Annotated in this window: 48 protein-coding genes and 1 pseudogene (1 of these 49 only partly in view); 24 read left to right on the plus strand and 25 right to left on the minus strand. The window is 63.9% G+C overall.

Annotation, left to right across the window (positions count from 1 at the left end; all coding sequences use genetic code 11):
• Positions 1–80: 80 nt before the first annotated feature.
• Complete coding sequence (locus B2790_RS22910) at positions 81–944, minus strand: ABC transporter ATP-binding protein (protein WP_025337300.1); 864 nt, start codon at positions 942–944, stop codon at positions 81–83.
• Positions 941–2,542: an ABC transporter permease gene (locus tag B2790_RS22915; RefSeq protein WP_256573566.1), complete on the minus strand. Its 1,602-nt coding sequence runs from the start codon at positions 2,540–2,542 to the stop codon at positions 941–943. Before B2790_RS22915 ends, B2790_RS22910 begins: the two co-directional genes overlap by 4 nt.
• 297 nt (positions 2,543–2,839) lie before the next feature.
• On the opposite strand from B2790_RS22915, the gene B2790_RS22920 reads away from it, so the two are divergent.
• Positions 2,840–3,877, plus strand: coding sequence for an ABC transporter substrate-binding protein (locus B2790_RS22920; protein WP_274120032.1), 1,038 nt, complete (start codon positions 2,840–2,842; stop codon positions 3,875–3,877).
• Positions 3,878–3,914: 37 nt separating this feature from the next.
• Entirely contained in the window at positions 3,915–4,820 is a 906-nt protein-coding gene (locus B2790_RS22925; protein WP_025337303.1) for a TauD/TfdA dioxygenase family protein, read from the plus strand.
• A gap of 129 nt (positions 4,821–4,949) precedes the next feature.
• Here the strand turns inward: B2790_RS22925 and B2790_RS22930 are convergent, their stop codons facing one another.
• Positions 4,950–5,864, minus strand: coding sequence for a LysR family transcriptional regulator (locus tag B2790_RS22930; RefSeq protein ID WP_075044302.1), 915 nt, complete (start codon positions 5,862–5,864; stop codon positions 4,950–4,952).
• Between the two features lie 156 nt (positions 5,865–6,020).
• Here B2790_RS22930 and B2790_RS22935 point away from each other — a divergent pair, with 156 nt between their 5' ends.
• The 5 genes and pseudogenes from B2790_RS22935 (at position 6,021) to B2790_RS22955 (ending at position 14,714) form a co-directional block, all read left to right on the plus strand.
• On the plus strand, positions 6,021–8,393 hold the full coding sequence (locus B2790_RS22935) for a TonB-dependent receptor (RefSeq protein ID WP_414708604.1): 2,373 nt from the start codon (positions 6,021–6,023) through the stop codon (positions 8,391–8,393).
• 17 nt (positions 8,394–8,410) lie between these two features.
• Positions 8,411–10,076, plus strand: a pseudogene (locus B2790_RS22940) (aryl-sulfate sulfotransferase).
• A 338-nt stretch (positions 10,077–10,414) separates the two neighbouring features.
• Positions 10,415–11,857: an NADP-dependent succinate-semialdehyde dehydrogenase gene (gene gabD / locus B2790_RS22945; RefSeq protein ID WP_015268576.1), complete on the plus strand. Its 1,443-nt coding sequence runs from the start codon at positions 10,415–10,417 to the stop codon at positions 11,855–11,857.
• Between the two features lie 183 nt (positions 11,858–12,040).
• Positions 12,041–13,318, plus strand: coding sequence for a 4-aminobutyrate--2-oxoglutarate transaminase (gene gabT / locus B2790_RS22950; protein ID WP_023662096.1), 1,278 nt, complete (start codon positions 12,041–12,043; stop codon positions 13,316–13,318).
• 136 nt (positions 13,319–13,454) lie between these two features.
• Complete coding sequence (locus B2790_RS22955; protein ID WP_286100836.1) at positions 13,455–14,714, plus strand: response regulator; 1,260 nt, start codon at positions 13,455–13,457, stop codon at positions 14,712–14,714.
• 130 nt (positions 14,715–14,844) lie between these two features.
• Here B2790_RS22955 and B2790_RS22960 read toward each other — a convergent pair whose 3' ends face one another.
• Together B2790_RS22960 and desA are read right to left on the minus strand one after the other, a co-directional pair.
• Positions 14,845–15,873, minus strand: a complete 1,029-nt coding sequence (locus tag B2790_RS22960) for a GGDEF domain-containing protein (protein ID WP_286919847.1) — start codon at positions 15,871–15,873, stop codon at positions 14,845–14,847.
• 100 nt (positions 15,874–15,973) lie between these two features.
• Positions 15,974–17,158 carry a delta-9 fatty acid desaturase DesA gene (gene desA, locus B2790_RS22965; protein WP_039614263.1) on the minus strand — a complete coding sequence of 395 codons (1,185 nt, stop codon included), beginning with the start codon at positions 17,156–17,158 and terminating at the stop codon, positions 15,974–15,976.
• 146 nt (positions 17,159–17,304) lie between these two features.
• Between desA and dibA the strand changes: the two genes are divergently transcribed.
• The gene (gene dibA, locus B2790_RS22970; RefSeq protein ID WP_286919848.1) at positions 17,305–19,200 is read left to right on the plus strand and encodes a phosphodiesterase DibA; all 1,896 of its coding nucleotides are present in this window, start codon (positions 17,305–17,307) and stop codon (positions 19,198–19,200) included.
• Positions 19,201–19,293: 93 nt separating this feature from the next.
• Here the strand turns inward: dibA and B2790_RS22975 are convergent, their stop codons facing one another.
• The 9 genes from B2790_RS22975 to tcyJ all read right to left on the minus strand — a co-directional run bounded on the left by B2790_RS22975 (position 19,294) and on the right by tcyJ (position 28,335).
• Entirely contained in the window at positions 19,294–19,938 is a 645-nt protein-coding gene (locus B2790_RS22975) for a methionine ABC transporter permease (protein WP_008096606.1), read from the minus strand.
• Positions 19,928–21,037: a methionine ABC transporter ATP-binding protein gene (locus B2790_RS22980; protein ID WP_286919849.1), complete on the minus strand. Its 1,110-nt coding sequence runs from the start codon at positions 21,035–21,037 to the stop codon at positions 19,928–19,930. The genes B2790_RS22975 and B2790_RS22980 overlap by 11 nt, the downstream gene beginning before the upstream one ends.
• A 1-nt stretch (position 21,038) precedes the next feature.
• On the minus strand, positions 21,039–21,839 hold the full coding sequence (locus B2790_RS22985; RefSeq protein ID WP_274120038.1) for a MetQ/NlpA family ABC transporter substrate-binding protein: 801 nt from the start codon (positions 21,837–21,839) through the stop codon (positions 21,039–21,041).
• Positions 21,832–23,223, minus strand: coding sequence for an LLM class flavin-dependent oxidoreductase (locus B2790_RS22990; protein WP_025337314.1), 1,392 nt, complete (start codon positions 23,221–23,223; stop codon positions 21,832–21,834). Before B2790_RS22990 ends, B2790_RS22985 begins: the two co-directional genes overlap by 8 nt.
• Positions 23,223–24,404 (minus strand): SfnB family sulfur acquisition oxidoreductase, encoded by a 1,182-nt coding sequence (locus B2790_RS22995; protein WP_286919850.1) that lies wholly within the window; start codon positions 24,402–24,404, stop codon positions 23,223–23,225. The genes B2790_RS22990 and B2790_RS22995 overlap by 1 nt, the downstream gene beginning before the upstream one ends.
• A gap of 142 nt (positions 24,405–24,546) precedes the next feature.
• Complete coding sequence (locus B2790_RS23000) at positions 24,547–25,788, minus strand: SfnB family sulfur acquisition oxidoreductase (protein WP_286919851.1); 1,242 nt, start codon at positions 25,786–25,788, stop codon at positions 24,547–24,549.
• A 326-nt stretch (positions 25,789–26,114) separates the two neighbouring features.
• Entirely contained in the window at positions 26,115–26,873 is a 759-nt protein-coding gene (gene tcyN, locus B2790_RS23005; protein ID WP_013970435.1) for an L-cystine ABC transporter ATP-binding protein TcyN, read from the minus strand.
• Between the two features lie 2 nt (positions 26,874–26,875).
• Entirely contained in the window at positions 26,876–27,544 is a 669-nt protein-coding gene (gene tcyL, locus B2790_RS23010; RefSeq protein WP_025337317.1) for a cystine ABC transporter permease, read from the minus strand.
• Positions 27,541–28,335, minus strand: coding sequence for a cystine ABC transporter substrate-binding protein (gene tcyJ / locus B2790_RS23015; RefSeq protein WP_003257420.1), 795 nt, complete (start codon positions 28,333–28,335; stop codon positions 27,541–27,543). The genes tcyL and tcyJ overlap by 4 nt, the downstream gene beginning before the upstream one ends.
• A gap of 393 nt (positions 28,336–28,728) precedes the next feature.
• On the opposite strand from tcyJ, the gene epsC reads away from it, so the two are divergent.
• Positions 28,729–29,661, plus strand: a complete 933-nt coding sequence (gene epsC, locus B2790_RS23020; protein WP_075044312.1) for a serine O-acetyltransferase EpsC — start codon at positions 28,729–28,731, stop codon at positions 29,659–29,661.
• A 317-nt stretch (positions 29,662–29,978) separates the two neighbouring features.
• On the plus strand, positions 29,979–31,940 hold the full coding sequence (gene betT / locus B2790_RS23025; protein ID WP_170929293.1) for a choline transporter BetT: 1,962 nt from the start codon (positions 29,979–29,981) through the stop codon (positions 31,938–31,940).
• Positions 31,941–32,059: 119 nt separating this feature from the next.
• Here betT and tauD read toward each other — a convergent pair whose 3' ends face one another.
• The 4 genes from tauD to tauA are packed head-to-tail and all read right to left on the minus strand — an operon-like array spanning position 32,060 to position 35,566.
• Positions 32,060–32,893: a taurine dioxygenase gene (gene tauD / locus B2790_RS23030; RefSeq protein ID WP_075046922.1), complete on the minus strand. Its 834-nt coding sequence runs from the start codon at positions 32,891–32,893 to the stop codon at positions 32,060–32,062.
• A gap of 48 nt (positions 32,894–32,941) precedes the next feature.
• Complete coding sequence (gene tauC / locus B2790_RS23035) at positions 32,942–33,781, minus strand: taurine ABC transporter permease TauC (RefSeq protein WP_286919852.1); 840 nt, start codon at positions 33,779–33,781, stop codon at positions 32,942–32,944.
• A complete protein-coding gene (tauB, locus tag B2790_RS23040) occupies positions 33,778–34,566 on the minus strand; it encodes a taurine ABC transporter ATP-binding subunit (RefSeq protein WP_286919853.1) in 789 nt (262 codons plus the stop codon). The genes tauC and tauB overlap by 4 nt, the downstream gene beginning before the upstream one ends.
• A 28-nt stretch (positions 34,567–34,594) precedes the next feature.
• The gene (gene tauA / locus B2790_RS23045; protein WP_286919854.1) at positions 34,595–35,566 is read right to left on the minus strand and encodes a taurine ABC transporter substrate-binding protein; all 972 of its coding nucleotides are present in this window, start codon (positions 35,564–35,566) and stop codon (positions 34,595–34,597) included.
• 622 nt (positions 35,567–36,188) lie between these two features.
• Here tauA and B2790_RS23050 point away from each other — a divergent pair.
• The 8 genes from B2790_RS23050 (at position 36,189) to B2790_RS23085 (ending at position 43,346) form a co-directional block, all read left to right on the plus strand.
• Positions 36,189–37,526, plus strand: a complete 1,338-nt coding sequence (locus tag B2790_RS23050) for an OprD family porin (RefSeq protein WP_075044316.1) — start codon at positions 36,189–36,191, stop codon at positions 37,524–37,526.
• 169 nt (positions 37,527–37,695) lie between these two features.
• Entirely contained in the window at positions 37,696–38,334 is a 639-nt protein-coding gene (locus tag B2790_RS23055; protein WP_019096904.1) for a peroxiredoxin, read from the plus strand.
• A 288-nt stretch (positions 38,335–38,622) separates the two neighbouring features.
• Complete coding sequence (ssuE, locus tag B2790_RS23060; RefSeq protein WP_286919855.1) at positions 38,623–39,216, plus strand: NADPH-dependent FMN reductase; 594 nt, start codon at positions 38,623–38,625, stop codon at positions 39,214–39,216.
• Between the two features lie 84 nt (positions 39,217–39,300).
• A complete protein-coding gene (locus B2790_RS23065) occupies positions 39,301–40,266 on the plus strand; it encodes a sulfonate ABC transporter substrate-binding protein (RefSeq protein ID WP_286919856.1) in 966 nt (321 codons plus the stop codon).
• Positions 40,267–40,324: 58 nt separating this feature from the next.
• The gene (ssuD, locus tag B2790_RS23070; RefSeq protein WP_025337326.1) at positions 40,325–41,473 is read left to right on the plus strand and encodes an FMNH2-dependent alkanesulfonate monooxygenase; all 1,149 of its coding nucleotides are present in this window, start codon (positions 40,325–40,327) and stop codon (positions 41,471–41,473) included.
• Positions 41,474–41,483: 10 nt separating this feature from the next.
• A complete protein-coding gene (ssuC, locus tag B2790_RS23075) occupies positions 41,484–42,281 on the plus strand; it encodes an aliphatic sulfonate ABC transporter permease SsuC (RefSeq protein WP_039614250.1) in 798 nt (265 codons plus the stop codon).
• Entirely contained in the window at positions 42,278–43,090 is an 813-nt protein-coding gene (gene ssuB / locus B2790_RS23080; protein WP_013970450.1) for an aliphatic sulfonates ABC transporter ATP-binding protein, read from the plus strand. Before ssuC ends, ssuB begins: the two co-directional genes overlap by 4 nt.
• A gap of 40 nt (positions 43,091–43,130) precedes the next feature.
• Complete coding sequence (locus B2790_RS23085) at positions 43,131–43,346, plus strand: TOBE domain-containing protein (RefSeq protein ID WP_003255829.1); 216 nt, start codon at positions 43,131–43,133, stop codon at positions 43,344–43,346.
• Positions 43,347–43,485: 139 nt separating this feature from the next.
• Here the strand turns inward: B2790_RS23085 and B2790_RS23090 are convergent, their stop codons facing one another.
• The 4 genes from B2790_RS23090 to B2790_RS23105 form a co-directional block, all read right to left on the minus strand.
• A complete protein-coding gene (locus B2790_RS23090; RefSeq protein WP_025337328.1) occupies positions 43,486–44,118 on the minus strand; it encodes a TetR/AcrR family transcriptional regulator in 633 nt (210 codons plus the stop codon).
• Complete coding sequence (gene gshA / locus B2790_RS23095; protein WP_286919857.1) at positions 44,118–45,695, minus strand: glutamate--cysteine ligase; 1,578 nt, start codon at positions 45,693–45,695, stop codon at positions 44,118–44,120. Before gshA ends, B2790_RS23090 begins: the two co-directional genes overlap by 1 nt.
• Before the next feature lie 287 nt (positions 45,696–45,982).
• The gene (locus B2790_RS23100; RefSeq protein WP_003257433.1) at positions 45,983–46,366 is read right to left on the minus strand and encodes a PaaI family thioesterase; all 384 of its coding nucleotides are present in this window, start codon (positions 46,364–46,366) and stop codon (positions 45,983–45,985) included.
• Positions 46,366–48,690 carry a Tex family protein gene (locus tag B2790_RS23105; RefSeq protein WP_286919858.1) on the minus strand — a complete coding sequence of 775 codons (2,325 nt, stop codon included), beginning with the start codon at positions 48,688–48,690 and terminating at the stop codon, positions 46,366–46,368. Before B2790_RS23105 ends, B2790_RS23100 begins: the two co-directional genes overlap by 1 nt.
• 217 nt (positions 48,691–48,907) lie before the next feature.
• On the opposite strand from B2790_RS23105, the gene ompR reads away from it, so the two are divergent.
• Together ompR and B2790_RS23115 are read left to right on the plus strand one after the other, a co-directional pair.
• Positions 48,908–49,648 (plus strand): two-component system response regulator OmpR, encoded by a 741-nt coding sequence (gene ompR, locus B2790_RS23110; RefSeq protein WP_012270052.1) that lies wholly within the window; start codon positions 48,908–48,910, stop codon positions 49,646–49,648.
• Positions 49,649–49,661: 13 nt separating this feature from the next.
• Positions 49,662–50,975, plus strand: coding sequence for an ATP-binding protein (locus B2790_RS23115; protein WP_013970454.1), 1,314 nt, complete (start codon positions 49,662–49,664; stop codon positions 50,973–50,975).
• Between the two features lie 124 nt (positions 50,976–51,099).
• Here B2790_RS23115 and rimK read toward each other — a convergent pair whose 3' ends face one another.
• Both rimK and B2790_RS23125 read right to left on the minus strand, forming a co-directional pair.
• The gene (gene rimK, locus B2790_RS23120) at positions 51,100–52,005 is read right to left on the minus strand and encodes a 30S ribosomal protein S6--L-glutamate ligase (RefSeq protein WP_013970455.1); all 906 of its coding nucleotides are present in this window, start codon (positions 52,003–52,005) and stop codon (positions 51,100–51,102) included.
• Complete coding sequence (locus B2790_RS23125) at positions 52,002–52,484, minus strand: ATP-dependent zinc protease (RefSeq protein WP_025754077.1); 483 nt, start codon at positions 52,482–52,484, stop codon at positions 52,002–52,004. Before B2790_RS23125 ends, rimK begins: the two co-directional genes overlap by 4 nt.
• 109 nt (positions 52,485–52,593) lie before the next feature.
• Here B2790_RS23125 and B2790_RS23130 point away from each other — a divergent pair, with 109 nt between their 5' ends.
• A complete protein-coding gene (locus tag B2790_RS23130) occupies positions 52,594–52,995 on the plus strand; it encodes an RNA-binding S4 domain-containing protein (protein ID WP_013970457.1) in 402 nt (133 codons plus the stop codon).
• A gap of 127 nt (positions 52,996–53,122) precedes the next feature.
• Here the strand turns inward: B2790_RS23130 and B2790_RS23135 are convergent, their stop codons facing one another.
• Complete coding sequence (locus tag B2790_RS23135) at positions 53,123–53,917, minus strand: phosphatase PAP2 family protein (RefSeq protein ID WP_286919859.1); 795 nt, start codon at positions 53,915–53,917, stop codon at positions 53,123–53,125.
• Positions 53,918–54,038: 121 nt separating this feature from the next.
• On the opposite strand from B2790_RS23135, the gene hslO reads away from it, so the two are divergent.
• The 3 genes from hslO to B2790_RS23150 all read left to right on the plus strand — a co-directional run.
• Positions 54,039–54,938, plus strand: a complete 900-nt coding sequence (gene hslO, locus B2790_RS23140; RefSeq protein WP_286919860.1) for an Hsp33 family molecular chaperone HslO — start codon at positions 54,039–54,041, stop codon at positions 54,936–54,938.
• Between the two features lie 179 nt (positions 54,939–55,117).
• Complete coding sequence (locus B2790_RS23145; RefSeq protein WP_075044323.1) at positions 55,118–56,659, plus strand: phosphoenolpyruvate carboxykinase; 1,542 nt, start codon at positions 55,118–55,120, stop codon at positions 56,657–56,659.
• A 232-nt stretch (positions 56,660–56,891) separates the two neighbouring features.
• Positions 56,892–57,160, plus strand: the 5' portion of a protein-coding gene (locus B2790_RS23150; RefSeq protein WP_286919861.1) for an acyl-CoA thioesterase. Its footprint extends 172 nt past the window's final position; only the first 269 of its 441 coding nucleotides appear in the window; it begins with the start codon at positions 56,892–56,894; its stop codon lies beyond the right edge, outside the window.

Here is a 57,160-nt window from a genome sequence, read left to right on the forward strand (position 1 = left end):
GGAGCGGGCAAGCCCGCGAACACCGGCGTAGCCGGTGCCAGCCACCGCGTTGGATTCTTCGCGGGCATGCCCGCACAGGCTCAGAGCGCAATCAGCTCCGGCCTCAGCCCTTCGACCCGGCGCACCGGCGGCGTCAGGTAGCCGCCATCCCCGGTGATCTGGTGCAGCACCTTCTCCCGCAGCTCGTGAAGTGCCACGCCCGTACGCAACCGTGGGTGTGGCAGGTCGATCTCCACCACCGACTTGATCCGCCCCGGGCGCGGCTCCAGAACCACCACCCGGTCGGCCAGGTAGGTGGCCTCCTCGGCGTCATGGGTGACCAGCAGCGTTGTGATGCCGGCTCGTTCGCGAATGGCCAGCAGCTCGTCCTGCAGTTGCTGGCGGGTCAGCGCATCCAGCGCGCCGAACGGTTCGTCGAGCAGCAGGATACGCGGGCTGGCTACCAGGCCTCGGGCGATCGCCACGCGCTGGGCCATGCCGCCGGACAGCTGGTGTGGGTAGGCCGACTCGAAGCCGACCAGCCCCACCAGTTGCACGAATTCGTGTACCCGCCGCGCGCGCTCACCCTGGGTGAGCGGTTCGTTGACCAGGCCCAGGGCAATGTTCTGTTCCACGCTCAGCCAGGGGAACAGCCGGTGTTCCTGAAACACGATGCCGCGTTCGCTACCAATGCCGCTGACAGTGTGGCCGTCCACACGGATATTGCCGCTGTAGTCGGTATCCAGCCCTACCAGCAGGCGCAGCAGGGTGGATTTGCCACAGCCGGAAGCACCAACGATGGCGATGAATTCACCCTGGTTGATCGACAGGTTGAAGTTGCGGATGGCTTCCAGCGGCTGGCCATCGACGCTGAACACTTTGCCGACCCCCTCGAAGCTGACCAGGGGCGGGGTGACGTCGGGCTGGTTGGCCGCGTGCAGGTGCGAGGTATTGAAGGCGTTCATGCGGTTCTCCAGCGCGTGGCGCGCGATTCGAGGCGTTGTCCAAGGGTGCCGAGCAGGGCGCCGACCAGGCCGATCAGCAGCATGGCGGCCATTACCTGGTCCATGCGGAACAGTTGCTGGGCGCCGATCATCAGGCTGGCGATGCCACCGTCCGAGGGCATGAAGTATTCGGCACCGATGGTGCCCAGCCAGGCGTAGATCAGCGACAGGCGCAGGCCGGCAAAAATGGCCGGGGCTGCGCCGGGCAGCACCAGCAGGCGCAGGCGTTGCCACAGGTTCAGGCGCAGGGTGCGCGCGGCTTCACCCAGCTGCGGCGAGAGGCTGGCGATACCGCGCTGGGTGGCGATCAGCAACGGGAAGAACGCAGCCATGCCGACGAATACCTGCTTGGCCCCTTCACCCAGGCCGAACCAGGCTGTGAGTAGCGGCACCCAGGCAAACAGCGCCACCTGACGCAAGGCCGACAGGCTGGGCCCGAAGATACGTTCGGCATTGGCCGAAAGCCCCAACAGCAAACCGACCAGCAGGCCAGCGCTACCGCCCAGCAGCAAGCCGGCCAAAGCGCGCTGCAGGCTCAGCAGCAAGGCTTGCGGCAGCGAACCATCGGCCAGGCCGGTCAGCAGGGTGCGCAACACTTCAAGTGGCGAGGTCAGGATGTTGCTGTCGACCCAGCCAAAGCTGCTGCTGGCCTGCCACAGGGCCAACAGTGCCAGTGGCAGCAGCAGGCTTTGCCAACCCCGCGGCACGGGGCCACGGTGCTGCTCCCCTGTGGCCGCTTGCGGCCAGTACAGCAGGCGCTTTTCCAGGGCCGAGAAGCCGCGCTCCAGCAGTGCGCCGACCAGGCCGATCACCAGGATGCACAGCAGTACCAGGTCGAGCATGAACAGCTGCCGTCCCCACACCATCAGGTAGCCAATCCCTTCGCTGGAGGCCAGCAGTTCGACCGCCAGCAGCGAGGTCCAGCCGGTGGCCAGGGCCAGGCGTACGCCGGTGAGGAAGGCGGGCAGGGCAGCCGGTAGCAGCAGGCGCAGGAACAGTAGATGGCGAGGCAGGCGCAGCACCGCAGCGGCTTCTCGCAGCTTGGGCTGGGCATCGCGTACACCGACCAGCGTGTGCAAGGTAACGGGGACCACCACGGCTTTCACCAGCACCACCAGCTTGAGCAACTCGCCGATCCCGAAGAACAGCATGAACAACGGGATCCAGGCCAGGGTAGGTATCTGTGCCAGCGCCACGAAGGTTGGCAGCACCAGCGTCTGCGCCCGCCGCGAAGCACCCAGCCAGACCCCCAGCAGCAACCCGCTGCCGATGCCGACCGCCAGCCCCCAGAACAACCGCTGCAAGCTTATCCACAGGTGCCCCCACAGCTCGCCGGAGCCAAACTCCACTGCGCTCTGCCACACCAATGCTGGCGCTGGCAGGATCTGCTCGCTCATCCAGTGCTCCCGGCTGGCCACTACCCACAGCAGTGCAACCAGCACAGGCAAGACCCAGGGCAACAAGCGGGCGCGATCCTTGTGGGAGCGGCCTTGCGTCGCGAAAGGGTCGCGCAGCGACCCCCGGAACAATCCCCGACCTCTGCTCAGAATTCCATTCATCGGCCATCTCTCGAAGCGTTGTTAGATTATTCATTTATGGAATTAAAAATTCTAAAAAATGACTTTCAAGAGATAACAGCATGCGCTTCATGCATACGGAAGCCCCTCGCCGTTGCGTTTTCCTCATATTTTCCATGCGTTTTCCGCAAGCCAGCCGCAGGCCCGCATGCCGCCTGATTTATGCCTTTCAGTTACTGAAGAATGAAGTTTTGATGTTTGTAGGTTCTAACCAGACCTGCCTAGCTTCTGGCCAAAGCGCCGGCCATCGCCGGTGGCAGCCTGCCAAGGAGCCTTGCCATGAAAACCCCGCTGCGCCACCTGATCACCGCCCTTGGGCTGGCCTTCACCCTCAGCGCCCACGCAGCTGAGCCGGCCAAGCCAGCAAGCATCCGCATCGCCGTGCCCGACCTCAGCGCGGGCAGCAAGCCCAGCGCCGGTGGCGTGGTCGACGTGCTGCGTGACCAGCAACTGCTGGAGAAGGAATTCGCCAAGGACGGCATTCGCATCGACTGGCACTTCTTCAAGGGCGCCGGGCCGGTGGTGAACGAAGCGTTGGCCAACGGCCAGGCCGATTTCGCCTACCTCGGCGACCTGGCCGCCATCGTCGGCAAGGCCAATGGCCTGGATACCCGCGTGCTGTCGGCGGGGGTACGTGGGGTGAAGAGCTACCTGGGCGTGGTGCCCGGTTCCGGCATCAAGACCCTGCACGACCTCAAAGGCAAGCGCGTGGCGGTGTTCCGCGGCACCGCCAACCAGCTGTCGTTCGCCAGCGCCCTGGCCAGCCAGGGGCTTAGCGAGCGCGAACTGAAGGTGATCAACCTGGACTTCAACGCCGCCAATGCCGCGCTGGCCGCCAAGCAGATCGACGCCACCTGGGGCCTGTCCAACCTGCTGTCGCTGCGCGAGCGCGGGCTGGTCGAGCTACCGGTCAACTCGCGTGACCTGGAAGGCGCCGGCAGTACCCAGGCGGTACTGCTGGGCACTGGCGATTTCATCCGCAAATACCCCGAGCTGGTGCAGCGCCTGGTCAATGCCCAGCAACAGGCCAGCGCCTGGCTGCGCGACGAACACAACCGCGAGGCCTATGTCGAGCTGGTGGCCAGCAATGCCAACTGGCCGCGCAGCATCCTCAACGACGACCTGGCCAAGGAAGACCTGGCCCATTACTTCGATCCACGGCTGGATGCCGAATTCGTCGGCCAGCTGCAACAGGGCGTGGACCTGGCCGCCAAGGAGCGCCTGATCCGCCGTGGCTTCCAGGTGGCCGACTGGATCGAACCACGCTTCCTCGATGCCGCCCTGCAACAGAAGCAGGCCGTCCAGGCCGCCCGCTGAACCCCGATAACCCGACAATGACCGCAAGGACACGACCATGAGCAACGCCGCCCTGGCCACCGCGCCACAAACCCTCGAACTCGACATCCACCCGGTTGCCGGCCGCATTGGTGCCGAAATTCGCGGGGTGCAGTTGTCCGCCGACCTTGATGCCGCCACCCTCGACGCCATCCAGGCCGCGCTGGTGAAGCACAAGGTGATCTTCTTCCGTGGCCAGACCCACCTGGATGACCAAAGCCAGGAAGCCTTCGCCAAGTTGCTCGGCGAGCCGGTCGCCCACCCCACCGTGCCGGTGGTGGATGGCACCAGCTACCTGTTGCAGCTCGATGGTGCCGAAGGCCAGCGAGCCAACTCCTGGCACACCGACGTGACCTTCGTCGACGCCTACCCCAAAGCCTCGATCCTGCGCAGCGTGGTGGCGCCGGCATCCGGTGGTGACACCGTGTGGGCCAACACCGCCACTGCCTACCAGGAGCTGCCCGAGCCGCTGCGCGAGCTGGCCGACAAACTGTGGGCGGTGCACAGCAACGAATACGACTACGCCAGCGTGAAGCCCGATGTGGACCCCGCCAAGCTGGAGCGCTATCGCAAGGTGTTCACCTCCACGGTGTACGAGACCGAGCACCCGGTGGTGCGCGTGCATCCGATCAGTGGCGAGCGGGTGCTGCAGCTGGGGCATTTCGTGAAGCGCATCAAAGGTTATTCGCTGGCGGATTCGCAGCACCTGTTCGCGGTGCTGCAAGGGCATGTGACGCGCCTGGAGAACACTGTTCGCTGGCGCTGGCAGGCGGGGGACGTGGCCATCTGGGATAACCGCGCGACGCAGCATTATGCGGTGGATGATTACGGGACCCAGCCGCGGGTGGTGCGGCGGGTGACCCTTGCGGGTGAGGTGCCGGTCGGGGTGGATGGGCAACTCAGCCGCACTACGCGTAAAGGCTGATATCGCCGGGGCCGCTTTGCGGCCCTATCGCCGGCAAGCCAGCTCCCACAGGTACATCACAGGCCAGAAGGCAGCGGTGATCTTGTGGGAGCTGGCTTGCCGGCGATTCGGGGGCAAAGCCCCCGCCAGCTACAACTCGGTATCGCAGGCAATCAACTGCCTGACCAGCCCCTGAGCCAACGGCGAAAGCCCATAGCCCACCCGGCTCACCACCCCATAACGGGTATAGAACGCTTCTTCCTGCTCCACCGTCAGGTCGGCCAGCTGCAATGCCACCAATCCCCCGTCACGCTGATACGGCCGCAAGTTGGCATTGCAGGCAATGCCGATGGTGTCCGAATGCATCACCACATTCAGCAGTGCATAGCCATGCTCGCACTCCACCGTCGGCAGAAAATCCTGCCGCCCGCTGAGGTCGCTGAGGATCTTGCGGATGTTCGGCGGGCGGAAGGTGGTGGCCAGGGGGTAGTCGAACAGGTCGCGCGCCCGCACGCTCTCGCGCTCGGTCAACGGGTGCCCGACGCGGCAGCAGAAATGCCAGCGCTGCGGCGTCAGCTTGTGCACCTGGTAGTCCGGGTCGGACTCGAACTGGCGGGTGTCAGCGACGAAGAACTCGATCTCCTCGGCAACCAGCTTGCGGTTCAGCGCCTGCCAGTTATCCACCTGGAAGCAGGTACGTGCCGCGGGGTATTCGGCGACGAAGCGTGCCACCGCCCGCGGTACCAAACCCCCTGCCGGCGCCGGGCCGGAGCCGAAGCGCACCACGCCGGTAGTGGCACCGTTGAACTGGTGGATCTCGTTGACCAGGTTGTGCGCCCCATGCACCAGCCGCCGCGAATGCTCCAGCACCAGCAGGCCCTGGCGAGTCGGCGCCAGCTCCTTGCTGGCGCGGTCCACCAGGCGGCAGCCGATGTTGTGTTCAAGGGTCTGGATGCTGCGGCTGAACGCTGATTGCGACAGGTTCACCGCAGCCGCCGCAGCAACGAAGCTGCGGTGCTCGACAAGGGCAATGTAGTGGCGCAGCTGACGGAGATCGATATGCATTTTTTACATTGAAACTTTCGGTCGAATGCAATTGCTGACAAGGGTTAGCCCCCTTATAAAGGGAGTCACTTATTCCACAAAATATGAATTACAAATATTTATATCACTTAAAAGAATATAAGCCCGACTGACCGCGATTCGGTTCCGCCAACGGAAATGCTCGCCAGGGCCCATGCCTCAAGGAGCATTTGCATGTCCGGAGTTTCCCGTTGGCCTGCGCGCGCGTCGCGTTTCACCTTGCAACCCTTGGCTGCCGGCGTGCTGCTGGCGGCGTCCTCTGCCAGCTTCGCCGAAGAACCGGTCACTGCCACCCCGGCGGTGGAGCAGGAAGCCAAGCTCGGTACTGTCACGGTCAATGCCCGCCGCCGCGAAGAAACCGCGCAAAGGGTGCCCACGCCGATCAGCGTGCTCGACAGCGAAACCCTGGAAAGCCAACGCATCTACCGCGTGCAAGACCTGCAGCAACTGGTACCCAGCACCAACGTCGCCTACGTTCATGCCCGCCAGTCGAGCATTTCGATCCGTGGCCTGGGCAACAACCCCGCCAGTGATGGCCTGGAAGGCAGCGTCGGCATCTACCTGGACAACGTCTACCTCGGCCGCCCCGGCATGGCGGTGTTCGACCTGCTGGACGTGGAGCAGCTGGAGGTGCTGCGCGGCCCGCAAGGCACGCTGTTCGGCAAGAACACCACCGCCGGTGTGCTCAACATCACCACGCGCAAGCCCACCTTCCACCGCGAGGGCAGCATCCAGCAGTCGATTGGTGAAGACGGCTACCTGCAAACCCAAGGCAGCTTCTCGGGGCCGATCAGCGACACACTGGCCGGGCGCATCAGCGCCTATCGCACCGAAGACGACGGCTATGTGAAGAACATCCACAACGGCGACGACCTCAACGGCGGCAAGCGCCAAGGTTTTCGTACCCAGCTGCTGTTCAAACCGAGCGAAACCTTCAACCTGCGCTGGATCGGCGAATACAACGAAGAAGACTCCGACAACGGCATCCTCAGCCTGTACAGCACCGGCCCTACCATCAATGGCGTCAACCGCTATGAAAGCCTGGCTGCCCAGGCCGGCGCGACGTTGGTGTCGGGCAAGCACCGCAAGGTCAACTTCGACGCCGACCAGCAGGTGACGGTGTTCCAGGGCGGCACCTCGGTGGAGGCCAACTGGACCCTGCCCAACGACTTCACCCTGACCTCGATCACCGCCTACCGCAGGTGGGACTTCACTCCACGCAACGACGACGGCCTCAACGTGCCGGTGTTCTACAGCGCCGGGGTGTCGGTGCGCGACAAGCAGTACTCGCAGGAAATCCGCCTGGCTTCGCCCACCGGTGGTGCCTTCGACTACGTGCTGGGCGCCTACTACTTCAAGCAGGACCTGGACAACAAATCCTTCACTTTCTACGGGCCGCAGGCGGACATCTGGAACCTCACCCCGGCCGGCGCCCTGGCCAACGTCGACACCATTGGCAACGGGCACATCGATACGGACAGCTACGCGCTGTTCGCCCAGGGCACCTGGCACATCACCGACCGCCTGGACTTCACCGCCGGCGTTCGCGGTACCTATGAAGAAAAGAGCGCCTGGGTGACCCGCGATGCACCAACCGGCGGTGCGGCAGTAACCGGGGCCGCCGCAGCAGCACGCCAGGGCCGGGTAGGCGCCTACGATTCAGGCGACCTCAACCAGTACAGCTTCAGCCCCTCTGGCCTGCTGGGCCTGAGCTACCGGTTCAACGAACAGTTGCTGGGCTACGCCACCCTGACCCACGGCGAGAAGTCTGGCGGCATCAACCTTACCGTTGGCGCTGCGCCACGGCTGGGCACCGACTCGCTGCTGGTCGGCACCGAGCGGGTCAACAACGCCGAACTCGGCTTGAAAAGCTCGCTGTTCGACGACCGCCTGCAGCTCAATACCAACCTGTTCTGGGCCGAAGTGCATGGCTACCAGGCCAACGTCTACGACCAGATCAACCGCGTGCAGTACCTGGCCAACGCCGGCCGCGTGCGCTCGCGTGGCCTGGAGTTCGAAGCCACGGCGCTGCCGCTGCGCGGCCTCACGGTCAACTTCAACGGCTCGTGGAACGACGTGCGCTACACCGAGTACAAAGACGCCCCATGCCCGCCGGAGGTGAGCCTGGCCAATGCCACTGCCACCTGCGATTTGTCCGGCCACCAGGTAGTCGGCGCCTCCAAGTACATCGCCAACCTCAACACCCAGTACAAGTGGCAGGCCAGCGAGCACATCGAACCCTACGTCACCGCCAGCTACGCCTTCCGCTCAAAGGCGGTGGGCACCATCGACGATTCCGATTTCGGCCAGATCCCCAGCTACGCGCTGGTCAACCTTTCCGCCGGTGTGCGCCTGGACCAGGGCGACGGCGTGGTCGACCTGTCGCTGTGGGTGAAGAACGCCGGTGACAAGACCTACTTCACCAGCCTGTGGAACTCCGCCAACGGTGGCTATGCCGGCGTGCTCGGTACCCCGCGCACTTTCGGCGCCACCGCCCGTTACGATTTCTGAGCACAAGGAGCTATGCCATGAATGCCAAGACCGAAACCCCTGCATTGCCTGAAGGCGCCTGCCTGACCGCCAAGGTTCCCGAACGTGACGAGGCGCTGCTCGGCGACGTGGTGGTCAACCCGTATCGCCTGGCGCCGCTGACCGCGATCATTCGCGACGGTGGGCGCAGCCTGAGTGCCGCGCACGTGCGCGTGCTGGGGCGGGGCGAGCGCGGTGTGGACATCGCCTACGAGGTGTCCGACCGTTCGTTGTGGACCTATGGCGGCATCCCGGTATTCGGCCTGTACCCGGATCACGTCAACCAGGTGGAAGTGACCTACAAGCTCGACGGCGAGCGCATCCGCGAGCAGTACCAGATCTACGCCCCGGCCGTGCGCCTGCCGGTGGTGGCCAGGCAGACCGCTGCCTTGCCTGAGGTGCAGCCGGTCAAGGTAGCGCCAGGTTTTGAAAAGCGCCTGTACCTGTTCAACCATCTGCAGGGGGACATCCCGGGCGGGCGTGCCTTCAAGTGGAATGCCCTGGGAGGTGCGGCGGAATGGGACCAGGTGGGCAACAACTGGATCGCCGACAGCAATGGCGATGTGCGCTGGTACCTGGACATCGAGCAGATCCACGACTCCAACCGCCGCGATGGCCATGGGCTTCCAGCAGACCCGCGACGGCAAGCTGATCTGGGGCCAGGGCCAGACCTACTCCAAGTATGACCTGCTGGGCCGGCGTATCTGGCAGCGCAGCCTGCCCGACAAGTTCGCCGACTTCTCCCATGAAATCCGTGAGACCGCCAATGGCACCTACCTGCTGCGGGTGGGCACCAGCGACTATCGCCGGCCCGACGGCAAGCGCGTGCGCTCGATCCGCGACCACATCATCGAGGTCGACGAGGCCGGTGATGTGCTGGACTTCTGGGACCTCAACCAGATCCTCGACCCGTACCGTGGCGACCTGCTGGAAACCCTGGGCAAGGCAGCCATCCAGTTGCCGGCCGGGGTGCAGAAACAGGACGAGCGGCTGGCCAACGAACTGGCCGAGGGTGACCTGCCCTTTGGTGACACCCCGGGGGTGGGCACCGGGCGTAACTGGGCGCACGTCAATGCCATCGAGTACGACGCCGATGACGACAGCATCATCGTTTCAGCACGGCATCAGGGCGTGGTGAAGATCGGCCGCGACAAGCAGGTGAAGTGGATTCTCGCCTCGCCCCAAGGCTGGCCTGAGCGTCTGCGCGAGAAAGTGCTGAAGCCGGTGGCGAGCGAAGGCTTCGACTGGTCCTGGACCCAGCACACCGCCTGGCTGACCGGCAAAGGCACGCTGACCGTGTTCGACAACGGCTGGGGCCGCGACTTTGCGCCGACCAGGCTGACCGGCAACTACAGCCGGGCGGTGGAGTACCGCATCGACGAGGCCAAGGGCACGGTCGAACAGGTGTGGGAATATGGCAAGGAGCGCGGTGACGAGTGGTACAGCCCGGTGACCTCGGTGGTGGCCTACCGGCCGGAGACCGACACCCAGTTCATCTACTCGGCGTCGGTGAACTTCCTGACCCCGGAGAAACTGACCACCACCGTGCTCAACGAGGTGCGGCGCGGGACCCAGGAGGTGCTGGTGGAGCTGAAGGTGCACAGCCGGCAGCCGGGCAGCGTGGGTTACCGGGCCCTGGTGATCGACCTGGCCAAGGCCTTCTGACCCATCCCTTCCGGGAGGGCCGTCGGTCCTCCCATCACATTTCCGTCAGCTCGTTCGTCTAACCTGTACTGGCCCCTTCGCGGGCACGCCCGCTCCCACAGGTACTGCACCGAGTTCGAAACCGGTGGGGTACCTGTGGGAGCGGGCGTGCCCGCGAAGAGGCCCATTGCCATTATGCAAATGATGAAATTTCCGCCAGGGTGTTCAACCATTCGTTCTTTTTTTCGAACAGCCTATTGTCCAACACCCCAGCAGCCGCTTAGCATTCGTTTGAGATTTCAAACGCTCGATGCCCTGCCTTGGGCGCTTTTCAACAATCAACAATTCGGGAAGCCGACATGCAGCTCAAAGACGCTCAGTTGTTCCGCCAGCAAGCCTACATCAATGGTGAGTGGCTGGATGCGGACAACGGCCAGACCATCAAGGTCACCAACCCGGCCACTGGTGAAGTCATCGGTACCGTGCCGAAGATGGGCACCGCGGAAACCCGCCGCGCCATCGAAGCCGCCGACAAGGCCCTGCCGGCCTGGCGTGCCCTGACCGCCAAGGAGCGTTCGGCCAAGCTGCGTCGCTGGTTCGAACTGATGATCGAGAACCAGGACGACCTGGCTCGCCTGATGACCACCGAACAAGGCAAGCCGCTGGCCGAAGCCAAGGGCGAAATCGCCTACGCTGCCTCGTTCATCGAGTGGTTCGCCGAAGAAGCCAAGCGCGTCTACGGTGACACCATCCCGGGCCACCAGCCAGACAAGCGCCTGATCGTCATCAAGCAGCCAATCGGCGTTACCGCGGCCATCACCCCGTGGAACTTCCCGGCCGCCATGATCACCCGTAAAGCCGGCCCGGCCCTGGCCGCTGGCTGCACCATGGTGCTCAAGCCTGCCTCGCAGACCCCGTACTCCGCCTTGGCCCTGGTCGAGCTGGCCCACCGTGCCGGCATCCCGGCTGGCGTACTGAGCGTGGTTACCGGCAGCGCTGGCGAAGTTGGCGGTGAACTGACCGGCAACTCCCTGGTCCGCAAGCTGTCCTTCACCGGCTCGACCGAAATCGGTCGCCAGCTGATGGAAGAATGCGCCAAGGACATCAAGAAGGTTTCCCTGGAGCTGGGTGGCAACGCCCCGTTCATCGTGTTCGACGACGCCGACCTGGACAAGGCGGTCGAGGGCGCGATCATCTCCAAGTACCGCAACAACGGCCAGACCTGCGTCTGCGCCAACCGTATCTACGTGCAGGACGGCGTCTACGACGCGTTCGCCCAGAAGCTGGCCGCCGCTGTTGCCAAGCTGAAGATCGGTAACGGCCTGGAAGAAGGCACCACCACTGGCCCGCTGATCGACGGCAAGGCTGTCGCCAAGGTCCAGGAACACATCGAAGACGCCGTTGGCAAAGGCGCCAAGGTACTGTCCGGTGGCAAGATCATCGAAGGCAACTTCTTCGAGCCGACCATTCTGGTCGACGTACCGAAGACCGCTGCCGTCGCCAAGGAAGAGACCTTCGGCCCGCTGGCGCCGCTGTTCCGCTTCAAGGACGAGGCCGAAGTCATCGCCATGTCCAACGACACCGAGTTTGGCCTGGCCTCGTACTTCTACGCCCGCGACATGAGCCGTGTGTTCCGTGTTGCCGAAGCCCTGGAATACGGCATGGTAGGTATCAACACCGGCCTGATCTCCAACGAAGTGGCACCGTTCGGTGGCATCAAGGCTTCGGGCCTGGGCCGCGAAGGTTCCAAGTACGGTATCGAGGACTACCTCGAAATCAAATACCTGTGCATCAGCGTCTGATAGCACGGTAACGGCTTTACCTCTGCCAGCGGGGCGCGAGAGCGACGTCTCGCTGGCCTTTTTTACATCGCAGTACCTGGTGGCCAGGGCGTTCACGGCAGTCGATCAACGAATACTGTTCGCGAGCACTCCCAGCCACCCCCGAATAAAAGCGCCACTCCAGACCGGCGCAATGAGGGCATTATGAGCAAGACCAACGAATCCTTGATGCAACGTCGTGTCGCCGCCGTCCCACGTGGCGTTGGCCAGATCCACCCGATCTTCGTCGATACCGCGAAGAACTCGACCGTGATCGACGTTGAAGGCCGCGAACTGATCGACTTCGCCGGCGGCATCGCAGTACTGAACACCGGCCACCTGCACCCGAAAGTGGTTGCGGCCGTGCAAGAACAGCTGACCAAGGTCAGCCACACCTGCTTCCAGGTGCTGGCCTACGAACCCTATGTAGAGCTGTGCGAAAAGATCAACAAGCTGGTCCCAGGCGACTTCGACAAGAAGACCCTGCTGGTCACCACCGGCTCCGAAGCCGTTGAAAACGCCGTCAAGATCGCCCGTGCCGCCACTGGCCGCGCTGGCGTAATCGCCTTCACCGGCGGCTACCATGGCCGTACCATGATGACCCTGGGCCTGACCGGCAAGGTCGTGCCGTACTCCGCTGGCATGGGCCTGATGCCAGGTGGCATCTTCCGCGCCCTGTTCCCGAGCGAACTGCACGGCATCAGCGTTGACGACGCCATCGCCTCGGTCGAGCGCATCTTCAAGAACGACGCCGAGCCGCGCGACATCGCCGCGATCATCCTCGAGCCGGTGCAAGGCGAAGGCGGCTTCCTGCCAGCGCCGAAAGAGCTGATGAAGCGCCTGCGCGCCCTGTGCGACCAGCACGGCATCCTGCTGATCGCCGACGAAGTACAGACCGGCGCTGGCCGTACCGGCACCTTCTTCGCCATGGAACAGATGGGCGTTGCGCCTGACCTGACCACCTTCGCCAAGTCCATCGCTGGCGGCTTCCCGCTGGCCGGTGTGTGCGGCAAGGCCGAATACATGGACGCCATCGCTCCTGGCGGCCTGGGTGGCACTTACGCCGGTTCGCCGATCGCTTGCGCCGCGGCCCTGGCCGTGATCGAAGTGTTCGAAGAAGAGAAACTGCTGGACCGCAGCAAAGCTGTGGGTGAGCGCCTGACCACCGGCCTGCGCGAAATCCAGAAGAAGTACCCGATCATCGGCGACGTCCGTGGTCTGGGCTCGATGATCGCTGTCGAAGTCTTCGAGAAAGGCACTCACACCCCGAACGCAGCTGCCGTTGGCCAGGTTGTCGCCAAGGCTCGCGAGAAGGGCCTGATCCTGCTGTCCTGCGGTACCTACGGCAACGTTCTGCGTATCCTGGTTCCGCTGACCGCAGAAGATGCTCTGCTGGACAAAGGCCTGGCTATCATCGAAGAGTGCTTCGCTGAAATCGCCTGATGTGACCTGCTTCAGAAAAAACCCGCTTCGGCGGGTTTTTTTTGTGCCCAGGAAAGCCTTGGGGCGCTATCGTTGTCGGAGGATTTGCTCAGGAAGCTGCGACGGACCGTGTGGCAGGGCTATTCAGGAGTTGGCGATGAATGCTGCAGACCCCACCCCACCAAGCGTACTTATTGTCGAGGGCGATCCCTGGGTACGTGACATGCTCAGCGAAATGCTGCTGAGCGTGCGCTGTGATGCCCGCCTGCAGCTCTGCGCCGACGGCTCGCAGGCCTTGAGCGCGCTGTCGAGCAAGCCCGACCTGATCATTGCCGCGCGCGAACTGGCAGGTGTCGATGGGCTCGACCTGTTGCGCAAGGTACGCGCGAAAGGCTCGAGGTTGCCGTTCATCCTAATGAGCAACCGCATTGACAGTGCCAGTGTGCATGAGGCGTTGCCCCTGCACCCTACTGCCTACCTGAGCAAGCCGCTGAACCTGGAAACTCTTCGCAAGCGCCTGGAAGAGCTGCTGCTGGCGGTTGGCGAAGAAATCGCCTGCCCGGTGCCGGCCTTGCAGCCAGGTGCCAGCCTGCCGGCCTACCTCGAACAGCGTCGCGCTACCGCCGATGGCGGGCCGCTGCTGGCCGATGTGCAGGTGGCGATCAAGCGCGCGCTCAACCCCCAGGGCCTGAACCTGAGAGTGCTCGAAGAGGAAGTGCAGGGCGACCCGCAGATCACCGCTGTGCTGATTGCGGCGGCCAACAGCGCAGCGCTGCATCGCGAAGCACCAGTGCAGACGCTGCTGCAGGCCTTGAACAAGCTTGGCAGCACCCAGAGCATGAACCTGATCCTGGGCATGACCCTCAAGCGCAGCGCTCGCCTCAGCGACCCGCTGCTGGCGGAGCATGCTGCCCGCTACTGGGAGTTGTCGCTGCACGCTGCCGAATATGGCCGCACCTTGGCACGCATGCTCGAGCTGGACGAAGGGCGTTGTTACTGTGCGGGGTTGCTGCATTGCCTGGGCGACCTGGCGGTGCTGCGCTGCCTGCAGGAATGGCGGCTGGCCGGGGGCGAGCTGGATGAGGATCAGGTGCAGCTGTCGCTCAATGAGTTCGGTGCGGCGTTCGGCTCGGCGCTGCGTACGCGCTGGCGGTTGCCGCTGGGGTTGCGCGAGTTGATTGCGGCGATCTACCAGCTGGGCGGCGGGGTGTATTCGCGGGAGATCCTGGCCATGAACCTGGCCGGGCAACTGTCGCGGCTGCCGGCCGAGCAGGGGCTGGAGAAGGTGGCCAGCAGCAAGACCGCGCGGCTGCTCAAGCTTGGCCTGCTGGAACTGGGGCGGTTGCGTAAGGTGGAGAACCCGGAGGTGAGGCCGCAGGAAGAGCCGCCGGTAGCTGAGGCCGAGGTTTCCAGCTGAGATTTTGGGGCCGCTTTGCGGCCCATCGCCGGCAAGCCAGCTCCCACAGGTACTGCACAAGGCTGGAGGATTGCGCCGTACCTGTGGGAGCTGGCTTGCCGGCGATTGGGGTGCAGAGCACCCCCAGGGCTCAGCCGCGGACGATCTGGTTCTTGCCCTGCCGCTTGGCCTGGTACATCGCCGCATCGGCCCTGGCATACAGGCTGTCCAGCTCCACATCCTCGTCAGTCAGCCCGGTCACCCCCTGGCTCACCGTCACCCCGTAGGTCTGCTCCCCATGGCTGAAGCTCAGCCGCTGGATCTGCCGCTGCAAGCGCTCGGCAATCTGCTCCGCGACCTGGGCACTACAGCCGGGGAACACTGCCGCGAACTCCTCGCCACCAATGCGCCCGAACAGGTCACCTCGGCGTAGCACGGCCTTGCCGCTATCGGCGATCTGCTGCAATACCTGGTCGCCTTCCTGGTGACCGTAGCTGTCGTTGATGCGCTTGAAGTCGTCGATGTCCAGCAGCAGGAAGGCCAGTGGCGTACCGTCTTCGCGGGCGCTGTCGAAGGCTTGCTGGGCGCATTCGAAAAAGTGCCGGCGGTTGCTGCTCTGGGTCAGCATGTCGGTGGTGGCCAGGCGCTGCAGTTCACCTTCTAGCTGCTTCTTCTCGGTGATGTCTTCGGCGATGCCGACGATGATCACCCGGTCGCCATCGCGTTGCTGGTTGATGTAGCACTTGTCGCTCAGCCAGCGTAGCTGGCCGTCGGCATTGAGGATGCGGTACTCGCGGTCTTCCACCGAGCCCTTGAGCAGTACCTGGGCCAGGCTGCGCTCGGCGAACTCCAGGTCGTCGGGGTAGATGCTGTCGCGCCACTCGTTGTAGTCGGCCAGCACCAGGCTGGCCGGGCGGCCGAAGATGCGTTCGTAGGCGGGGCTGACGTACAGCACCTGACGGGTTTCCCAGTCGAAGGCCCATAGCACCGCGTTGACGCTGTCGAGCAGCGAGCTGAACAGCTGCTCGCGCTCGCTCAGGCGGGCAACCTCGCCCTGGGCGTGGAGCAGCGCAAGCAAGGTCTGGGCGGCTTCGGGAGGCGGGGTGCCGGGCAGTGTCGTTGGAATGTTCTTGGCCATGTGCACGGAGCAGATCTCGGCGTGAAAGCGTGCGGCCAGCATCTGGCCCGCCACGCGGGCGATGTGCCAGATATGAGTGTAAGCGAGAGGGCGAAGTTCCGGGCGGCACGCCCCGCCAAAGGGGCGTGCCGATCAACGGCGGTCAGGCGCCGGTCGGGCGCAGGGAGTAGGTCTTGAGCTGTGCCGCGAAGTCGCGCAGGGCATGGATGCCGCTGGTTTCCGCCTCATGTACCCAGTCTTTCATGGCGGCCAGCATGTCGTGGCCGTTGGCGCTGGTGCGCGCCCAGATCTGCTGCAGGGCCAGGCGTTTTTCGTAGATGGTCTTCAGCGCCTGGCTGTGGGCGAGCATCGACTCGATGCGCACATGGTGGCGGTCTTCCAGCAGGCTGGTCTCGCGCGACAGCAGGCGCTTGGCGCGGCGGAAGTGGTGGCGCAGCGAGGCATCGACGCGGGCCAGTTCCTGCTTGACCAGCGGGCCGATCACCAGCTTGCGGTACTGGGCCATGATCTGGAAACGGTTGTTGAGGATGGCCATGGCGGTGTCCATGTCCAGGCTGGCCTTGCCGGCCACCCGGTGGGCGATGGGCGCGACGCGCTGCACCTTTGCCAGGCGCAGCAGGCAGAACAGGCGGATCCACGCCCAACCCATGTCGAACTCCCAGCGCTTGACCGACAGCTTGGCCGAGTTGGGGTAGGTGTGGTGGTTATTGTGCAGCTCTTCGCCACCGATGACGATGCCCCACGGCACCAGGTTGGTGGCGGCGTCGCGGCACTCGAAGTTGCGGTAGCCGAGAGCGTGGCCCAGGCCGTTGACCACGCCGGCGGCCCAGAACGGAATCCACATCATCTGCACTGCCCAGATGGTGATGCCGATGGTGCCGAACAGCAGCAGGTCGATTACCGCCATCAGCGCGATGCCGCCCAGCTTGTAGCGCGAGTAGAGGTTGCGCTCGATCCAGTCGTCCGGGCAGTTCTTGCCGTAGATGCGCAGGGTTTCGGGGTTGCGCGCCTCTTCTCGGTAAAGCTCTGCACCCTTGCGCAGCACCGTGCCAAGGCCCTTGTACAGCGGGCTGTGCGGGTCGTCGGGGGTTTCGCACTTGGCGTGGTGCTTGCGATGGACGGCAGTCCATTCGCGGGTGTTCTGCGCCGTGGTCAGCCACAGCCAGAAACGGAAGAAGTGCTTGAGCGCGCCATTGAGCTCCAGGGCCCGGTGCGCGGAATAGCGGTGCAGGTAGACCGTGACGCTGACGATGGTCACGTGGGTCATCAGCAGGGTGATGCCGACCAGTTGCCAGGCCGACAAGTCGAGCAGGCCGTTGTACCACATAGGTGTAAATACCCTCGGAATGCAGGAGGAGGGGCTGATTATCCCTTGGGCAGGAAATAAATACAGTCACCCGTTCAGATAGGAAGTCACGACATGTTTCAGCCTTTATAATGCCCCATCATTTTTTATGGGCAATTGCACCCGACATGTCTGTTTCCGTTCGCGACGCCTTGCGCATGGCTGCGCTGTATGTGGTGCTCTCGATCCTCTGGCTGACGCTGGCCGAGGTGGTGTTGCACGGCATGACCGAGGATCCCCTGGCACTGACCGTGGGCCGGCAGATCAACGTGGTGGTCTGGGTGCTGCTGAGCGCCTTGCTGATCTATGTATCGAGGGTACGTCTGCTCGACTTCATCGGCGTTGGCGCGCGTATGCGTGGTGAAGACCGTGAACGCCTGCGCATGGCTGCGGCAGTGTTCGACAGCACCCTCGAAGGCGTGCTGGTGACCGATCGCGATGGCCTGATCGTGCACGTCAACCGTGCCTTCATGCGAATCACCGGCTACCAGCAGGACGAGGTCATCGGCCAGCGTCCGAACAAGTTCAAGTCGGGCCGCCATGGCCTGGCGTTCTACCAGCAGATATTCGCCACCCTGGCGGAAAAGGGCGAGTGGAGCGGCGAAATCTGGAACCGGCGCAAGAGTGGTGAAATCTACCCGCAGTGGCAGACCATTTGCGCCATCCGCGACGATGAAGGCGAGCTCAGCCATTACGTGGCGGTGTTCAGCGACATCAGCGCGATCAAGCATTCGGAACAGGAATTGGCCTACCTGGCCCACCACGACCCGCTGACCGACCTGCCCAACCGCCTGCTGTTCAACGACCGGGTCGAGCAGGCCCTGGCGGCAGCCCAGGCCAACAAGCGTGGTTGTGCCCTGCTGTTGCTGGACCTGGACCACTTCCAGAGCATCAACGACGGCCTTGGTCACACCATTGGCGACCAGTTGCTGAAACTGGTGGGCGAGCGCCTGGGTGAGGTGCTGGGCAGCGGCGTGACCCTGGCGCGCCTGGGGGGCGACGAATTTGGCGTGCTGGCGGAAAACTGCCATGAGGTCGGCCAGGCGGGCAAGCTGGCGCAGGGCATCATCGAGCGCATGCGCGAGCCGTTCCTGTTCGACGGTCACCGCCTGTTCATCAGTGTCAGCGTGGGCATCAGCCTGTTCCCCAGCGATGCCTTGAGTGCCGAGCAGTTGCTGCGCAATGCCGACTCGGCGTTGTACAAGGCCAAGAGCAACGGGCGGGCCTGCTACGCGCTGTACACCGAAGAGCTGACCGCCCACGCCCAGCAGCGGGTCGAAACCGCCGGCGAACTGCGCCGGGCCCTGGAGCAGGACGAGCTGCGGGTGTTCTACCAGCCGGTGCACGACCTGGCGAGCGGCCGCCAGGTCGGCGTCGAGGCCCTGGTGCGCTGGCAGCACCCCCAGCGCGGCCTGGTGCCGCCGGGCGAGTTCATCCCGATTGCCGAGCGTACCGGGCTGATTGCCGAGATCGACGCCTGGGTACTGCGCCAGGCGTGTCGGCAGATGGTGCGATGGCAGGGTGAAGGGCGGCAGCTGGCGTTCGTGGCGGTGAACATCTCCAGCCGCCTGTTTGGCCAGCACGAGCTGTACCAGCAGGTGGCCGAGGTGCTGCACGACACCGGTCTGGACCCCGCCTTGCTGGAGCTGGAGGTGACCGAGAGCGCGATGATGGAGGACCCGGAGGTGGCCCTGGAGCAATTGCATCGCCTGCGCGAGCTGGGGGTGACCCTGGCCATCGATGACTTCGGCACCGGTTATTCATCGCTGCTGCGGCTAAAGCGCTTGCCGGTGCAGAAGCTGAAGATCGACCAGGGCTTCGTTGCCGGGTTGCCGCTGGATGAGGACGACATCGCGATCGTCCGGGTGATCATCGCCCTGGCCCGCAGCATGGGCATGCAGGTGCATGCCGAGGGCATCGAGCAGGCAGAGCAGGCCAGTTTCCTGCTGCATGAGCTGTGTCAGCTGGGGCAGGGGTACTGGTTCGGGCGGCCGGTGCCTGCCGGGGATTTGCGCTGGGGTTGAAGGCCCCTTCGCGGGCATGCCCGCTCCCACAGGGATATCGTTGTATTCAAGCCCTGTGCAGTACCTGTGGGAGCGGGCGTGCCCGCGAAGAATTCAGCGCTTGTTCAAGCCTTTCGCCAACCGGTCCCCACCCAGCTGGATCAACGCCACCAACGCCACCAGCATGGCAATCACGGTCAGCATGATCTGGCTGTCGAAGCGCTGGTAGCCATAGCGGTAGGCGATGTCCCCCAGTCCCCCGGCACCGATCGCTCCGGCCATGGCGGAGGAGTTGATCAGGGTCACCAAGGTAATGGTGAAGCCCCCGACAATCCCCGGCAGCGCCTCTGGCAGCAGCACGTGCCAGACAATGTGCCAGCGTCGGCAGCCCATGGCCTGCGCAGCCTCCACCAGGCCGTGGTCGACTTCGCGCAGGCTGACCTCGGCAATCCGCGCGAAGAACGGCGTGGCGGCAATGGTTAGCGGCACCACCGCCGCCCACACGCCATAGGTGGTACCCACCACCAGGCGGGTGAAGGGGATCAGCGCGACCATCAGGATCAGGAACGGGATCGAGCGGAACAGGTTGACGAAGGCACCCAGCACCCGGTTCAGCAGCGGCGCCTCGAAGATCCCGCCCTTGTCGCTGGTGACCAGCAGCACAGCCATCGGTACCCCCACCAGCAGGGCGATCAGCGACGACACGCCAACCATCAGCAGGGTATCGAGCAAGCCTTCCAGCAGGCGATCAAACCACATGGCCCAGTACCTCCACGTCCTCGGCCCAGCGGCGGGCGCGTTCCAGCAATTGATGGGTGTCGTGCGGCGAGTGCTGCACCGACAGGATCAGCTGCCCCAGGGCATGCTCGCCAATGGTTTCCACACCGCCCTGCAGCAGGCGCACGCGGCCGCCAAGGTCGTTGAACAGGGCAGACAGTTCGGGCTCGCCGAGCAGGGTCAGCCTCAGCACCACGGCACTGTCGCGGCTTGCCGGGCTGGCCCGCAGGCTGGCTTGCAGCGCGGCTGGCAACCTGGCTTGCAACGGCGCCAGCAGGGTACGGGTGACCTCGTGGCGTGGTGAGCCAAACACCCGCCAGACCTCACCCTGCTCGACCACTTCTCCACGTTCCAGCACCACCACCCGGTGGCAGATATCGCGGATTACCGCCATTTCGTGGGTGATCAGCACGATGGTCAGACCCAGGCGCTGGTTGATGTCGCGCAGCAGGTCGAGAATGGAAGCGGTGGTCTCCGGGTCCAGCGCCGAGGTGGCCTCGTCGCACAGCAGGATCTCGGGGTCATGCACCAGCGCCCGGGCAATGCCCACGCGCTGCTTCTGCCCGCCGGACAACTGCGCCGGGTACACGTGGTGCTTTTCCTGCAGGCCGACCAGCTCAAGCAGTTCGCGTACCTTGCGCTGGCGTTCGGCCTTGGCCACGCCGGCCACCTTCAGGGGCAGCTCGACGTTCTGCCACACGGTCTTGGCTGACATCAGGTTGAAGTGCTGGAAGATCATGCCGATACGCCGGCGCAGGGCTACCAGGTGGTCCTCGTCGAAGGGCGCGATGTCCACCTGGTCGATCAGCACCCGGCCCTGGCTGGGTTGCTCCAGACGGTTGATGGTACGCAGCAGCGATGACTTGCCGGCGCCGCTGCGGCCGATGATGCCGAAGATCTCGCCATGGCGGATGTTCAGGTCGATGCCTTGCAAGGCCGGTTGCGCCTGGCCCGGGTAGGTCTTGCCCAGGCCGATGAAGCGCACATGGGCTTCATTGACCTCCGGGCGCAAGGCCTGCTCCCTGGCCGTTGGCGGCAGTGGTTGTGCGGTGGGCGCCCGGAGCGCGCTGGCCTGGCTCATGTCAGCCCTCCCAACCGGCCTGGTAGAGCTTGCCGTGGGCTTTGTCCAAGGCTGCGCGCACCACTGGCGAGTGCTGGTAGATGTCGACGAACTTGGCCAGGCGTGGGTCGTCCTTGCTTTGCGGTCGAATGACGAACTGGATCACGTACTCCTTGTTTTCCAGGCCGTCGAACAGCAGGGCGGAGCTGGCGTCGAAGCTGTTGGCCAGGCGGATGTAGGCCGGGTAGCCCTGCACCAGGTCGGCGTCGTCATAGGCGCGTACCAGCTGTACGGCCTCGACCTGAAGGATTTTCAGCTTTTTCGGGTTGGCGACGATGTCGTCCTCGGTGGCCTTGTAGCCGACCCCCGGCTTGAGGGTGATCAGCCCGGCCTTGGCCAGCAGCTGCAGGCCACGGCCGCTGTTGATCGGGTCGTTGGCGATGGCCACGCTGGCGCCTTCGGGCAGGTCGGCGAAGCTCTTGTACTTTTTCGAGTACAGGCCGACGTTGTTGATGATGCCCGGGGCGTAGGGCACCAGGTTGAAGCCCGCGGCCGCCTTGGCGTTTTCCAGGAACGGGATGTGCTGGAAGTAGTTCACGTCGATGTCGCCGCTGTTGAGGCTGACATTGGGTGCGATCCAGTCGCTGAACTCGACCAGCTTCACTTCCAGGCCTTGCTTGTGCGCTTCTTCCACTGCGGCTTCCAGCGGGATGGCAAAGGCCGAGGTGGTGCCGATCTTCAGCGGTTCGGCAGCCAGCGCGCTGGCGGACAGGCCGAGGGTGAGGGCAATGGCCGCGACGGGCCGGAACAGTTTATCAAGCATGGTGCAGGGCTCCAGTCGGGGCAGGGGTAGAGGTAAAGCGGTAAGCCGAGCCAGGGTGGTCGGCGGGTAGGTGCGGGTGGTCGGCCTGGAACAGTTTTTCGCGCAGGGTGCCTTCGGCGTAGGCGGTCTTGTAGCGGCCACGCTGTTGCAACTGCGGGATGACCAGGTCGATGAAGTCCTCGAAGCTTTCCGGGGTTACGGTGCGTGTCAGGTTGAAACCGTCCAGGCCGGTTTCATCGATCCAGGCGATCAGCTGTTCGGCCACCTGCTCGGGCGCGCCGACCAGGGTCACGTAACGGCCACCCAGGGCGTGCTGCTGCAGCAGGCGCCGGCGAGTCCAGGCGTTGTCCTGCAACTGGCGCGTGGCCGACTGGATGGCGTTGCCCTGGCTGAAGGCAATCGGCTCGTCCAGGGCGTAGGCGGCGAAGTCGATGCCGGTGGACGCTGCGAAGTGCGCGACCCCGGCCTCGGCGCTGGCATGGCGCAGGTACTCGGCATGCTTGGCCTGGGCCTGCTGCTCGGTGGCGGCGACGATCACCGTGATGCCCATGAACACCTTGACCGCTTGCGGGTCGCGGCCAGCGGCCTGGGCGGCGGCGCGCACCTTGTCGACCTGGGCGCGGGTGGCGGCCTTGTCCTGGCCACTGATGAACACGCATTCGGCATGGTTGCCGGCGAAGGCCAGGCCACGCTGCGAGCTGCCGGCCTGGAACAGTACCGGTGTACGTTGCGGCGAGGGCTCGCACAGGTGGTAGCCGTCGACCTTGTAGAACTCGCCCTGGTGGTTGACCTTGCGCACCTTGTCGGGCCTGGCATAGACGCGCTGCTGGCGGTCGGCGACCACGGCATCGTCGGCCCAGCTGCCTTCCAGCAGCTTGTACAGCACCTGTAGGTACTCGTCGGCCTGGTCGTAGCGGCGGTCATGCTCGGGTTGCTGCGTCAGGCCCATGGCCCGGGCAGCGCTGTCGAGGTAGCCGGTGACGATGTTCCAGCCCACCCGGCCATTGCTCAGATGGTCCAGGGTGGAAAGGCGCCGGGCGAACAGGTACGGCGCTTCGTAGGTGAGGTTAGCGGTAAGGCCGAAGCCCAGGTGGCGGGTGACGGCGGCCATGGCCGAGACCAGAAGCAACGGGTCGTTGACCGGTAGCTGGATCGACTCCTTGAGGGTGACGTCCAGCGACTGGCCGTAGATGTCGTAGGTGCCGACGATGTCGGCGATGAACAACCCGTCGAACAAGCCGCGCTCCAGCAGGCGCGCCAGGCTGGTCCAGTATTCCAGGGTCTTGTACTGGGTCGAGGTGTCCCGTGGGTGGGTCCACAGGCCGTGGTTGATGTGCCCGATGCAGTTCATGTTGAAGGCATTGAGCAGGATCTGTTTGGCCATCAGATGGTCCCCCGGCGTGGTGGGTTGGCATCGTTGAGGTAGTAGTTGCCGATGGCGTGGTACTTCCAGCGCACCGGGTCGTGCAGGGTGTGCACGCGGGCGTTGCGCCAGTGGCGGTCGAGGTTGTGTTCGGCCAGGGTGGCCTGGCTACCGCCCAGTTCGAACAGGGTGGTGCCGGCCGCGAGGGAAATCTCGGTGCTGATGGCACGGGCCTCGGCCACCGCGATGGAAGCGGCGGCCACGTTGTCGGCAGTGCTGTCGTCGCGGGCGCGGTCCAGGTATTCGCCGGCGCGTTCCAGCAAGGCTTCTGCGGCGTGCAGGCGGATCGCCAGGTGGCCGAAGCTCTTCAGCGTCAGCGGGTCATCGCTGGCCTTGTCCAGGCCGGAGTCGACCCAGGGGCGGCTGCGGGTGCGCACGAAGTGCAGGGCATCTTCGTATGCGGCGCGGGCGATGCCGGTGTCGATGGCGGCATGAAGGATCTGCGCCAGCGGGCCGACCGGGGTGGGGCGTTCGAAGGCGCTCTGGAACGGCACCACGTCGGCGGCGCTGACGTACACGTTGTCGAACACCACCGAGCCGCTGCCGGTGGTGCGCTGGCCGAAGCCGCTCCAGTCGTCGATCACCTGCAGGCCCTGGCTGTCAGCCGGGACGAAGGCCAGGTGCTGCACGCCCTGTTCGTCGACCACCGAGGTGGGAATGCGCTGGGCGTAGATGGCGCCGGTGGAGTAGAACTTGCGGCCGTTGATGCGAAAGCCATCGCCATCGCGGGTCAGGCGAGTGGTGCGCTCGTTGGCGGTCTTGGTGCCCAGTTCGGCCAGGGCGTTGCCGAAGCGGCTGCCGGCCAGTACTTCGGCGTACAGGCGCTGTTGCTGTTCGGGTGTGCCGTTTACCCGCAGCACTTCCAGGCCATAGAAATGATTTTGCGGGATTTGCCCGAGCGAGCCGTCAGCCTGGGCGATGCGGGCGATGACCTTGGCCAGGGTGACGTTGGACACGCCGGCGCCGCCGAAGGCCTTGGGCACGCTGATGGCCCACAGGCCGGAGCGGGTGAACAGTTCCAGTTCGGCGTGCGGCAGACGGCGCTCGCGGTCGCGCAGGGCGCTGTCGCGGCGCAGGTGTCGGGCGATGTCTTCGGCGACGTTCAGGGCTTCGGTGTCACTGGTGATGATGTTTGTAGTCATGGTGTTTCTCCGGGGGCCGCTGCGCGGCCCTTCGCGGGCTCGCCCGCTCCCACAGGTAAAGTGATGCCTGTTCAGGCGCTGGTAATCCTGTGGGAGCGGGCGAGCCCGCGAAGGGCTGCGTAGCAGCCCCAAAGGCAGCAAGTCAGATCCAGGAATGCCGCGCGGGCAAGGTGCCGTTGAGGTGGTAAGCGCCAACCGCGTGGTACTTCCAGCGCACCGGGTCATGCAGGGTGTGCACCCGGGCATTGCGCCAGTGGCGGTCGAGGTTGAACTCGGCGAGGGTGGCGCGGCTGCCGGCCAGCTCGAACAGCTTTTCGCTGGCCTGCAGGGCAATCTCGGTAGTCAGCACCTTGGCCTCGGCCACCGCGATCGAAGCCCGCGCCGCGCTTGCAGCATCGACCGGCGCGGCGTTGACCTCGTCGAGGACCCGCGCGGCCTTGCGCAGCAGCGCTTCGGCGGCGTGCAGCTCGAGCTTCAGGCGGCCGATGTCGGCGATTACATAGGGGTCGTCGCTGGCGCGGTCGACCTTGGCCTCGATCCATGGCCGGGCCTTTTCGCGCACGAAGCTGATGGCGTCATCGATCGCCGCTTCGGCAATTCCGGCATCGATCGCCGCCTGGATCAGCTGCGAGGCAGCGCCCTGGATGTTGGGAATGTCGCGCTGGCGCCAGTTGTCGATCACCAGGTCGGCATCCACCGGTACCTGGTCGAGCAGCACGGTGCCGCTGGCAGTGGTGCGCTGTCCGAACCCGGACCAGTCATCGACGATGCGCAGCCCCGGGCTGCCTCGGCGCACGAATGCCAGGCGCTGGCGGCCTTCGTCGTCCAGTGCCTTGACCGCCACCCAGTGGGCGAACAGGGCGCCGGTGGAATAGAACTTCTCACCGCTGATGCGATAGCTGTCGCCGGCGCGGGTGATCCTGGCCTTGAGGGTCAGGGTGTCCTTGGTGCCGCGTTCGGGGCCGGCATTGCCGATGCGCCAGCCATCGAGCACGCTGCGGAAGATCACCGCCTGTTGCGCCTCGGTGGCAGTCAGGCGCAGCAGTTGCAGCATGCCGAACTGGTTCTGCGGGATCTGCCCCAGGGCCGGGTCGGCGGCGCTGATCAGGCGGAACACTTCGGCCACGGTCTCGAATGACACATCGGGGCCGCCATGGGCCTTGGGTACGCTGATGCTGCCCAGGCCGCTGCGGGTGAACAGTTCGATCTCGGCCCATGGCAGTTTGCGTTGCTGGTCGCGGCGGGCGGCCTGCTCGCGGGCGACCTCGGCCAGTTCGCGGGCCGCTTGCAGGGCTTCGGCGTCGTTGCGCAGTACCTTGGCCGGCAGCAGCAGGGGCGAGCTGTCGAGATCGCTGTGGAATTGGGTATTAGGTTGGCTGGACATCAGTACCGCTCCTTGGCTGCACTCAATGCCCTGGCGTTACGCACTGGGGTGATTGTGATCCTGACCATTCCTGACCTCACAAAAAAGTAATGCCGCTACAGCTGATCGCGACAGATGTGTGCTGGTCCGGTGGTCCGGTTTATATACCCTAATGCTTTATAAAAAGTTTATGAACTAACTCTTTGGAATATGTATAGAAGGGGGATTTTGCTGCGGATGTGCCGGCCTCTTCGCGGGCACGCCCGCTCCCACAGGTACAGCACAGATCTTGAAATCGGTACCACACCTGTGGGAGCGGGCGTGCCCGCGAAGAGGCCGCAACAGGTTTACTCGGAGGCAGCAGTCCCCAGGAACTTGCGCAAGAACTGCCGGGTACGCTCTTCCTTCGGCGCCGCAAACAGCGCCTTGGCCTCGCCCTGTTCCACGATCACGCCCTTGTCGAAGAAGATCACCCGGTTCGCCACATCGCGGGCAAAGCTCATCTCGTGGGTAACGATGATCATGGTGCGCTTCTCCTCGGCCAGGCCGCGGATGGTCGCCAGCACTTCACCCACCAGTTCGGGGTCCAGCGCCGAGGTCGGCTCGTCGAACAGGATCACCTCCGGTTCCATGGCCAGGGCGCGGGCGATGGCCACCCGTTGCTGCTGGCCACCGGAAAGCCGCCGCGGGTAGGCGTCTTCCTTGCCCGCCAGGCCAACCTTGGCCAGCAGGCGCCGGCCCAGTTCGATGGCCTGCTCGCGGGGCGTCTTCTTGACGATCACCGGCCCCTCGATCACGTTTTCCAGAGCGGTGCGATGAGGGAACAGGTTGAAGTTCTGGAACACGAACCCGGCCTGCTGGCGCAAGCGGCGAATCGCACTTTGCTGCCCACCCAGCGGGCGGTTGGCGTCGATGCTGATGTCGCCAATCTGGATCTGCCCGGCATCGGGTGTTTCCAGCAGGTTGAGGCAACGCAGGAAGGTGGTCTTGCCCGAGCCGCTGGGGCCGATGATGGCCACCACTTCGCCGGGCTGCACGGTCAGGTCGATACCGTTGAGCACGGTCTGGCCCTTGAACCGCTTGGTCAGGCCTTTGACTTCAATCATGCTCAATGCTCCTGGTCATGCTGGTTGACTCGCGCTTCCATGCGGTTCTGGAAGTGCGCGAGGATGCTGCACAGCACCCAGTAGATGACCGCCACCGCCACGTACATGGTGAACACTTCGAAGGTGCGCGCGGTAATCAGCTGGGCCTGGCGGAACAGCTCGGGCACCTGGATGGTCGCCGCCAGGGCGGTGTCCTTGACCAGCGAGATGAAGCTGTTGCCCAACGGCGGCAGTGCGGTGCGCAAGGCCTGGGGCAGGATCGCCCGGCGCATGGCCTGGACGCGAGTCATGCCGATACTGGCGGCGGCCTCCCACTGGCCACGGTCGATCGAGGAAATCGCCGCGCGCAGGATTTCGCAGATGTAGGCGGCCATGTTCAGCGACAGGCCGATCAGCGAGGCCGGGATCGGGTCGAGCTCGATGCCGATCTGCGGCATGCCGAAGTAGATGACGAACAGCTGCACCAGCAGCGGCGTGCCGCGGAAGAACGACACGTAAACCCGCGCCAGCCAGTTCAGCGGCAAGATCTTCGACAACCGCATCAGTGCCAGGGCAAAGCCCAGCAGCAGGCCGAAGAACATGCCGCCAACACTGAGCAGCACTGTATAACCCGCGCCCTTCAGCAGGAAGGGCGCGGAGTCGACAACGAGTTGCAGGCTTTCAGCAATCATTTGGTGACATCGGCACCGAAGTATTTCTCGGAAAGCTTGGCTAGCGTGCCGTCAGCCTTGAGCTTGTCCAGTGCCTTGTTGATCGCTGCCAGCAGTTCCGGCTCGCCTTTGCGCAGGGCCACACCGCTTTCCAGGCGCGAGAAGGCATCGCCGGCCAGTTCGGTGTCCTTGGCTTTTTGCGCGTATTCCAGCGCGGCCAGGCGGTCGATCAGGATGGCGTCGATACGGCCGTTGCGCAGGTCGGCGAACTTGCTCGGGTCGTCTTCATAGGTGCGCACATCGGCTTGCGGCACATCCTTCTTGACCCATTGCTCGTAGTTGGTGCCCAGGCCCACGCCGACCTTCTTGCCGGCCAGGTCTGCGGCCTTGTGGATGTTCAGCTGCTCGGCCTTCTTCTTCAGGATCAGCGCCTGGATGCCGGAGATGGTGTAAGGCTCGGAGAAGTCATACTTCTTCTTGCGCTCTTCGGAGATGGTCACCTGGTTGATCACTACGTCCAGTCGCTTGGACTCCAGTGCGGCGAGGATGCCGTCCCACTTGGTCGGCTGCACCTTGGCCTTTACCCCCAGCTCCTTGGCCAGCAGTTCGGACAGTTCCACTTCGAAGCCGGTCAGCTTGCCGTTTTCGTCCTGGAAGCTGAACGGTGGGTAGGTGCCTTCGAGGCCGACGTTGATCACGCCTTTTTCCTGGATGGTCTTCAGCTGCTCGCCGGCGAAGGCCTGGCCGAGCAGGCCGGCACCCAGCAGGAGTGCCAGGCTGGCGTTGAGTAGCGGTTTGGCGAATTTCGACATTTCAGAGCCCCGCGCTTGTTGTGTAAGTGGTGGGTGGCGACTATAGGGTCGGCTGCTTAGGCCAGGAAATACTAAAAAATTATTTTGTTATTCCCTTTTTGGTTTTTGCCAGGTGCTGGCTGCTTTGAGGGTAGGCGAGGTTGCCTGCTCCGTCATCGCGGCTTATGCCTGACTTAGCGCAGGATGGAATAAAGCGTTGTTTTTTCCAAGGGATGGATTTGCCGTAGAGTGGATTGCATGTAGGCAGGTTCGGCCCTTTCGCGGGCTCGCCCGCTCCCACAGAGACCGCACAGGCATCGAAACCTGTGCAGTCCCTGTGGGAGCGGGCAAGCCCGCGAAGAGGCCGGACCTGCAAATAAAAATGAGTTTGGCCTACTCAGGCAGGAGAAAACCGTGAGCGAACAACCTTCACCCGGGCAGTGGCAGTTGCAGAGCATCGTCAACGGCCTGCGCGGAGCCCGTGAACAATGGCGTACCCGCAATGGCCGCAGCAGCGGCGAGCAGGGCGGGCGTGAGCTGCCTTCGCGCGAAGCGATGCGGCACATCCTGGAGCAACTGTGCGGCGCACTGTTCCCCATGCGCCTTGGCCCGGTCGACCTGCGCGAAGAAAGCGAAGACTTCTACGTCGGCCATACCCTGGATGCCGCGCTGACCGCCTTGCTGGCCCAGGCCCGCCTGGAGCTGCGCTACGCCGCACGGCAAAGCAAGGGCGAGCTGGCCGGCGTCGATGCCCATGCGCTGAGCCTGGTGCAGGGCTTCGCCGCCGCCCTGCCGGGCCTGCGCGTGCTGCTCGACACCGACGTGCTGGCCGCCTACCACGGCGACCCGGCGGCGCGCAGTGTCGATGAAGTGCTGCTGTGCTACCCAGGCATCCTGGCGATCATCCACCACCGCCTGGCGCACCACCTGTACCAGGCCGGCCTGCCGCTGCTGGCGCGGATCAGCTCGGAGCTGGCGCATTCGGCCACGGGGATCGACATTCACCCCGGGGCACAGATCGGCCCGAGCTTCTTCATCGACCACGGTACCGGCGTGGTGATCGGCGAAACCGCGATCATCGGCGAGCGCGTGCGGATCTACCAGGCAGTGACCCTGGGCGCCAAGCGCTTCCCCAGCGATGAATCGGGCACCCTGCACAAGGGCCTGCCACGCCACCCGATCGTCGAGGACGATGTGGTGATCTATGCCGGGGCCACGGTGCTGGGGCGGATCACCATCGGCAAAGGCTCGACCATTGGCGGCAATGTGTGGCTGACCCGCAGTGTGCCGGCCGAGAGCAACATTACCCAGGCTAACCTGCAGCTGGATTGCCAGGACAAGAACTGATCTGTACTGGCCTCTTCGCGGGCTTGCCCGCTCCCACAGGTACTGCACAAGATTCAATGTTTGTGCGGTCCCTGTGGGAGCGGGCAAGCCCGCGAAGAGGCCAGTGCAGGAGGGCACCAATCAGCGCCCCAATTCGCATTGAAATCCGATCCATGTTTAACTTGAACGCTTGTTCAATGAAAAAACGCTGGTCCGCTGCCGGTGTTCAACAGGAGGATTCCTTTGCTGAACCCGTTCATTCCGAGCCTTACGTCATTCGACGAGGTGCGCCCCCAATGAGTGCACCGACCCCTTCCCTTGCCAATGGCAAGATCCGCATGAACCCCCCGGTGTTCTATTTCGCGGCAAGTTTCATCCTCATCTTCGGCCTGGTGGTCATTTCCTATCCGCAAGCAGCAGGCGACTGGTTGCTGGCGGCGCAGAACTGGGCGGCCAACACGGTCGGCTGGTACTACATGCTGGCGATGACGCTGTACCTGGTCTTCGTGGTGGTCACCGCCTTGTCCGGCTACGGCAAGATCAAGCTCGGTGCCGACCACGACGAGCCCGAGTTCAGTTACCTGTCGTGGGCCGGCATGCTGTTTGCCGCCGGCATCAGCATCACCTTGTTCTTCTTCTGCGTGTCCGAACCCCTGACCCACATGCTGCAGCCGCCCCAGGGCGAAGCGGGCACGGCCGAGGCCGGGCGCCAGGCAATGCAGATACTGTTCCTGCACTGGGGCCTGCATGGCTGGGGCGTGTTCGCCTTCGTCGGCATGGCCCTGGCCTACTTCGCCTACCGGCACAACCTGCCGTTGGCCTTGCGTTCGGCGCTGTACCCGCTGATCGGCAAGCGCATCAACGGGCCGATCGGTTATGCGGTGGACGGCTTCGGCATCATCGCCACGGTGTTCGGCCTGGGTGCCGACATGGGCTTTGGCGTGCTGCACCTGAACGCCGGCCTCGATTACCTGTTCGGCATCGACCACAGCCAGTGGGTGCAGGTGCTGCTCATCACCTTGATGATGGGCGCGGCGGTGGCCGTGGCCGTCGCCGGGGTGGAGAAGGGCGTGCGGGTGATGAGCGACATCAACCTGTTCCTGGCCTGCGCGCTGTTGCTGTTCGTGTTGTTCGCCGGGCCTACCCAGCACCTGTTCAACACGCTGATCCAGAACCTCGGCGATTACCTGGGTGCCTTGCCGCGCAAGAGCTTCGACGTTTATGCCTACGGCGAGAACCGTGACTGGCTGGGCGGCTGGACGGTGTTCTACTGGGCCTGGTGGATTGCCTGGGCGCCGTTCGTGGGCCTGTTCATCGCCCGCATCTCTCGTGGCCGCACCATCCGCGAGTTCGTCTTTGGTGTGCTGTTGATTCCGCTGGGCTTCACCCTGGCGTGGATGTCGATCTTCGGCAACAGCGCCCTGGACCAGGTCATCAACCACGGCATGACCGCGCTGGGCCAGTCGGCGCTGGATAACCCGTCGATGAGCCTGTACCTGCTGCTGGAGACCTACCCCTGGAGCAAGACGGTGATCGCCATGACGGTGTTCATCAGTTTCGTGTTCTTCGTCACCTCGGCCGACTCGGGCACCGTGGTGCTGTCGACCTTGTCGGCCAAGGGTGGTGATGCCGACGAGGATGGGCCGAACTGGCTGCGCATCTTCTGGGGCGCGATGACGGCGCTGATCACCAGTGCGCTGTTGTTCGCCGGCAGCATCGATTCGCTGAAGTCGGCGGTGGTGCTGACCTCGTTGCCGTTCTCGCTGATCCTGCTGTGCATGATGTGGGGGCTGCACAAGGCGTTCTACCTGGAGTCGCAACGGCAGATCGCGCAGATGCATTCGCTGGCCCCGTTCGCCCAGTCACGCCGCGGCCGTGGTGGCTGGCGCCAGCGCCTGAGCCAGGCGGTGCACTTCCCGTCGCGTGATGAGGTGTACCGCTTCATGGACGACGTGGTGCGCCCGGCAATTGCCGATGTGCGTGAAGTGTTCGAGCAGAAGGGCCTGGTGCTGATTACCCAGGACGACCCGAGCCACGACAACGTCAGCCTGAAGATTGGCCATGGCGAGGAACAGCCGTTCATTTACCAGGTGCAGATGCGTGGCTACTTCACGCCATCGTTCGCCCTGGGTGGGCTGGGTACGCAAGAGTTGAAGAACCGCCGTTACTATCGGGCGGAGGTGCACCTGAGCGAAGGCAGCCAGAACTATGACCTGGTGGGCTACAGCAAGGAGCAGATCATCAACGACATCCTCGACCAGTACGAACGGCACATGCAGTACCTCCATCTGGTCAGGTAATAACCTGTACTGGCCTCTTCGCGGGCTTGCCCGCTCCCACAGGTCCTGCACAGATTTCAGAAACTGTGTTGAACCTGTGGGAGCGGGCAAGCCCGCGAAGAGGCCGGTACAGGCAACAACTAAAAGGGCGCATCCCCGAGGATGGTCGCCCGATGCATCACCCGCCGGTTCGGCCGGTAGTCATCCACGGCAAAATGCTGGGTCACGCGGTTGTCCCAGAACGCCACGTCATTCTCCTGCCACCGCCAGCGAATGCTGAACTCCGGCCGCGTCGCATGGGCGAACAGCAGCTTCAGCAGTGCCTCGCTTTCCAGTTCGCTCAGTTCATTGATGCGCGTGGTGAACCCCTCATTGACGAACAACGCCTTGCGCCCGCTCACCGGATGCGTGCGCACCACCGGGTGCGACAGCGGCGGGTTGTTGCGCCGGGTTGCTTCCCAGCGCGCCAGGTCTTCCGGCGTGGTACCAAAGCGCTCCAGCGGGAACGACTTGGTGAAGTCATGGGTAGCGGTCAGCCCGTCGAGCAGCTCGCGCAGCGGCGCCGACAAGGCTTCGAAGGCCGCGATGCCGCTGGCCCACAGGGTGTCGCCGCCGTAGGCCGGCAACTGCTTGGCGCTGAGCACCGCGCCCAGGGCCGGGGTCGGCAAGAAGGTCACGTCGGTGTGCCACACGGCGTTGTCGCGCACATCGGTAACCGCCGTATCGAGGATCAGCACCTGCGGGGTTTCGGGCACGTTGGGGTAGATCGGGTGGATGTGCAGGTCGCCGAAGCGGGCGGCAAAACGTGCCTGCTGCTGCGGGTTGATCGGCTGGTCGCGGAAGAACAGCACCTGGTGTTGCAGCAGCGCCTGCTCGATGGCGTCACGTTCTTCGACGGTGATATCGCGGCTGATGTCCACGCCGCTGATCTGGGCGCCAAGCGCCGGGCTGAGGGGGGTGATGGTCAGGCTCATGTCGGTCTCTTCAATCAGGCGCCAGGCTGCTGGCGTGGTCAACAGGATTCAGTGGCTCTGCCCGTGCCAAGGCACCAGTTTGCGTTGCAGGGCACGCAGGCTCATTTCCAGGGCGAAGGCAATCAGCGCGATCAGCAGGATCCCCAGCACCACCACATCGGTAACCAGGAACTGCGCCGCCGACTGCACCATGAAGCCCAGACCGCTGGTGGCGGCGATCAGCTCGGCGGCCACCAGGGTCGACCAGCCAACCCCCAGGCCAATGCGGATGCCGGTGAGGATGTCGGGCAGGGCGCTGGGCAGGATCACGTGGCGGATCAGCTGGGCTTTGGTCGCGCCGAGCGACTGCGCGGCACGCAGCTTGGCCGGGTCGACCGTGCGCACGCCGGTGGCGGTGGCAATGGCGATGGGGGCGAAGATTGCCAGGTAGATCAGCAGCACCTTGGACAGCTCGCCGATGCCGCACCAGATGACGATCAGCGGCAGGTAGGCCAGCGGCGGGATCGGCCGGTAGAACTCGATCAGCGGGTCGAGAATGCCGCGGGCCACGCGGTTGTAGCCGATGGCGATACCCACCGGGATGGCGGTGAGGGTGGCGGCAAGCAGGGCCACGCCGATGCGCCCCAGGCTGGCACCCAGGTGCTGCCACAGGCTGGCATCCATGTAGCCTTGAGTCAGCAGGGCCCCGGCCTTGGCCAGGATGTCGGCGGGCGAGGGCAGGAACAGCGGCTCGATCCAGCCGGCCGCGGTCACCAACCACCAGGCCAACAGCAGGCTGGCCAGGGTCAGGGTGCTGATCCAGCGGGTGGGCAGGGGGCGGCTCAGCTTGGTGGCTCGCCGGGGGTGGGTGTTGCGTTTGCCGGCGACCGGCAGGTCCAGGCTGCTCATGCGCGCTCCTGCAGGCTTTGACGTTGGGAGAACACCCGCGCCAGTACATGCTCGCGGGTTTCGATGAAGGCCGGGTCGGACTTGATCGCCCGCGCCGGTTCACCGGCTGCGTAGCGTTGGCCGAAGTCCAGTTGCAGGCGCTCCACCACGCGCCCCGGGTTGGGCGCCAGCAGCACCAGCTCGCTGGCGAGGAACACTGCTTCTTCGATGTCGTGGGTAATCAGGAACACCGGCTTGGCGGTGCGTTGCCATACCTGCAGCAACAACTCCTGCATCTGTTCGCGGGTGAAGGCATCCAGTGCGCCGAACGGCTCGTCCATCAGCAACACCCGTGGGTCGGCTGCCAACGCCCGGGCCAGGCCCACGCGCTGCTTCTGGCCACCGGACAATTGCCAGATACGCCGCTCGCCAAAGCCGTCGAGGTCGACCAGGGCCAGCATTTCGCGGGCCTTGGCTTCACGCTCGGCGCGTGGCACGCCGGCCAGTTCCAGGCCGAAGGCGACGTTGCCCAGCACGTTCTGCCAGGGCAGCAGCGCATCGTCCTGGAACACTACGCCGCGCTCGGCGCCGGGGCCCTGGACGGGCGCGCCGTCCAGGGTGATGCGCCCGCCGCTGGGGGCGACGAAGCCGGCGATCAGGTTGAGCAGCGAGGTCTTGCCGCTGCCGGAAGGCCCCAGGGCCACCAGCAGTTGGCGTGGCCCCAGGCTCAGGTTGATGTCGGCCAGTACCGGGGTTTCGGCACCGGGGTACTGTGCGCTGATGCGCTCCAGTTCGAGCAAGGCCATGGCAGGCTCCGGTCGGTTTTCTACAGGCTTAGTTGGGGAGGTACTGGGCGCTGACGTACGGGGAGTAGTCCGGCAGCACCGCGTCGACCTTGCCTTGCTGCTTGAGGAAGGTGGCCGTGTCGGTCAGCGCCTGGGTGGTCGGTGCGCCCAGTGCATTGGCCTGGTCGGCGGCCAGCGGGTAGACGTTGCCCTGCAGCAGCACCGGGATGTCAGCAGGCTTGGCGCCAGACAGTTTGGCCAGCTTGCTCACGTTGTCGGGGTTGGCCAGCCAGGCTTGCGGGTTCTTGCGGTAGTCGGCGTAGGCGTCGAGGGTGACCTTGGCAAAGGCCTTGACCACGTCGGGGTGCTTGGCGGCAAAGTCCTTGCGCACGATCCATGCGTCGAAGGTCGGTGCGCCTTTCTCGGCCAGCTCGCCGGAGGTGATCAGCACCTTGCCGTTTTCCTTGGCCACGCCCAGGGCTGGGTCCCAGACGTAGGTGGCGTCGATGTCGCCGCGCTTCCAGGCGGCAATGATCGCCGGCGGCGCCAGGTTGAGGATCTGCACCTTGGACGGGTCGATGTTCCAGCTCTTCAGTGCGGCCAGCAGGCTGTAGTGGCCGGTGGAGACGAACGGCACGGCGACTTTCTTGCCGACCAGGTCTTGCGGCGTCTTGATGCTGTCGCGGGCGACCAGTGCTTCACCGGCGCCAATCTGCGTGGCGATCAGGAAGGTCTCGACTGGCAGCTTGCGGGTGGCTGCGGCGGCCAGTGGGCTGGAGCCCAGGTAGCCGATCTGTACATCGCCGCTGGCTACGGCGGTGATCACGTCGGCGCCGTTGTCGAATTTGCGCCAGTCGATGCTGGCCTTGCTGGCTTTTTCGTAGCTGCCATCGACCTGCGCCACCTTGGCCGGGTCAACGGTGGTCTGGTAGGCCACGGTCAGGTCGGCAGCCTGGGCCAACCAGCTGGCGCTGGCGAGGGTCAGGGCGGCGAACAGGCGCAGCGGAGCGTGCGGGATCATGGTGAACCTCTCGTCAGGCAATCGATGTGATGGATGGCGAGAAGGCTAAATGATCTAAGAAAAGTAAAATAAATAACTTTTTTGCATTAGCTTAGGAGCCAATTGCTTTAACGACGCTGTCTTTACGCGATCCCCTGTGGGAGCGGGCGTGCCCGCGAAGCAGGCGACGCAGTGGATGGCACCGGCGTAGCCGGTGTTCGCGGGCATGCCCGCTCCCACATCGAGCGCACGAAGGCCGCAACATGGGTAATCCTGCGCAATGGCGAAATCACAGACGGCTGCTAGGCTTTTTCGTCCCGATAGAACGATACGGAATTAGGTTATGAGCAAACGTTTGCAAATAACCAGAGGTTATGAAAAGCGAGCTGCTGCTAACGAATCGCAGTAACAGTTCCTAACATATTCCTTAAAAATCTTACCAATTCATAAAACGGTCATTTTGGATTTATAGGATTGTCATTATCCTGTAGCGCAGGTGGCGTCTTAGACCAAAGTCGCGAAACGTTTAGAAACGATTGACTAAACGGTCACGCTTTGGGACTAAATCGCCAATCCACGGTGAGCGGGGCAGCAGATCCCACCGCCAGAGATACACAAGAATTAGAACGTAGAGGAGCAAAACATGTACAAGTCCAGCCTGGCCCTGGCCGTGGCACTGGGGGTTCTCGCCCAACAAGCAGGCGCTGCCGGTTTCGTTGAAGACAGCAAACTGTCGCTCAGCTCGCGCACCATGTACTTCAACAACGACAATCGTGAAGCTCACGGAGATGTTCGTCCGGATCAGCGTGAATCCGGCCAGGGCTTCAAGCTCGACTACATCTCGGGCTTCACTGAAGGTACCGTTGGCTTTGGTGTTGATGCCCAAGCGCTATGGGGTATTCACCTGGATGGTGGCCAGGGTTACCACAAGGGTGGTTTCTTCCCGGATGACGGCAAGGGTTCTGCAGCCCAGTGGGCCCGTTTTGGTGCCAACGCCAAGGCTCGCTTCTCGAAGACCGAAGCGCATTTCGGTAGCGCGCTCGCGCCAAACCTGCCGATCCTGGTCTCCAACGATGGCCGTCTGCTGCCGCAAACCTTCGAGGGTGGCACCATCACCTCGAAGGAAATCGACAACCTGACCATCAACGCCGGTCAGCTGACCCATGCCATGGGTCGTGCCTCGAGCAACCGTACCGGTCTGTCCGTTGCGGGCGCTACCGCTGAAAGCAACAAGTTCCGCTACGGCGGCCTGGACTACAAACTCACTCCAGACCTGACCCTGCAGTACTACTACTCGAATCTGGAAGACTTCTACAAGCAGCACTTCCTGGGTGCTACCCATGTCTTCAAGATTGCTGACGACCAGTCGTTCAAGACCGATCTGCGCTACTTCGATAGCAGCGCCGACGGCAAGAACAAGAAAGGTGGCCCAGGCGAGTACAACTTCAATAACAACGGCGGTTACGAGAAGACCGACGGCAAGATCGACAACAAGACCTGGTCCGCCATGTTCACCTACACCCTGGGTGGCCATGCGCTGATGCTCGGTCACCAGCAGGTCGGTGACGACGGCGGCTTCGTATGGCTCAACCAGGGCAGCCTGGTCAACGACAGCGGCACCTCGGAAGGCGCTGGTGGTTCCAGCTTCTACCTGTTCACCGACAGCATGATCAACCAGTTTGCTCGCGCCGGTGAGAACACCACCTTCGGTCAGTACTCCTATGACTTCGCGTCCCTGGGCGTTCCAGGCCTGAAGGCTTCGGTGGCCTACCTGCGTGGTGACGATATCCGCAACAAGTCGGGCGACGGCAGCTACAACGAATGGGAACGTGACGCGCGCGTCGACTACACCATTCAGCAGGGTACCCTCAAAGGCTTGGGCTTCAGCCTGCGTCAGGGTGTCTACCGTGGTAGCGGCGAAAGCAGCGCTGACCAGGATCAGACCCGCTTCATCGTGAACTACACTTACGCCTTCATGTAAGTTCGTGGCGTAACCAAAAAGAGCCTCGCCTAGTGCGAGGCTTTTTTGTGTCTGCAATTTCGTATGCCTTATGGTTATAAACAAATCAGTATTTATTCTTTTTGTTTTTAATCGAATGCAGGCACATTGAACCCACACGGTACAGAACCCAGCACAGGAGCCGCAGCCCATGAGCCTAAAACTCGGCGATATCGCCCCCGATTTCGAACAGGATTCCAGCGAAGGCAAGATCCGCTTCCACGAGTGGCTGGGCAACAGTTGGGGGGTGTTGTTCTCCCACCCGGCCGACTTCACCCCGGTGTGCACCACCGAACTGGGCCTTACCGCCAAGCTGAAGGACGATTTCGCCAAACGCGGGGTCAAGGCCATCGCCCTGTCGGTGGACCCGGTCGATTCGCACCACCGCTGGATCGATGACATCAACGAAACCCAGAACACCGTGGTCAACTTCCCGATCATTGCCGACGCCGACCGCAAGGTGTCCGACCTGTACGACCTGATCCACCCGAACGCCAGCGACACCCTGACCGTGCGCTCGCTGTTCGTCATCGACCCGAACAAGAAGGTGCGCCTGACCATCACCTACCCGGCCAGTACCGGGCGCAACTTCAACGAAATCCTGCGGGTGATCGACTCGCTGCAGCTGACCGACAACCACAAGGTCGCCACGCCAGGTAACTGGCAGGACGGTGACGAGGTGGTGATCGTGCCCTCGCTGAAGGACGAGGAAGAGATCAAGCAGCGCTTCCCCAAAGGTTACCGGGCGGTCAAACCCTATCTGCGGCTGACCCCGCAGCCCAATCGTTAAAGGATTCCTCGTTGCATTGCTCTTAGCCAAAGCAGGGATATTCGGGCCGTTTCGACGGCCCTTTTTTATGCCTGCTGAAACTGCGTTGGCTTCTTCGCGGGCATGCCCGCTCCCACAGGAACAGTGCAGGACTTGGCTTTGCCACAAAACCTGTGGGAGCGGGCGTGCCCGCGAATAGGCCCTTGAAGATAAAAACAAAAATGGAATAAACAAATGAAAAAATATGATTTCTAGATATATGCGGCGACTGTTAATGTCACCTCCAACAGAACACAAGGAAGCGCTGCAATGCTGGTCGTCTCAATCGGTGGTAGCCCCAGTACCCGTTCACGCTCCGGCGTGCTGCTGGAGCGTTCTCGCCAGTGGCTGCAGGACCGTGGCGTCGAGGTAGTGACATTCCTGGTACGTGACTTTCCCGCCGAAGACCTGCTGCACGCCCGATTCGACAGCCCGCAGGTGCAGCACTTCCAGCAGCTGGTGGCCCAGGCCGATGGCCTGATCGTCGCCACGCCGGTGTACAAGGCCTCGTTCGCCGGTGCCCTGAAAACCTTGCTCGACCTGCTGCCCGAACGCGCCCTGGCACACAAGATCGTGTTGCCGATCGCCACCGGCGGCAGCATCGCCCACATGCTGGCGGTGGATTACGCACTGAAACCCGTGCTGTCGGCACTCAAGGCGCAAGAGACCCTGCAAGGGATCTTCGCCGACGACAGCCAGGTCGCCTACGCAGAAGGCTCCAGGCCCGCGCAGCTGGTAGCGGCGCTGGAAGAACGCCTGCAGGACGCGCTGGAAACCTTCCACGTTGCACTGGCCCGTCGGCCGCGCCCCGTGGCCCCCGGCGTATTGAACGAACGCCTGATCAGTGCTCGCTGGAGCGTCTGACCGGCCCAACCCGCTTCACCACCTTACTCGCCCGACAACGAGGCAAGCAGGTGCAACCCGAACCCACTCGCACAGGAGAGCGCCATGCGCACAGTCTTCTTGCGTCGCGGTCTGGTCGCCCTGTTTGCGGCGGCTGTGTCCTTCGGCGCCATCACCCAAGCCCAGGCCGAGAGCCTGCGTATCGGTTACCAGAAATACGGCACCCTGGTGCTGCTCAAGGCCAAGGGCAAGCTGGAAAAGCGCCTGGCCGAGCAGGGCGTGCAGGTGCAATGGACCGAGTTCCCCGGCGGCCCGCAGCTGCTTGAGGGGCTGAACGTCGGCTCCATCGACTTTGGCGTCACCGGTGAAACCCCGCCGGTGTTCGCCCAGGCCGCCGGTGCCGACCTGCTGTACGTCGCCTACGAGCCGCCAGCGCCACACAGCGAGGCTATCCTGGTGCCGAAGGGCTCGCCGATCCAGTCGGTCAAAGACCTCAAGGGCAAGAAAGTCGCCCTCAACAAAGGCTCCAACGTTCACTACCTGCTGGTTCGCGCCCTGGAAGACGCAGGCCTGAAATACAGCGACATCCAGCCGGTGTACCTGCCTCCGGCCGACGCCCGCGCCGCCTTCGAACGCGGCAGCGTGGACGCCTGGGTGATCTGGGACCCGTACCAGGCTGCCGCCGAGAAACAGCTGCAGGCTCATACCCTGCGTGACGGCAAGGGCCTGGTCGACAACCATCAGTTCTACCTGGCCACCCGCAATTACGCGACCCAGCACCCGGCGGTGATCAACACACTGATCGAAGAAGTGCGTGCCGTGGGTGAATGGTCCCAGGCCAACCCGCAGGAAGTGACCGACCAGGTCGCGCCGCTGCTCGGCCTGCCTGCCGACATCACCCTGACCTCGGTCAAGCGCCAAGGCTACGGTGCCGCGCCGCTCACCCCGGAAGTGGTAGCCGCGCAACAGAAGATCGCCGACACGTTCCAGGCACTGAAGCTGATTCCCAAGCCGCTGAGCATCAAGGACGTGATCTGGACACCCCCGGCCAAGGTCGCCAGTGCGCCTTGATTGATTTGCCTGCGCCGGGGCGCCGCCCTGGCTGAGCCCCCTTGAGGAGACAACTCCAATGAGCCTTAACATCTTCTGGTTCCTTCCTACCCACGGTGACGGCAAGTACCTGGGCACCTCCGATGGCGCGCGCGCCGTCGACCATGGCTACCTGCAGCAGATCGCCCAGGCGGCCGACCGGCTCGGCTTTGGTGGCGTGTTGATCCCTACCGGGCGCTCCTGCGAGGACTCCTGGCTGGTCGCGGCATCGTTGATCCCGGTGACCCAGCGCCTGAAGTTCCTGGTCGCCCTGCGCCCCGGGATCATTTCGCCGACCGTGGCGGCACGCCAGGCAGCAACCCTTGATCGCCTGTCCAACGGCCGCGCGCTGTTCAACCTGGTGACCGGTGGCGACCCGGACGAGTTGGCCGGTGACGGCCTGCACCTGAACCATCAGGAACGTTATGAAGCCTCTGTGGAGTTCACCCGTATCTGGCGCAAGGTGCTGGAAGGCGAGGTGGTCGACTACGACGGCAAGCACATCCAGGTGAAGGGCGCCAAGCTGCTCTACCCGCCGATCCAGCAACCACGTCCGCCACTGTATTTCGGCGGTTCCTCGGAAGCTGCGCAGGACCTGGCCGCCGAGCAGGTCGAGCTGTACCTGACCTGGGGCGAGCCGCCGAGTGCGGTCGCTGAAAAAATTGCCCAGGTGCGTGAGAAAGCCGCCGCCCAGGGCCGCGAAGTGCGCTTCGGCATCCGCCTGCACGTGATCGTGCGGGAAACCAACGAAGAAGCCTGGGCCGCTGCCGACAAGCTGATCTCGCACCTGGACGACGACACCATCGCTCGCGCCCAGGCCTCGCTGGCGCGCTTCGACTCGGTCGGCCAGCAACGCATGGCCGCCCTGCACAACGGCAACCGTGACAAGCTGGAAGTCAGCCCCAACCTGTGGGCCGGTGTCGGCCTGGTGCGCGGTGGTGCCGGTACCGCGCTGGTGGGGGATGGCCCGACCGTCGCGGCGCGGGTCAAGGAATACGCCGAGCTGGGCATCGATACCTTCATCTTCTCCGGCTACCCGCACCTGGAAGAGTCGTACCGGGTGGCCGAGCTGCTGTTCCCGCACCTGGATGTGCAACGCCCGGAGCAAGCCAAGACCGGTGGTTATGTGAGCCCGTTTGGCGAAATGGTGGCCAACGACATCCTGCCCAAGTCCGTTGCGCAGAGCTGAGGGCCAGGCCATGAGTCGTGCAACTTCCAACAACCTTGGCCAGCGCCTGGCGCCTTGGGCGCTGCCGGTACTGCTGCTGGCTGCCTGGCAGCTGGCGGTCAGCGCCGGCTGGCTGTCGACGCGCATCCTGCCGGCGCCCAGCGCTGTGGTCAGCGCCGGCGTCGAGCTGGTGCGCAGCGGCGAGATCTGGACCCACCTGGCCATCAGTGGCTGGCGTGCCGGGCTGGGCTTCGTCATCGGTGGCAGCATCGGCCTGGTGCTGGGCTTCATCACCGGCCTTTCGAACTGGGGCGAACGCCTGCTCGACAGCTCGGTGCAGATGATCCGCAACGTGCCGCACCTGGCGCTGATCCCGCTGGTGATCTTGTGGTTCGGTATCGACGAGTCGGCAAAGATCTTCCTGGTCGCGCTGGGCACGCTGTTCCCGATCTACCTGAACACCTACCACGGCATCCGCAACGTCGACCCGGCGCTGGTGGAGATGGCGCGCAGCTATGGCTTGTCCGGCTTCAGCCTGTTCCGCCAGGTGATCCTGCCCGGGGCATTGCCTTCGATCCTGGTAGGCGTGCGCTTTGCCCTGGGCTTCATGTGGCTGACCCTGATCGTTGCCGAAACCATTTCGGCCAATGCCGGCATCGGTTATCTGGCGATGAACGCCCGTGAGTTCCTGCAGACCGACGTGGTGGTGCTGGCCATCGTCCTGTATGCGGTGCTCGGCAAGCTTGCCGACCTCGCCGCCCGCGGCCTGGAACGTGTGTGGCTGCGCTGGCACCCGGCCTATCAAGTGGCGAAGAAGGAGGGCGCATGACCGTACTCAAGGAACAGCCGCCACGCCTGCTGCGTGGCATCCCGCTGGCCTCCAGCGGCCTGCGCAAGACCTTTGGCCAGCGCGAAGTGCTGAAGGGTATCGAGCTGCATATTCCTGCCGGCCAGTTCGTCGCCATCGTCGGCCGTAGTGGCTGCGGCAAGAGCACCTTGCTGCGCCTGCTGGCCGGTCTCGACCAGCCAACTGCAGGCCAGTTGCTGGCCGGTGCCGCGCCGCTGGAGCAGGCCCGCGAAGAAACCCGCCTGATGTTCCAGGACGCGCGCCTGCTGCCATGGAAGAAGGTGATCGACAACGTTGGCCTGGGCCTCTCTGGCGACTGGCGCCCGCGTGCGCTGGAAGCGTTGGAGTCGGTTGGCCTGGCCGACCGCGCCAATGAATGGCCGGCGGCTCTGTCGGGTGGCCAGAAGCAGCGTGTGGCCCTGGCCCGGGCGCTGATTCACCAGCCGCGCCTGCTGCTGCTGGACGAACCGCTCGGTGCGCTGGATGCATTGACCCGTATCGAGATGCAGCAACTGATCGAACGCCTGTGGCGTCAGCACGGCTTCACCGTCTTGCTGGTTACCCACGATGTCAGCGAGGCAGTCGCCGTGGCTGACCGGGTGATCCTGATCGAGGACGGCGAGGTCGGGCTCGACCTCACTGTCGACCTGGCACGGCCTCGGGCGCGTGGTTCGCACCGCCTGGCTGCGCTGGAAAGCGAAGTGCTCAACCGTGTTCTGTCGGCCCCGGGCGCTGCGCCCGAGCCGGATCCTGTAGCCCCTTTGCCCACGCAACTGCGTTGGGCGCACTGACTCACTTACCAGACTGAAGCCATAGAGAAGGAATCAAATCATGACCATCAAAGCCATCAACGTTCGCAACCAGTTCAAAGGCACCGTGAAGGAAATCCTGGAAGGCCCGGTACTGTCGGAAATCGACGTGCAGACCGCCTCGGGCATCGTCACTTCGGTCATCACCACCCGCTCCGTGCGTGAGCTGGAGCTGCAGGTGGGCAGTGAAGTGATTGCCTTCGTGAAGTCGACTGAAGTGTCCATCGCCAAGCTGTGATGGGTGTGGGCCATGGGGCTGCTTTGCAGCCCTTCGCGGGCACGCCCGCTCCCACAGGTACTGCGCAGGTTTCAGGTTTTGCGCGGACCCTGTGGGAGCGGGCGTGCCCGCGAAGGGCCGCACAGCGGCCCCAATGATCTCAGCTGGAACGCTTGGCCAGAAAAGGCGGCAGATACAACCCCAGATACGCCTCGAACACTCGCTTGCCTTCCTCGGCCATGCGCGGGGTGATCGCCTCATGCAGCTGCACCGACCGCGCATACACCCGGTCGCTCAATTCCATGGCCAGGGCAAACACGTCCACATCCGCCGGCATCACCGGCAGATGAAAGTGCTGGTCGAACAACTTGTGCATCAAGTCGCCCAGTTCCATGTCGTGCTGCCGGTCGGCCTGCACCACTTCGCTCAGGCCATGCTGGGCCAGGATCAGTTGCCGCGCCGCCGCGTCCTCGTTGTAGATATCCAGCATGCGCTGCTCGATCAGCCGTGACAGTTCGTGCCAGGTGTTGAAGGCACTGCTGTCGATTGGCGCGCTCAGCGCTTCACGGAAGGCCCGGTGTACATCGGCCGTCAACGCCTCCAGCAGCGCCGGCACGCTGGCGAAGAAGTGGTACACCGACGACGGTGGAATCTGCGCACGCTCGGCCACGCTGTAGATCGACAGGCTCGCCACCCCCAGCTCGGCCAGCAACTCGCGTGCAGCCGCCAGGATCGCCTCGATCCTGGCCTGGCTGCTGGCGCGCGGCTTGCGCGGGGTGGCAGTGCGGGTCATCAGTTGCTGATCGCCAGGATGCTGGCCTGGTAGGCGCCGACGAACAGGTCGAAGTCGCCGACTTCCTGCTGTTCCAGGCGCGACTGCTCGGCCAGCGAGTCGCGGGCGAGGGTTTCGAAGGCCTGCTGGCGCTCGACCGGCAGTGGCTGTTCGCGGAAGGTTTCGGCGTGGATGCGGCTCTGGCGCAGGGAGAACTTGACGAAGCTCTCGTCATGCTCGGTCATGCGTGCCAGTACCTGGGCCGACGGGGTCAGCGAGGCGTCGTCGACCTTGGCCTGCTGGGCATCCAGGGCCTTGCCGTGTTCTGCGCCATCTTGCGCCTGGTCGAGCAGCTCGGCCAGTGGCCGAATACGCTCGATCAGCTCGCTGGCCCAGGCCTTCAGGCCGATTGGCTGGCCATTGCGGTGCAGTTCCAGGCCCGGGCGCCGGCCTTCCTTGACCACGGTCAGGAAGTTGTTGGTGCACTGGCCGCATTCGCCGTTGTCCAGTTGCGGGCTGTCTTCCAGCGCGCAGAACAGCAGGAACGCGTCGAGGAAGCGCGCCTCGGTCAGGTCGATGCCCACCGGCAGGAACGGGTTGATGTCCAGGCAACGCACTTCCACGTACTGCACGCCGCGCGAGGTCAGGGCCTGGATCGGCCGCTCGCCGGTGTAGGTGACGCGCTTGGGGCGAATGTTCGAGTAGTACTCGTTCTCGATCTGCAGGATGTTGGTGTTCAGCTGTACCCACTCGCCATCCACGTGCGTGCCGACTTCGACGTAAGGCGGGTAGGGCGTGCCCACCGCCTTGCGCAGGCTGTCGGTGTAGCTGGCCAGGTTGTTGTAGCACGGCGTGAGGCCGGCCTGGGCGTTGCTCTGGTAGCCCAGGTCGCTCATGCGCAGGCTGGTGGCGTAGGGCAGGTACAGGGTTTCGGCGTCCAGCTCTTCGAGCTGGTGCGGGCGGCCACGCAGGAAGCCTTTGTCCAGGGCCGGCGAGGCGCCGAACAGGTACATCAGCAGCCAGCTGTAGCGGCGGAAATTGCGGATCAGCGCGATATAGGCCGACGACTGGTAGTCGCGGTCGCTCTCACTGCCGCCTTCTGCGGCGCGCAGCAACGGCCACAGCGCTTCGGGCAGCGAGAAGTTGTAATGGATACCGGCGATGCACTGCATGGTGCGGCCGTAGCGCAGGGCCAGGCCCTTGCGGTAGACGTGCTTGAGCTTGCCGATGTTCGAGCTGCCGTACTCGGCGATCGGGATGTCCTCCTCGGCCGGCAGCGTGCAAGGCATCGACGGGCTCCACAGGTATTCGTCGCCCAGCTTGCTGTAGACGAAACGGTGGGTCTCTTCGAGGCTTTCCAGCACCTTGGCCGGGTCGGGAAGGGCCGGGGTGATGAACTCCAGCAGCGACTCGGAATAATCGGTGGTGATCTGCTCGTTGGTCAGCGCCGATCCCAGGGCTTGCGGATGCGGGGTCTGGGCCAGGCGACCTTCGTCGGTCACGCGCAGGCATTCGCGCTCAATACCGTGCAGGCACTGCTTGAGCAGGGGGAGATTGGCGCCGAGCAGGCTCAGGCGGCGGTTGAGGAGGTCGCTCAAGATGTATTCCTTCACGCGTCAGTCGCCCCAATATGGGGGTAGAAAAGACGGTCTACAAGGGTAGTGGGAAAAGGAACTGGCGTTGTCGCCTGGTTTACGCGGTTCCGGCATTGCGCAGCGCCGACTTCGGGGGCCGCTTCGCAGCCCATCGCCGGCAAGCCGGGCCCCCACAGGTAAACCACGATATTCAGGCTTGTGGATTACCTGTGGGGGCCCGGCTTGCCGGCGATGGGGCGCGAAGCGGCCCCCGGCTGTTGCCGAAAATACCGCAGATACTGCTTGGTGAGCTAGAGAACCGCGAAGGTTCCTTGCGCTTTCGCCACCAGCTTGTCGCCCTGAACTACGTCGGCGTCGACCACCAGGGTGCGCCGCCCGGCGTGCAGCACACGGGCGGTGCACAGCACCTCGCCGTCACTGACGGCGCGCATGTAGTTGATCTTGCACTCGATGGTGACGCTTTGCTGGTCGAAGCCATGGCTGGCCGAGCAGGCCAGGCCCATGGCGATGTCCACCAGGCTGAAGATCGCCCCGCCGTGCAGCTTCTGGCCACGGTTGCGCAAGTGTGGCTCGAGCGCCAGGGCTACCTCGGCAACACCTGTCTCCAGGCGTTGCAGGCGGCAGCCGAGGAGCTGGCTGAAGGCGCTTTCGACGTATTCGCGTGGAACGTCCATCACTTCTTCTTCAGCTGCTTGGCGTTGGCGAACAGGGCGGCCATGGCGTTGTTGGCCGGTGCCGCAGTGGCGGTTTCGCGCTGGCGCGGCGCCTGCTGCTGGCGGTTGCCGCCATTGCCACGGTTACCACCGCGGTTGCCGTCTACCTTCTCGCCCGGGGTGTCGCTCATGCGCATGGACAGGCCGACGCGTTTGCGCGGGATGTCCACTTCCATGACCTTGACCTTGACCACGTCGCCGGCCTTGACCGCTTCACGCGGGTCCTTGATGAATTTCTCCGACAGCGCCGAAATGTGCACCAGGCCGTCCTGGTGCACGCCGATGTCGACGAAGGCACCGAAGTTGGTGACGTTGGTCACCACGCCTTCGAGGATCATGCCCGGTTCCAGGTCCTTGAGGTCTTCGACGCCGTCCTGGAAGGTGGCGGTCTTGAACTCGGGGCGTGGGTCGCGGCCAGGCTTGTCCAGTTCCTGCAGGATGTCGGTGACGGTCGGCAGGCCGAAGGTTTCATCGGTGAATTTCTTCGGGTCCAGGCGCTTGAGGAAGCTGCTGTCACCGATCAGCGAGCGGATGTCGCGGTCGGTGTCGGCGGCAATGCGCTGTACCAGCGGGTAGGCCTCGGGGTGAACCGCGGAGGCGTCCAGCGGGTTGTCACCGTTCATCACGCGCAGGAAGCCGGCGGCCTGTTCGAAGGTTTTCTCACCCAGGCGGCTGACCTTTTTCAGCGCAGCACGAGTGGCGAACGGGCCGTTGGCATCGCGATGGGCGACGATGTTCTGCGCCAGGGTGGCATTGAGGCCGGAGATGCGCGTCAGCAGCGCCACCGAGGCGGTGTTGACGTCCACGCCCACGGCGTTCACGCAGTCCTCGACCACGGCGTCCAGGCCGCGCGCCAGTTTCAGCTGGGACACGTCGTGCTGGTACTGGCCGACACCGATGGATTTCGGGTCGATCTTCACCAGTTCGGCCAGCGGGTCCTGCAGGCGGCGGGCAATCGACACGGCGCCACGGATCGACACGTCCAGGTCCGGGAATTCGCGGGCGGCCAGTTCCGATGCGGAATACACCGAAGCGCCAGCCTCGGAGACCATGATCTTGGTGATCTTCAGTGCCGGGTACTTCTTGACCAGCTCCGCCACCAGCTTGTCGCTTTCGCGGCTGGCGGTGCCGTTGCCGATGGCGATCAGCTCCACCGAGTGCTTGGCGCACAGTGCAGCCATGATCGAAATGGTGCGGTCCCAGTCGTTCTTCGGCGCGTGCGGGTAGACCGTGGTGTGGTCCAGCAGCTTGCCGGTGGCATCGACCACGGCAATCTTGCAGCCGGTGCGCAGGCCCGGGTCGAAGCCCAGGGTGGCACGCGGGCCGGCCGGGGCGGCCAGCAGCAGGTCGTGCAGGTTGTGGGCGAACACATTGATCGCCTCGCCTTCGGCGTTGTCGCGCAGCTCGCCGAACAGGTCGGTTTCCAGGTGGGTGTACAGCTTGACCTTCCAGGTCCAGCGCACCACTTCGCCCAGCCACTTGTCGGCCGGGCGGTTGCGGTTCTCGATACCGACGTGGTTGCCGATCATCAGTTCGCACGGGTGCAGGGTGCCGGGCAGTTCTTCGCCGACTTTCAGCGAGGCGCTCAGCACGCCTTCGTTACGCCCGCGGAAAATTGCCAGGGCGCGGTGCGACGGGGCGTTGCGCAGCAGTTCGTCATGGGCAAAGTAGTCGCGGAACTTGGCGCCTTCTTCTTCCTTGCCAGGCACGACGCGGGCGCTGAGCACCGACTCCTGCTTGAGGAAGCTGCGCAGCTTGTCGAGCAGGGCGGCGTCTTCGGCGAAGCGCTCCATGAGGATGTACTTGGCGCCTTCCAGCGCGGCCTTGACGTCGGCCACGCCCTTGTCGGCGTTGACGAAGCGTGCGGCTTCGTTTTCCGGGGCGAGGTCTGGGTTGTTGAACAGGCCGTCGGCCAGCTCGCCGAGGCCGGCTTCCAGGGCGATCTGGCCCTTGGTGCGGCGCTTCTGCTTGTACGGCAGGTACAGGTCTTCGAGGCGGGTCTTGGTATCGGCCAGCTTGATCTCGCGGGCCAGTTCCGGGGTCAGCTTGCCCTGCTCCTCGATGCTGGCAAGGATGCTGGCGCGGCGCTCGTCGAGTTCGCGCAGGTAGCGCAGGCGCTCTTCCAGATGGCGCAGCTGGGTGTCGTCCAGGCTACCGGTCACTTCCTTGCGGTAGCGGGCGATGAAGGGCACGGTCGAGCCTTCGTCCAACAGGCCCACGGCCGCCTCGACCTGCTGGGGGCGTACGCCCAGTTCCTCGGCGATACGGCTGTTGATGCTGTCCATGTAAACCACCTGACATTTGTGAATACGGGGGTCGCCTGTGGGCCTTTCGCCCGGCGGCGCTGGATGAAAGCCGCGCATTATACCCATCGCAAACGGCTTGCGGTGATGGCGCCCGGCCAGCCGGAACTGGCGCCGGGGGAAAAATCTGCTAACAATGCTCACGCAACGTGCAGCAATGGCTACGCCATAATGCGCGGCGATATCAGAGGAGTTATTCATGACCGGCACGCCAAACACCGCTGAAGGTGACAAGATTCTCATCGTCGACGACGACCCGGGGCTGAGCAGCCTGCTGGAACGTTTCTTCACCAGCAAGGGCTACCGTGCCCGTGCGGTGCCCAACACCGAGCAGATGGACCGCCTGCTGCAGCGTGAGGTGTTCAACCTGGTGGTGCTCGACCTGATGCTGCCCGGCGAGGATGGCCTGTCGGCGTGCAAGCGCCTGCGTCAGCAGAACAACCAGATCCCGATCATCATGCTCACCGCCAAGGGCGACGAGCTCAGCCGTATCAAGGGCCTGGAGCTGGGCGCCGACGATTACCTGGGCAAGCCGTTCAACCCGGACGAGCTTATGGCCCGGGTCAAGGCCGTGCTGCGCCGCCAGGCGCCGAGCGTGCCGGGTGCGCCTGGTAGCGAAGACGAGTCGGTCACCTTCGGCGACTACGAGCTGTCGCTGGCCACCCGCGAACTCAAGCGTGGCGACGAAGTGCACATGCTCACCACCGGCGAGTTCGCCGTGCTCAAGGCGTTGGTGATGCACGCACGCGAGCCGCTGACCCGCGACAAGCTGATGAACCTGGCGCGTGGCCGCGAATGGGATGCGCTGGAACGCTCCATCGACGTGCAGATTTCGCGTCTGCGCCGCATGATCGAGCCGGACCCGTCCAAGCCGCGTTATATCCAGACCGTGTGGGGTGTGGGCTACGTGTTCGTGCCGGACGGAAACGCCGGTAAATGATGCCGCGCCGTCGATGAAAACACCGCTCTGGTTTCCGCAAAGTTTCTTCGCCCGCACCCTGTGGCTGGTGTTGATCGTCGTCCTGTTCTCCAAGGCCTTGACCCTGGTCTACCTGTTGATGAACGAGGACGTGCTGGTCGACCGTCAGTACAGCCACGGTGTTGCGCTGACCCTGCGCGCCTATTGGGCGGCCGACGAAGAAAACCGCGACAAGATCGCCGAAGCGGCAGGCCTTATCCGGGTCACCGGCTCGGGCGTGCCCGAGGGTGAGCAGCACTGGCCCTACAGCGAAATCTACCAACGGCAGATGCAGGCCGAGTTGGGCGAAGACACCGAGGTACGGCTGCGCATCCATGCGCCGCCGGCGTTGTGGGTCAATGCGCCGAGCCTGGGCCCGGGCTGGTTGAAGGTACCGCTGTACCCGCACCCGCTGCGTGGGCAGAAGATCTGGAACGTGCTGGGTTGGTTCCTGGCCATCGGCCTGTTGTCCACAGCTTCGGCCTGGATCTTCGTGCGCCAGCTGAACCAGCCGCTCAAGCGCCTAGTGTTCGCCGCCCGGCAGTTGGGCCAGGGGCGCAGCGTGCGCCTGCCGATCAGTGACACGCCCAGCGAGATGACCGAGGTGTACAAGGCCTTCAACCAGATGGCCGAGGATGTGGAGCAGGCCGGGCGCGAGCGCGAGCTGATGCTGGCCGGGGTTTCCCACGATCTGCGCACACCGCTGACGCGCCTGCGCCTGTCGTTGTCGTTGCTGGACAGCGACAGCGAACTGAGTGACGACATGGTCCGCGATATCGAGGACATGGACGCGATCCTCGACCAGTTCCTGGCCTTTATCCGCGATGGCCGTGACGAGCCGGTTGAGGAGGTCGACCTGGCCGACCTGGTGCGTGAAGTGGTGGCGCCGTACAACCAGCCGGAAGAACGGGTGCGGCTGTGCCTGGAGCCGATCCCACCGTTCCCGCTGCGCCGGGTTTCGCTCAAGCGCATGCTGGGCAACCTGATCGGCAATGCCCTGCACCACGCCGGCAAGGGGGTCGAGGTGGCCGCCTATGTGTCGGGCGACGAGAGTGCACCGTATGTGGTGCTGAGCGTGCTGGACCGCGGGACGGGGATCGACGAGTCGGAGCTGGAGACCATCTTCAACCCGTTCATTCGTGGTGACCGGGCCCGGGGTGGCAAGGGCACCGGGCTGGGGTTGGCGATCGTCAAACGGATTGCGGCGCAGCATGGTGGGAATGTGGAACTGCGCAACCGCTCTGGTGGCGGGATCGAGGCGCGGGTACGGTTGCCCTTGGGGCTGTTGCTGCCGCGTAATGCCGTATGAATCTGGTTGGCTGCAACGGCCCTATCGCCGGCAAGCCAGCTCCCACAGGTAATCCACAAGCCTGAAGGTCGTGGTAATCCTGTGGGAGCTGGCTTGCCGGCGATAGGGCCGGTACAGGCTTGAATCAGCCCTTACCCTTGGTCCGAGTCTGATTAGGCCCACCATTCTTCTCCAGATGCTCGATGATCATGGCGGCCACGTTCTTGCCGGTGGTCACTTCAATCCCCTCCAGCCCCGGCGACGAGTTCACCTCCATCACCAGCGGCCCGTGGTTGGAGCGCAGGATATCCACACCCGCCACACTCAAGCCCATCACCTTGGCCGCGCGAATGGCGGTCATGCGTTCTTCCGGGGTGATCTTGATCAGGCTGGCCACCCCACCGCGGTGCAGGTTGGAGCGAAATTCCCCCGGCTTGGCCTGGCGCTTCATCGACGCGATGACCTTGTCGCCGACCACGAAGCAGCGGATATCCGCGCCACCCGCTTCCTTGATGTATTCCTGCACCATGATGTTCTGCTTCAACCCCATGAACGCTTCGATCACCGATTCGGCGGCCTTGGTGGTTTCGCACAGCACCACGCCGATGCCCTGTGTACCTTCCAGCACCTTGATCACCAGCGGGGCGCCGTTGACCATCTGGATCAGGTCGGGGATGTCGTCCGGCGAGTGGGCGAAGCCGGTAATCGGCAGGCCGATGCCACGCCGCGACAGCAGTTGCAGCGAGCGCAGCTTGTCGCGGGAGCGGGCTATCGCTACCGACTCGTTGAGTGGATACACGCCCATCATCTCGAACTGGCGCAGCACCGCGCAGCCATAGAAGGTCACCGAGGCACCGATGCGCGGGATCACTGCGTCGAAGCCTTCCAGCGGCTTGCCGCGGTAGTGGATCTGCGGCTTGTGGCTGGCAATGTTCATGTAGGCCCGCAGGGTATCGATCACCACCATTTCGTGGCCCCGCTGGGTACCGGCTTCGACCAGGCGGCGGGTGGAATACAGACGCGGATTGCGCGACAGCACAGCGATCTTCATGCAGCACCTGTGGCAGGAGAAAGGGTGGCCGGGAAGGCCGGTTTGTCTTGTACGTATTTGAGGCCAGGGTTGACCACCAGCTGGCCATGGATCAGGGCCTTGGAACCCAGCAACAGGCGATAACGCATGTTCTTGCGGCAGGCCAGGGTGAACTCCACCTCCCACACACCATCGCCCAGGGCCAGTGACGTGCGGATGACATAGCGGGTCTGGGCCTGGCCGTTGGAGCTCTTGATGGTTTTCATGGTCACCAGTGGTGCCTCGCAGCGGCGGTGGCGCAACTGCACCACCGAGCCCAGGTGTGCGGTGAAGCGGACCCAGGGCTGGCCGTCGCGCTCGAACGGTTCCACCTCGGTGGCGTGCAGGCTGGAGGTGCTGGCACCAGTGTCGATCTTGGCGCGCAGCCCGGCCACGCCAAGGTCGGGCAGGGCGACCCACTCGCGCAGGCCGATCACAGTCAAATGGTCAAATGTCTTCACGAAACGCACCCTGCGGATGAGGTGGTGAACTGTAAGCACGGCGGGGATTTTTTGCATCCGATCGTTACGGTAGTACAGTTCGATGAAACACAGCGTTCGAGGTAACGGGATGGCACAAAAAGCCGAAGACGACGACAAGGTCCGCCTGGACAAATGGCTGTGGGCGGCACGCTTCTACAAGACCCGTGCGCTGGCCAAGGCGGCGATCGAGAGCGGCAAGGTGCATTGCCGGGGTGAGCGCTGCAAGCCGGGCAAGGAGCCGCGGGTGGGTGACGAGTTCGTGCTGCGCACCGGGTTCGACGAGCGCACCGTGGTGGTGAAGGCTCTGTCGGTAGTGCGGCGTGGGGCGCCAGAGGCGCAGACGTTGTACGAAGAGACCGAGGACAGCGTGCGCCGGCGTGAGCAGGCGGCGGAACTGCGCAAGGCCGGGGCGATGGGCGTGACCACCGATGGGCGGCCGACCAAGAAGCAGCGGCGGCAGATTCACCAGTTGCATGGGAGCTTTGAATAGCCGGGGCCGCTTTGCGGCCCATCGCCGGCAAGCCAGCTCCCACAGGTACTGCGCAAGCCCTGAAACTTGTGCAATCCCTGTAGGAGCGGCCTTGTGTCGCGATGGGCTACGCAGTAGCCCCAAGGATCTAGCGGGTCACCGCCAAGCGCCCGACCAACGGTAACTTGGCCGCGATCGCGAACAACGGCGCCGTCCAGCGCATCAGCACTGCACTCCCCTTGGCCGCCAGCGGCGTGTAGCAGCTCCAGCCCAACGCCAGCACTGCCATCAGCAGCCCGCCGATGTAGTCATCCTGCCCCCAGTGGGCACCGGCCACCAGGCGCGGCAACATGAACAACACCGCCAGCCCCCAGACCACCAGATACTGCACCAGGCGGCGGCTGAACACGCTCATGAACAGCGCCCAGACCAGCAGCACCGAGGCATGATCCCCCGGGAAACTCTTGCTGGAACGGTCCTTGAGCTCCCAGGCCGCCTCCAGGTTCGGATAGTAGTCGCTGAGGTGCACCACCTCGTCGAACATCATCGAAGGGCTCTTGTGCTGCCAGCCGGCTGCATCCACCCACTTGGAAAACAGCGCGCGAACCACCACTAAGAGGATTAGCGTGACCAGGAAGCCGAAAAAGGCCTGGCGCACCTGGGTTGCCTTGAACACCCAGTCGCCACGGATAAGCACTGCCAGAAGGATCAGGCCGACGACGATGTCGAATGGGCGCAGGCTACCGACGGTCCAGATGTAGCGCCAGGTGGTGTTGTCGGCCAGCGGCGCATTCAGGCTGTGGAACAGCCACTCGTCGAAAGTCAGGCACAAGATCTGGCCAATGGGCCATAACCAGAAACACAGTAGAGCGATAGGAAGCAGCGTACAGGCTGCCAATGGCCCCCAGGACCACCTTGCTTGGAACAGTGGTCGATTATCCATAAAATACCTCTATTGCAAACAGGAATCGGAGCGCCTTGTGAGCGCTCTGTCACGGGGTTCTCGGATGTTTTTCGACAACCCTTGTAACCATTTTGTCATCATTTTCAGATAGCCAAAACCTATGAGCGACTTGCCTGATACCGATTTCACCCAACGTTTCATCTTCGACGAGCGCGATGTGCGCGGCGAGTGGGTGTCTCTCGATGACAGCTACGCCGCGGTGCTGGCGCGTCATGACTACCCGCAGCCGGTGCAGACACTGCTGGGCGAGCTGATGGCCGCCACCGCCTTGCTGGTGGGGGCGCTGAAGTTCGACGGCCTGCTGATTCTGCAGGCGCGTTCCGCAGGGCCGATCCCGCTGTTGATGGTGGAATGTTCCGGTGACCGGGACATCCGTGGCATGGCCCGCTACGAAGCGGACCAGATCCCGGCGGATGCGACCCTGTCGCAGCTGATGCCCGACGGCCACCTGACCCTGACCATCGATCCGGTCAAGGGCCAGCGCTACCAGGGCACCGTCGACCTCGACGGCGCCGACCTGTCGGAATGCTTCACCAACTACTTTGTGCAGTCACAGCAACTCAACACCCGCTTCTGGCTCAACGCCGTGGGTGGCAAGGCCCGTGGCTTGCTGCTGCAACAGTTGCCGCGCGATCGCCAGCCGGACGACGAAGAGCGCGAGGACAGCTGGCAGCATGTGGTAGCCCTGGCCAAGACGCTCAAGCCCGAAGAGTGGTCGGAAGACAACGAAACTCTGTTGCACCGCCTCTACCATGAAGACGCAGTACGCCTGTTCGATATTCAGCCGCTGCGTTTCAAATGCAGCTGCTCTCGCGAACGTTCCGGCAATGCGCTGGTCAGTTTGGGCGAGCACGATGCCAAGGCGCTGGTGGAGGAATGCGGCGGGCAGGTGGAGATCGATTGCCAGTTCTGCAACGAGCGCTATTTCTTCGACGCCAGCGATGTGGCGCAACTGTTTGCCGGTGGCGGCACTGACGTAGCCTCAGAAACTCGTCACTGAAACGTTTAACTACAGGACAATCTCCTGTCGAATTGCGCAAAAGCGCAGTTCTGACAGGAGGGGCCTACTTTTTTTGGGCGTTTCTGGCATAATCCGGCCACTTTTTTCGCTGTAGTAGTTTTTTCAAGACAACTACAAAACGTTTGGAGCACTCGGCCTCGGGCCGGATGGGGTATCTCATGACGCAAGCCAACAACACCGTGTACACCGACCTGAGCGTCGATGAGCTGGTAAAAGAAGCGCTGCAACGCGGTGAAGGCGTACTAGCCGATACTGGCGCACTGGTCGTGGAGACCGGTCACCGTACTGGCCGTTCGCCGGCTGACCGTTTCATCGTCGAAGAGCCTTCCACCCAGGACGCCATTTCCTGGGGCCCGATCAACCGCAAGTTCCCGGCCGACAAGTTCGATGCCCTGTGGGACCGCGTCGAGGCGTTCAACAACGCCCAGGATCACTTCGTTTCCTACGTTCACGTAGGGGCTGCCGCCGAGCACTACCTGCCGGTGAAGATGACCACCCAGACTGCCTGGCAGAACCTGTTCGGCCGTTGCCTGTTCATCAACCCGGAGCAGTACAACCCGGCTGGCCGTGGCGAGTGGCAGGTCCTCAACGTCGCCAACTTCGTGTGCGAGCCTGAGCGTGACGGCACCAACTCCGATGGTTGCGTGATCATCAACTTCGCCCAGAAGAAGGTGCTGATCGCTGGCATGCGCTACGCCGGCGAAATGAAGAAAGCCATGTTCTCGGTGCAGAACTTCCTGCTGCCGGCTGCTGACGTGCTGCCGATGCACTGCGCGGCAAACATCGGCGAAAAAGGCGATGTGACCCTGTTCTTCGGCCTGTCCGGCACCGGCAAGACCACCCTGTCGGCCGACGAAAGCCGTTACCTGATCGGTGACGACGAGCACGGCTGGGGCGAGGGCGTGGTCTTCAACATCGAAGGCGGCTGCTACGCCAAGTGCATCGACTTGTCCGAGAAGAACGAGCCGGTCATCTGGAAAGCCATCAAGCATGGCGCCGTGCTGGAAAACGTCGTACTCGACGCCAACAAGCACGCCGACTACACCGATGTCAGCCTGACCCAGAACAGCCGTGCGGCCTACCCGCTGGAGCACGTTGCCAAGCGTTCCGAAGCGAACCTGGGCGGCGAGCCGAACGCAGTCATCTTCCTGACCTGCGACCTGACTGGTGTTCTGCCTCCGGTTTCGATCCTGAACAACGAGCAGGCGGCCTACCACTTCCTGTCCGGCTACACCGCGCTGGTCGGTTCCACCGAAATGGGTTCGGGCAGCGGCATCAAGTCGACCTTCTCCACCTGCTTCGGTGCACCGTTCTTCCCGCGCCCGGCTGGCGAGTACGCCGAGCTGCTGATCAAGCGTATCAAGGGCTTCGACTCGAAGGTCTACCTGGTCAACACCGGCTGGACCGGCGGTGGCTACGGCGTTGGCAAGCGCTTCAGCATCCCGACCACCCGTGCCGTGATCGCTGCGATCCAGAGCGGCGCGCTGATCGGTGCCGAAACCGAGCACCTGGACATCATCAACCTGGACGTGCCGAAGGCCGTTCCGGGCGTTGATACCGAGCTGCTCAACCCGCGCACCAATTGGGCTGACAAGGCTGCCTACGACGAGGCCGCCAAAGGCCTGGCCAAGCTGTTCATCGAAAACTTCAAGAAGTTCGAAGTTTCCGACGCCATCAAGGCCGCTGGCCCACAGCTGTAAGCTGAGCTTGCCGGTAACGAAAAGGCCGCCCCAACGGGCGGCCTTTTCGTTTTCTACTGCCTGTACCGGCCTCTTCGCGGCTAAAGCCGCTCCCACAGGTACTGCACTGCATTCAACGTTGGTGGTGTACCTGTGGGAGCGGCTTTAGCCGCGAAGAGGCCGGCACAAGCAGCGGAAATCCGGTTTTTCTGTTTCACTGTCAGCATCCATTGCGAAGACAAGAGCCAGCCAGATGACCGAATCCCCTCAGCGCACTGCCTTCTCCCACTTCCACCCCATCCTCACCCGCCCCCAGGACAATGACCTGAACGGCCACATCGCCGGTGCCACCGTGCACGGCTTCTTCGAAACCGCCATCCAGGCGTTCCTCGTCGAACAGGCCGAACTGGACCTGCGTGACGGCGAGCTGGCGGCCTTCGTGGTCAGTTCGGCGGCGGATTTCTACGCGCTGCCAGGCTTCCCGGACGTGCTGGAAGTGGGGCTGGGGGTGGCACGCCTGGC

The organism is Pseudomonas sp. UBA6753 (genome assembly GCF_002453565.1).
In the GTDB taxonomy this organism is placed as follows: Bacteria; Pseudomonadota; Gammaproteobacteria; order Pseudomonadales; family Pseudomonadaceae; genus Aquipseudomonas; species Aquipseudomonas putida_Z.

Coding starts and splice junctions, on each gene's coding strand:
- B2790_RS23145 (WP_075044323.1), top strand. CDS start 55,118: ATGACGCAAGCCAACAACACCGTGTACACCGACCTGAGCGTCGATGAG.
- tauD (WP_075046922.1), bottom strand. CDS start 32,893: ATGAGCCTGACCATCACCCCCCTCAGCCCGGCGCTTGGCGCCCAGATC.
- ssuE (WP_286919855.1), top strand. CDS start 38,623: ATGCTGGTCGTCTCAATCGGTGGTAGCCCCAGTACCCGTTCACGCTCC.
- B2790_RS22925 (WP_025337303.1), top strand. CDS start 3,915: ATGAGCAACGCCGCCCTGGCCACCGCGCCACAAACCCTCGAACTCGAC.
- B2790_RS23115 (WP_013970454.1), top strand. CDS start 49,662: ATGAAAACACCGCTCTGGTTTCCGCAAAGTTTCTTCGCCCGCACCCTG.
- desA (WP_039614263.1), bottom strand. CDS start 17,158: ATGTGGTACAACGGCCTGCTCGACTTGTCGGCCTGGCAACTGGTCGGC.
- B2790_RS22910 (WP_025337300.1), bottom strand. CDS start 944: ATGAACGCCTTCAATACCTCGCACCTGCACGCGGCCAACCAGCCCGAC.
- ssuD (WP_025337326.1), top strand. CDS start 40,325: ATGAGCCTTAACATCTTCTGGTTCCTTCCTACCCACGGTGACGGCAAG.
- B2790_RS22995 (WP_286919850.1), bottom strand. CDS start 24,404: ATGACTACAAACATCATCACCAGTGACACCGAAGCCCTGAACGTCGCC.
- tauB (WP_286919853.1), bottom strand. CDS start 34,566: ATGGCCTTGCTCGAACTGGAGCGCATCAGCGCACAGTACCCCGGTGCC.
- B2790_RS23135 (WP_286919859.1), bottom strand. CDS start 53,917: ATGGATAATCGACCACTGTTCCAAGCAAGGTGGTCCTGGGGGCCATTG.
- tauA (WP_286919854.1), bottom strand. CDS start 35,566: ATGATCCCGCACGCTCCGCTGCGCCTGTTCGCCGCCCTGACCCTCGCC.
- B2790_RS22915 (WP_256573566.1), bottom strand. CDS start 2,542: ATGAATGGAATTCTGAGCAGAGGTCGGGGATTGTTCCGGGGGTCGCTG.
- B2790_RS23100 (WP_003257433.1), bottom strand. CDS start 46,366: ATGGACGTTCCACGCGAATACGTCGAAAGCGCCTTCAGCCAGCTCCTC.
- B2790_RS22960 (WP_286919847.1), bottom strand. CDS start 15,873: ATGCTGGCCGCACGCTTTCACGCCGAGATCTGCTCCGTGCACATGGCC.
- B2790_RS23130 (WP_013970457.1), top strand. CDS start 52,594: ATGGCACAAAAAGCCGAAGACGACGACAAGGTCCGCCTGGACAAATGG.
- B2790_RS23105 (WP_286919858.1), bottom strand. CDS start 48,690: ATGGACAGCATCAACAGCCGTATCGCCGAGGAACTGGGCGTACGCCCC.
- B2790_RS22980 (WP_286919849.1), bottom strand. CDS start 21,037: ATGAGCCAGGCCAGCGCGCTCCGGGCGCCCACCGCACAACCACTGCCG.
- B2790_RS22990 (WP_025337314.1), bottom strand. CDS start 23,223: ATGGCCAAACAGATCCTGCTCAATGCCTTCAACATGAACTGCATCGGG.
- gabD (WP_015268576.1), top strand. CDS start 10,415: ATGCAGCTCAAAGACGCTCAGTTGTTCCGCCAGCAAGCCTACATCAAT.
- ssuB (WP_013970450.1), top strand. CDS start 42,278: ATGACCGTACTCAAGGAACAGCCGCCACGCCTGCTGCGTGGCATCCCG.
- gabT (WP_023662096.1), top strand. CDS start 12,041: ATGAGCAAGACCAACGAATCCTTGATGCAACGTCGTGTCGCCGCCGTC.
- rimK (WP_013970455.1), bottom strand. CDS start 52,005: ATGAAGATCGCTGTGCTGTCGCGCAATCCGCGTCTGTATTCCACCCGC.
- B2790_RS23085 (WP_003255829.1), top strand. CDS start 43,131: ATGACCATCAAAGCCATCAACGTTCGCAACCAGTTCAAAGGCACCGTG.
- dibA (WP_286919848.1), top strand. CDS start 17,305: ATGTCTGTTTCCGTTCGCGACGCCTTGCGCATGGCTGCGCTGTATGTG.
- B2790_RS22920 (WP_274120032.1), top strand. CDS start 2,840: ATGAAAACCCCGCTGCGCCACCTGATCACCGCCCTTGGGCTGGCCTTC.
- hslO (WP_286919860.1), top strand. CDS start 54,039: ATGAGCGACTTGCCTGATACCGATTTCACCCAACGTTTCATCTTCGAC.
- ssuC (WP_039614250.1), top strand. CDS start 41,484: ATGAGTCGTGCAACTTCCAACAACCTTGGCCAGCGCCTGGCGCCTTGG.
- B2790_RS22935 (WP_414708604.1), top strand. CDS start 6,021: ATGCTCGCCAGGGCCCATGCCTCAAGGAGCATTTGCATGTCCGGAGTT.
- tauC (WP_286919852.1), bottom strand. CDS start 33,781: ATGAGCAGCCTGGACCTGCCGGTCGCCGGCAAACGCAACACCCACCCC.
- B2790_RS22985 (WP_274120038.1), bottom strand. CDS start 21,839: ATGCTTGATAAACTGTTCCGGCCCGTCGCGGCCATTGCCCTCACCCTC.
- tcyL (WP_025337317.1), bottom strand. CDS start 27,544: ATGATTGCTGAAAGCCTGCAACTCGTTGTCGACTCCGCGCCCTTCCTG.
- B2790_RS22955 (WP_286100836.1), top strand. CDS start 13,455: ATGAATGCTGCAGACCCCACCCCACCAAGCGTACTTATTGTCGAGGGC.
- tcyJ (WP_003257420.1), bottom strand. CDS start 28,335: ATGTCGAAATTCGCCAAACCGCTACTCAACGCCAGCCTGGCACTCCTG.
- B2790_RS22975 (WP_008096606.1), bottom strand. CDS start 19,938: ATGTGGTTTGATCGCCTGCTGGAAGGCTTGCTCGATACCCTGCTGATG.
- B2790_RS23055 (WP_019096904.1), top strand. CDS start 37,696: ATGAGCCTAAAACTCGGCGATATCGCCCCCGATTTCGAACAGGATTCC.
- betT (WP_170929293.1), top strand. CDS start 29,979: ATGAACCCCCCGGTGTTCTATTTCGCGGCAAGTTTCATCCTCATCTTC.
- B2790_RS23050 (WP_075044316.1), top strand. CDS start 36,189: ATGTACAAGTCCAGCCTGGCCCTGGCCGTGGCACTGGGGGTTCTCGCC.
- B2790_RS23065 (WP_286919856.1), top strand. CDS start 39,301: ATGCGCACAGTCTTCTTGCGTCGCGGTCTGGTCGCCCTGTTTGCGGCG.
- ompR (WP_012270052.1), top strand. CDS start 48,908: ATGACCGGCACGCCAAACACCGCTGAAGGTGACAAGATTCTCATCGTC.
- B2790_RS23000 (WP_286919851.1), bottom strand. CDS start 25,788: ATGTCCAGCCAACCTAATACCCAATTCCACAGCGATCTCGACAGCTCG.
- B2790_RS23090 (WP_025337328.1), bottom strand. CDS start 44,118: ATGACCCGCACTGCCACCCCGCGCAAGCCGCGCGCCAGCAGCCAGGCC.
- tcyN (WP_013970435.1), bottom strand. CDS start 26,873: ATGATTGAAGTCAAAGGCCTGACCAAGCGGTTCAAGGGCCAGACCGTG.
- B2790_RS22930 (WP_075044302.1), bottom strand. CDS start 5,864: ATGCATATCGATCTCCGTCAGCTGCGCCACTACATTGCCCTTGTCGAG.